Raw genomic sequence first — 48,561 nt, forward strand, 5'->3', positions numbered from 1 at the left:
AAAACTGAAATATCTTCTACTAAATCAAAAGTATCTACTATAGAAACTAATCTAAATGGAATTACTTCAAGAGTTAGTGCTGTAGAAACGAATCAAACAACTACTGGTAATAAGGTAACAAGTTTAGAATCTTGGAAAAAAGAAGCAGAACAAAAGATAACTGAAACAGCTATAACTAATACAGTTAAGAAAAACTTCTATACTAAGTCGGAAACAGATAGCCAAATTACATCTAAAGGCTATCAAACTGCTTCGCAAGTCCAACAAACTGTTAATAGTTTAGAAGTAAAAGTAAGTCAAAGTGGTGGCTATAATTTAATTCCTAACTCTACTGGAGCAAGTGGCAATACAAATAGTTGGACTCATAATGGTTCGAGTATTGGGGTTTCTTCTAATACTGAAATTGGAAGTAGTTGCAGCACATATATGTATTTGGATAATGGAACTACTACATATGAAAGATATGCTTTTAGCAGTAGATTCAAATTAAAACCAAATACAAAATATAGATTTACTGGATATTTTCACAACTACACAAAATGTCCAAGTTTTGATGTCTTTCTATTGAGTTCTACAACTTTGAGTGATACTAACACAAGTTTAGATTATACTAATGCTCAACAGCTAGTTACTGGTCAAAGTACAAATGGTTCTTGGAAAAAGTTTACTATTGTAGTTACAACTCCTGCAAATACAATAAGTGGTTATATTAGAATAGATAATAATGGATATAATGCCAATGGTGCCAACTCAAATAGGATTCACTGGAATGCTTTAATACTTACAGAGGGAGAACTCGAGGTTCCTTGGTCGCCACATCCTTCTGAAGTCTATGATGGAATTACTACTATAGATAAAGATGGGATAAAAGTTTCTATGCAAGACGGAGAAGGTTCGCAAGGTTATACTCGTATAGCTCACGATGGTATGGAAATATTTGATAGTAGCGGTTCGAGAATAGCTCACTTTGGTGATAACAATTCTGCTTACATCAAATCATTGACTGCTGATGAAATAATAAATGATAAACTATTAAAAATGAGTACTGGTGGAACTAGGCATTTGTATGTTGCTCCAGGTGCTACTGGCGATGGTACTGGTAGAGATGCAAATAATAGAGCGAATAGCATTACAAATGCTTTGGAATGGTTTAGAAAACAGTATGGTTGTTATAGGTGGCAATCGGATATACAAATCCATCTAGCTCCTGGAGATTATTGGGGTGCTAATAATTACATTGGGGGTTGGATTGGTACTGGAGTTATACACGTATTATTTGAGCCATGGGCATGTCTTAGAACAACTCTTACCATAGAGGAAAATACTATGCCAATAATAATAAGAGGTACAAAAAACGCGTTTGATTGGTCAACTCAAAATGATGCTTATTTTATTACACAAGGTAAGGCTACTGGTATTCATATTAGAAACTCTAATGTAACAATAGCAGGTATTAATATGTTGAAGGAAGGTTGGAGTGGTGATACAAATACTTGGAATAATTACCAGGGTACAGCAATAACAGCTGACCATGGTTCAAGGGTATTTTTAGCTTATATGGATATTGTAGGTTATTACAACGGTGTATACGCATCTAATGCTAGTTATGTTTCGTGGTACGATTCGAGAGGGCATGTTTATAGACATGCGGGTTCAGCTCATGGAGCTTATATATTTTTCAGTAGAAGTGAACCTTTGAGGGCATTAATAGCCCAAAGAGAACAAGGTGGGCATTTTGCAGGTTTGGGGGATGCTTCTAACAACAATTCTTTCTTTCAACCTAAACCAGCTTCTCAACCAACTCCTCCTCCACCTCCTACTGAGAAATGGGCATGGGTTGAAAACACATTTTGGGCGAGTTCTTTATGGACTACTCCAGAAGGTAGTGGTTCTGGTACTTCTTCAAGAAATGGTCAATGGGGTCAAGGTAAATGGGGAAGTTATAAACCACATAGAGGGTTCGCATCATTTAGTGGTGTAAATGCTTGGTGTCATGGTGGGAGAAACTTTACCGTAGAACTTACAATGACAAGACTTAATACAAGTCATGGTTATGGTGGAGCTGTTCCTGTTCCTAAAATAAAAACTACAAATGGTAGTTATTGGAATTGTGGAAAGGCGTTTGCAAGGGGAGCTACTCATACAGTCACTTTACCTTCTGATGTGGCTAATGCTTTAGTTACTGGCGGTTGGGATAGATTAGAAATGTGGGCAGGCACAAGTACAAACGATTATTCATTTTATGATAATGTAAGAATTAGGGTAGTATGCGAAAAACGAGTACAATAAAAAAAGGAGAATGATATAATATTATGAGAACAACAAGAATAAATGAGTTTTTAACTTCACAAAACAATCAAACTATTAACTTTAACAAAGATATAGTTGTTAACGACTTAGAAGGCAATAGCAGAGTAATTGTAAAATGTTATTGCACTATCATAAACGGTAGAAGTATAAGTTATTATATGACTGTTGAAGATGAAGAAATATTTGAAAATAACAAGGAAGCTATTCAAGTTGAAATAACTAAATTTAAAGAAGAAGCTGTTGATTTGGCTACAAAGAATAATGTTCCTATAATATAGGGAATTAATAAAATCACAATTTAGTGATTTGCGTCTTGAACCTATTGCAATCACTGGGGTGTAGGATTGTGATTTATAAAAATAAATAGAAAGGACATGATTTATGGACATGTTAAAATTCATATCACAAAATATAGGTTATATAAGTTGCATAGTGACTTTTATATTAAGTGCATATAAGATAATTTCATTATTTGAAAAGGAAGTCAACTATAATACTTTGATGACACTAAGATTAATAATTATAAATACTAATATGCCTTTATCAGAAAGAATAGAGGCTGGAAGAATGTATATTAAAAAAGGTGGTAATGGAGCAGTAAAAAAATTAGTGCAAGAATTAGAAGAAATAGAATTAAAAGAAGAAATGGGAGGTAATAAATAATGGATTTAACTTTTTTAAATGATTATGTGGTTTTAGTAATTGTGGGAATATGTGTTTGTATAGGTTATATTCTTAAAAATAGTTTTCCTAAACTAGACAATAAATATATACCTTTAATAATGGCTATTTTGGGTGTAATATTAAATATTTGGATAGCCAAAACTATTACTCCTGAGATACTGTTAGCTGGTATGTTTAGTGGATTGGCAAGTACAGGACTACATCAAGTATTTGTTAATTTAATGCAAGGCAAATAAATTAATATAAAATAGGAGGCGTTTTATGCAAAGTAAATATGGATTTATAATGTTCGATAATATAAATGAATTTGAAAACTGGTTAAGAAAACAAAAAATAACTAGAAAAATAAGTAAATTACAAGTTCATCACATGGGAGCACCAGATTATTCTTGTTGGAAAACAGATGAACATTTTAGAAGACAGAATAATCTTAGATCATTTCATAAAAATAATAGTGGTTTTTCAGATATTGCACAACATTTTTCAATATTCCCTGATGGGAAAATAATGACAGGAAGAAGTCTTAATTCTAATCCTGCTGGTATAAGTGGTTGGAATACAGGTGCGGTTTGCGTTGAGATTTACGGAAATTTCGACTATGGAAAAGATATTATGACTAAAGAACAAAGAGAGTCTGTAATAGCTTGTTATGCAATAATGTGCAAAGTATTTAATTTAACTCCAAGTGAAAGCACTATAAGACCTCATGCTTGGTTTAAATCAGACGGAACTTATTTAGGAACATATAGAGTTGGTCAATCAAGAAAAACTTGTCCTGGAACTAACTTTATGGGATATGGTAATACTAAAGAAGCCTTTAAAAATTTTTATAGGGATATAAAAAATTACCAATCATCAGGGCAAGTTTCAGATAGCAAACCTTCGCAAAATGTATCAGAAACAACAGTCAATCAAGAAGGTATGGTGAATGCTACTTCATTAAACGTAAGAAGTGGGGCAGGGACAAATTGCTCTAAAGTAGGTTCTTTAAAAAATAATACTCAAGTAACTATAGTTGCGAAATGTTCAAATGGATGGTTAAAAATAAAGTATGGAAGTGGATATGGATATGTTAGCGGACAGTATATAGACAATATAAAAAATGTTCAAACTTCTTCATCAACTCAATTAAGTGGAAAATATATTGTTAGATATCTACAACAAGTACTTAATTCATCATATAAATTAAACTTAGATGTAGATGGATTATATGGAACTAAAACTAAAAATGCAGTAAAATCTCATCTCCTTAAAAAAGGTTGTAGAGGTGAACATGTAACATGGTTACAAAAAGCATTAATAAATAGAGGTTATAAAATAAACGCTGATGGGATATTTGGAAATGACACACTAAATGCAGTTAAAAAATATCAACAATCAAGAGGATTAAAATCAGATGGATATGCTGGAGTAGATACTCATACAGCAATAGTAAATGACTAATAAAATAGAGAATTAATAAAATTATGGCTAGGATTATTCTTCCTAGCCTTTTTTAGTTAGGAGGAATAAGATGTCAAAACAAGTTTATAATAGATTTTTCGATGAAGAAAAATGGTTAAAAGTCAATAAAAGCAATAAAGATGCAATGGAGGATTTTCTTTTAGAATTAAAAAGTCAAAGGAAAAGTGATAAAACTATATATCAATATAAAAATGATTTAAGGATATTTTTTATTTGGATATTAGATACTTATGATAACGTTCCAGTTCATAAGTTAAAGAAAAAGCAATTAAGAAATTTTATTCTATATTTAAGTGATTTAGGAATGAGCAGCAATAGAGTTAATAGAATGAAAAGCACTTGTTCTTCATTTTTAACTTATTTGGAAGATGATGAAGATTCTGAAGTTGAAATGAATTATATGAGTAAAGTCAAATCAGTACAAAAAGAAATGGTTAGAGAAATTGTATTTTTAACAACTGAAGAAGTATTGATTATATATAATGAACTAATGTCTCAAGAAAAATATAGAGATGCTTTATTGATTGCTTTGAGTTTTGAGTCTCTTGCAAGAAGATTTGAAATATATCAATTAAAAGTAGAAGATATAGATATTAATAGATCCATTACTAAAAACAAGGTTCGTGGTAAAAGAGGTAAAACTTTTAATTTATTTTATTTCAATAAGACTAAAGAGGCTTATACAAAATATATGGAAACAAGAAATGATAACAATGAAAATTTATGGGTTGATAAAAATGGAAAAAGTATAGGATATGAAGCCTTATATGATATAGTTGTCAATTGTAGAGAGATATTGTTTAAGCATACTGGTGAAATGAAGTATTTTAATAATCATAGTTTCAGACACAGTGGTGCTCAAATGTATAAAGAAGGAAAACACTGGGTTAATGATAAACAATTCACGCTAGAGGAACTGAAAGTTCTTATGCATCATAGTGATTTAGGAACAACAAGTAGTTATTTAAAGTCAATGGATAATGAAATTATATTAAATGCTTTTGGATTAAGCGAAGACAATCAATAGTTTAATAAAAATGTTATTTTATAAGGTATGAATAATTAATAAAGAAATTACAAAGCCTTAAAATCGCTTATACGAAGTCAAAAATTTTATATAAATGAAAGGGATGGTAAAATGGCAATACAATATATACCACCAACTGTCACTAAAGCCAACAGAATAAAAATAGATGATGTGAATAATAACTTCAAAAGTAATAATGTTGAAGGTGCTTTAAATGAATTATATGAAAGTTCAAAAAATCAAGTTAAAGTTGAATATAACGATACAAATGGTGAATTGACAATTAATTCATCAGTTAAAGTTGTATATGATGAATCAAATGGAAATTTACAAATAGGGTAGGAGGAAAATAATATGGCTGAAACAGAAATTAAAATTATAAATGGAAGAACAGTGTGTGATGCTACTGCTAGGAATCAAATTAAAAATAAAGTAGATAAGATTGAAGGCAAAGGACTTTCTACAGTTGACTTTACAACAGAAAAAGATACTAAATTAAATGGTATAGCGGAAAATGCTAATAACTATGTTCATCCTGCTAAACATAATGCAGATGTAATTACACAAGACGCTAATCATAGATTTGTTACTGATACAGAAAAACAAACATGGAATAACAAAGCAAATAGCAACCATAATCATGATAATACTTATGCTACAAAGTCTAGTGAACATACTCATGCCAACAAAACAATATTGGACACTATAACTACAGAAAAAATACAAATATGGGATGCAAAAAGTGATTTTGATGGAAATTATAGTAGTTTAAAAAATGCACCGATTTTATCATTTAATGAAACAGGCGAATTAGTTGTGACTATAGGTGATGTAAGTAAAACTTTTGTACCTAAAGTTGAATCAGTATAAAAATAGAATAAAAGAACAGAAGAGGGATATGCGAAATAATCGTATGTCCCTCTTTATTTTTTTTTGTTTAAAAATAGATACTGAGTAAGGCGAATCAGGAAATCTATATTTAACAAAAATAAAACAACTATTTTTAATACATTTACATTATATCATAAGTATTAATTATTTTATTAAAATTTTAGTCAACTTTTATTAATTTGCTACATATATATTATTAAGAAAAATGATTAACATATGTTAATCAGTGATTCAAATATAAAAATCGTAAAAATAGTTATCACATATGTTAATCAATTTGCATATATTGTATTAGGTGATGAGGATGTTAGAGAGAGATAAAAGAGTTTTAGAGTTGATTAAAAATTTAGGTATATGTACAAGACAACAAATACAAAATGTAATATTTGCTGATGTTCACGAGAATGTATGCTTGAGAAGATTAGCTATGCTAAGCAAAAGAGAAGAGATTAAACGAGAGTATTTTAACCTAGGAGATAACAAGAATGCTTATATCTATTATTTAGATAATAAGCCAAATAAAGACACTATACAAAGTGATTTAATAATTACAAACTATATTATTAAGCTGATAAGCGAAGGATATGAAATAGTAGAGTCAAAGAGAAATACTATGGTGGAAGATAATACTTCAAATGCAATAATTAAATTCAAATCAAAAGACAAATCTAAATATGTATTTTTAAAATTAGAATCTGAGGAGGGGGATTTTAAAAGTATATATTATAACTTCAAATCTGAATCGAAAGAAGAAATTCCAAATACACTTTACCTTATTGATAAGGGATTAAATGTAGTCAAAAGAATTAAATATAAATAACATAAAATTCCATGTATATTAATAATGATTTTGGATAAAAGAAAAGTAACACAAAAGAAAGGGTAAGCTCGGCTTCGCCTCCCTTATTAAAATAGCTTGGACACATGCCTCAAACATAGTTATAATCTGGATACGTTGGTTCTAATCTAAAAATATTGATTGGAACTTCCAATCGAAATGTATATTTTAATTTTAGGGTATGTTAATCGTGGTATGTGAATCGGAGGGGTGTTATGAATAAAAAGAGTATTAAGATATTAAATTTTATAGATATTGTTCAATTTTGTACTAGGGAGCAAGTGCAAAAATTATACTTCAAAAATAGTAGCATAAGATATTGTAATAGGTATATGAGCGATTTGGTTGATAATAAAATGTTAAAGAGGAAATATTATAATTTAGATGTAAAAGTAAATCCTTATATTTATTACAAAGATAAAAGACCTAATAAAAAAATATTAAAACATGATTTATTAATTACAGATACAATAGTAGAATTTATGAATTCATTTTCAATTAAAGAAATAATAAAGTCACCAGTTATAGATGATGTTAAGCCAGACGCAATGTTGGTAATAAGAACAGGGTATAGCTTGCAACCAGTATTAGTGGAAGTACAATTATCAAAACATGATTGTTTTACAAAGTATTATAATTTTGCCCGAAAGTTTAAGAAGTATTCACAATTAGATGAAAAACCTATTCTGTATGTAGTAACAGATTTGGAACTTAATGAGAAAAAATTAAGAGATTTAGATATAGTCATAGATGATTTGAATATGACTAAAATAAGGGGGATTTTGAAATGTTCAAAATTGTAAGTGGGATTATAGAAGGCATATCAGTTATATGGGATGTGACATTAGATTTATTCTTTGGAAAAAATGAATTTGAGTATTTATTCAAGCAAATAAAGTTACAAAACTTAGATGGGCATATGCCTATATTAAGAAAAACAGTAGAAGGTTCTAATTATAAAGCATATTTATTTACTATACCAATAGGATTAAGTATAGAGGATTTTAAAGATAATAAAGATACTATATCTCAATATTTGCATAAAAAGGAATGTGATGTATCTATAGAACTGGTAAATAATCAGGCATTAATAACAATTAAAGAAGGGGATATAAAAGTTAGTTGTGATTATGAAGATTATGAATTTAAAGATAATAATAAAATCCCTATAGGTATTGATAAAATGACTAATAAGATAGCTTACTGGAAGTATCTATCTCAATCAGATTGTCATTTGATTATAGGAGGAGCAACAGGTTCAGGTAAATCAACCGCTTTAACTGAAGTTGTAAGCTATATAGTTGAATACATTCCAAATATTAAAATTTATATCCAAGACACAAAAACTGTAGATTTACCGATGTTTGAGAATGTTGATTGTGTAGAGGTTTATAATGGTGGAAAAGATCATTTTGATGAAACTATATCAAATGTTGTAGATGAAATGAAAGAAAGATATAAATGGTTAAAAGAAAAAAAATGCAGGAATTTAAATGAATATAAAGGCAAAGATAAACCTCCTCATATATTTTATATAGTAGAAGAATTAAATAACTTCAATTCTAAACATAAAGAGGATGTTGAATTTTATAAAAATTTACAATTAATATTATCTCAAGGTAGAGCAGCAGGAATTACTTGCATAGTTACTGCACAAAATCCATATTGTGATGTATTACCAGGGTATATTAAGAGTAACTTTTTAACAAAACTTTGTTTAAAAACAACAACAGGCGAGGCATCTAAAGTATTATGTGGGAATTTTGATTTATTAATAGATGAAAAAATAATGGATGGAAATGGTCATGGATATTTAATCAATTCAGATGGTACAAATGAAATTCAAGGATTTAATATTCAAGAAGAAACTATAATACAAATAGCGAATAAACATAGAAAGGATAAAGACTCTTAGGAGTCTGAGTATACATAACTTATTAAGGAGGTATTTTAAAATGAATAAAAATAATGAAAGTCATAGCAGTTCTGAAAAAGTTATATACTCAGCATTAGGAGGAGGAATTATATTATCAATGGCTCCGCAATGGATACCAATATGTATATTTGGTGGAGGATTATTAATAAGCGTATATGGAATATTAGACGTAATTAATAAAAGTGATGCTAGAAGTCAGTTTGATTTGCGACAATATATTGAAAACTCAAAATAAATAACATATTCAATCATATTAGGTAATACCCCTCTTTTGAGGGTTTACATAGATAGAATTTATCTATTAATTTTAAACTAAAGGAGAAAAACTAAAATGAGCAAAGCAGTTAATATGATGAATAGTTACATGAGAAGTCAATGTAAAAGGATCAATAACCAATTAATTGAGGAAAGTAAACCTTTGAAACACAAAAAGTCTAAAAAGACTGATGGTGTAGTTAAGATGAAAGATGTAACTGATAATGAGCATAAAAGAAGAGTTATACAAAAGCCAGAAGTTTCATTGAAAGCATTTCCTGTATTTTATATAGGCTACTGGTGTATGATAATTTACTATTTAACTCGATTATTTTAATTAGTAAAAACTATGACATCTAATATGACTAATATTAACCATTGTGCCACATACACTTTAAGGAAAGATGGAGTGAATACAATATGTTAATATAAGGACAAATTCAGATGTGATTAAGGATTTAAATAATGAAAATAACATGAGTTAGAAAGGAAGAATTATGATTAACGAAAAAGTAAAAAGCATTAAAATGGCAATTAATAATTTTGAAGGCATGCAAGAAGAAGGATTGGACACCTGTCTATTAATAGGAGAAGATATGGAATTAGGTAAATATTATCTTCAGTTTACTAATAATCGTCAATCAGCTTATGATTTAGAAATAATTGAAAAATGCGAAGATAAAGATTATGTAGAAAACATTGCTAAACTATTATCTAATATTTTTGATATAGATATAAAGTGCTTTGATGAACATGAAGGATTATTCAAAAATGTTAAATATATAGGATGTTAATATTTAAGGGGGAATATGAGGATAACTGAAATTTAGGAGGTTATTCTTATGACAAACTTAACTAGAGTACAATTAGCTAATATTAATGAAGGATGTTCAAATAATTTTCAATTAGATGTAAAAAATTTTATTGCAAATGATGTAATTCAATTGGTTAAATATGTAGATATCAATGAAAATGAAAGATTAGAGTATTGTTTATGTTATCACAGAAAATATAATATTGTTAAAAAGACAGGAAAGAAAAAGGCAACAAATAGATATTTAGTATTATTAAAAATATCAAAATGGAAAAGAGGAGATATTGATATTTGGGTTGATAATGGAGTAATTAAAGTTGTAAAAGTGCTTAATAAAGCAGTAGATCATCAATATTTAAAATTCCTTCAAAAATTAACTGAAGAACTTACAGATGATAAACTTTTATATTACTTAAATGAAGTTGAAAATGTTGAAATAATAAAGGGTGATAATATTGAAAATAAAGGCAATTAATGGTTGGATTTGTAATGTAGAAGGTGATTTAAAGTGTATAACTGACCATGACTTAGAAATATTAAGGTATAAAAACTTTTCCACGAATAATATAGAAAAATTAGATAATGGGTGGATAGAACCTTATAGCATTGATTTCATTAATAAAGTAGTTGATTTATATGTTTTTAGATAGGAGGATTGTTTTATCCTCCTTTTTATTTTGTATAAAAATAGTATATAATTAAACTAAATATAAATTAAGGAGTTTTATTATGAATGTTATTTGTGGTGATTTAGAATTAATGGATAATAAAAGTTTATATAATTTATTTCTTAAAGGTGACATTGAAGAATCAGAATTAAAATGTATTTTTAGGGATAGGATAAAAGTATTTACTAGAGTTAATGTTGGAAATATTAATTTAAGAATAGATCTAATAAGCAAACAGAATGAAGGTGATAAAAATTACTTTATGGCTTTAAATAAGATATGTACATATAATGAACTATCAGAGATGAGCATAAAACTTGGTGAAAATGTAACTTGGCATAAAACATACTAGTCTTTAAATGTATTTTTAAGGTATAGTTACAATTATATTATAAAAAATATTTAAGTATAATAATATCCACTACCAAAATTGATAAGGAGTGGCAGTGGATTGAAGATTGATAGAAAATAATATTTTCTATGACTATTATATAACAAGTGACATGTAAATGCTAGGTTATTTCATATGTTTTTTCAATATTGTTATCTTCATTATGGCTATTTTTACATAGTAAAAAACACTCCTAGTTTGCCGACCAGAGTGTTTTAAACATAACTATTTTTAATACCAAAAACCGAAAAGGTCATAAATTATTTATTCTTATTTTTCTTTTGTTCTTTTAATGCTTTCTCTTTTTCAGCACGTTCTATTTTACATTGTTCAATTCTTTTTGATAATACTTCTATCATTGTTTTTTCATATTTCTTATATATTTTATTGTCTGTTGAATCTATTGATATGTTATATTTGGATTCTAATTCATCAAGTAGTCTCCAGTAACGGAATTTACTAAATGTTTTTATGTATTTTGGTAAAGTATCTGCACATACACAGCTTAAAAAACGGTTAGCAAATTCATTACAATAGTTATTAAATGTTGCTTTATCCTTTTTATTCACGTTTCCTCACCTCATAATTCTTGAGTATGTATTTTGCAAAGCATACACCACAATGACAATTAGCACGATTGAAATTACAATCATATGCTGCCTTTGAAAGTTTGGGACAAAATAATAAAAATTCGTCCCATAGTTTTTCATTATCAGATATTTTTAATTTACTCATATTTACCTCCTTATTTAATCAAATATCTCTATTTTTATATGCTTTCCCTCTTTATTTCTCAAAAAATCTTTAAGATAAGTATCATTTATAATGAAGTCATCTGCACCATGTCCTCAACACCAATCTTCGTATCTTAATGTACCTTCTATATTTTTTAAATCATCTAAGAAACATTGTTCCATTTGATTTTTTAAATCGTGCATGATAATATCCTCCGAACCATATACATTGATGAAGCAATCATCTAAATAGAAAGATATATAATTTTTAATATATTCAAATCCATCACATACACATAAGTTCGTATCAACAGCTATATTTTGACCATCAATATTTTTGTTCATATCGTATTTCCTATTTAATTCATTTAAGATATTATAAATTACTTTATAATATCTTTCTGCCCCTTCATGATTCTCTATTTCATGTTTAAAACAATCATCTTTGTTTTTAAATATTTCACCACAATACTCACATTTATAAACTTGTATCATATCTCCACCCCTATTTCATTGTTAAGTTATTCTTATTTAATATACTATAATTACGCTCCAGTAGTACCATAGCCACCACGATCTTGATTACCAAATGATGAAACTTCTTCAAATTCTATTTCAGGCATAGAGTCCTCTATTTTCATTTGTATTAATCTATCTCCTATATTAATATGTCCTTCTCTAGTAGCATAAAACATAGCAAGATATTCATCGTTATCTCCTATGAAAGTATCATCGCCTATCCCGACAGAATTGGTTAATAATAATCCAGTTTTTCTAAATGTCCCACTTCTAGGTACTAAATGTAACTCCTTACCTTTTGGTAGTTCTAGTGCAAATCCTAGTTTAACTACTATTACATCCTCTTTTGCATAAGTAAGTCCGTCAGGATACCATATAATATCATCAAAAGTAAATTCTTTACCTGTTTCTAGTGCATTTATATCAACACAACCTATTTGACTAACATAACAATCAGCCCAGTTTCCATTATGTATTTTTGGTAATTTAGCATTTTCTCTCATTCTTTTTATTCTCATTTTCATATTATTACTCCTCCTAAATAAAAGTTTTATTTTATTAATTATATATTTATAAAAATATTACCACCATAAACTACGATTACATATAGCATATATCTTATATACTTCATCCATTGATTTTTTAATATTCTCATCATTTCTTCTTTCATCAAAATCATCTAATAAAAGTTCATATTCTAATCCTTTAATCATTCTATTTATACATTCTCTTTGGGTTAAGGTTTCTCCATTAAAATCAAATTTATGAAAATCTAAATCAATACATTTTTCTGCAATTTCTTTATATGCACACAGTCTTTCATACATTAATAAATCAATTGTATAATATAAATTCCAAGTTTCCCTTTCATCGAATCCATCTATTTCTCTACTTAACTTCCATTGTTCTTGTCTGTCATCGTCTTTATTCCAACCCCAAGGGGTATCTTCAATTTTTATACCTAAGTTTTCCAAATAACTTCGATTCATATGTTCACATCCTTATATATTTTATAAAAATATTTTTAAAGTTTTATAATTACCCGAAGAAAATATAATATTAAATTTATAACCAGCATTTATCAACTCATCATATAAATAATTAAATAACCAGTCATAAAAATCTTCTTCTTTATCAAAATCTTCTTTAAGACAGTTCAAATCTATCAATGTATATTTATCCGATTTATTTAAAGCCCTTTTTAGACAATCATTAATGTAGTCATATGCGTCTTTATGTATTTTTAATACTTTTGAAATAGTATTCTTATTAACTATCATATCTTTCTTCTCCCTTTGTTTAAATAAGCTAACACTAAGGCTAAACTATCATAAATGTCAGATGTTTTCTCTTGTTTCTTAGTTTGCTTATCACTATACTTACCTATATCAATTAAATCTCTTTGGATAGTTTGTGCAATTTGTTCTTTTGTTGCCCTACCATTACCTGTGACCATTTTCTTGACTGTTGTAGGATATATTAATTTAGTCTTAATATTTTTCTTTTGTAATGATCTAATAATCATACCTTTGAGTATATTTAATTGTAATACCGATTTACTATTTCTAACAGGTATGCTATCCTCAAGAACACATAACTCTATGTCATAAGACTTTATAATTTCTTCTAATGTATCACATATATGAGTTAATCTATCTATATCGCTAGGGAAAATCTTCACGTTTAGTCTCTATTTTTCCATATACAATTACCTTCTTATCTGATGTAACTATTGAATAACCCGATGAACTCATACTTGCATCTATTCCTAATAAAATAATATCAACCCCCTTAATTCCGAATAGCAAACAATTTATAACACATTTTTAATTAAAATATATTCCATTTCATTAATTGCATTTTCAACTTCATATTCATTATGTATCTTATAGTAATCACCCTTTTCAATAAAATCTTTAAATCTTAAATTATCATCATGTTGTCTACGTTTTACTTCAGCTAAATTTTTAGTGTCTCCTCTTTGAACTAATCTTTGCATTCTTATTTCATCGTTGCAATGTATATAGAATGGAATTATATTTGATTTACCAAAATAGTTTTCTAAGTCATATAGTCCAGGTGGATCTACAATTACCAAGCTCACATCATCTTTAATTGAATCTTTATGTATACCATATCTCCATATTTCACATTTATCATTAGGTGTTTTTACTTTATAAGTCCTTTGTTCTATGAAATTATCCTTCTCACTTTCAAAGAAGTCATTTGATACAAAGTGATAAGTATTATTATCTATTTCTTCTTGATTTCTAGGCGGACGTGTCGTGTGAGAAACTATTTTTGGTATATCTAAATCTTTGCTTATTGCATTGCAAATCGTATCTTTTCCACTTCCTGATAGTCCTAATATTGCTATAATCATTTAAATTCCTCCTTAACAAGTAATATATTTGTTATCTGAAACCATTATAATGCCTTGTTTATCCCTAATTACCTTAACTTTAGTTGATGATTTTCTATTATTATGAATTAAATCAATTGATATATGTCCTTTGTTTTTTCTTATTGAATACATAAACATACCTCCCTTTGGAGAGAATAAACTCTCCTAGATTTAATTTATTAATTTTATAGTTTATAATATGGATTCAAATTGTAAGCCGACCACTTGTCTAGACATGGTATCGAAATGTCCATTTTTATTTCTTAAAGTATACTTATCTGTAAAATATACACACTCATTGTTATCTTCATTATCTATTACTTTAATAGTGAATCTTGGTGTTGTACTTAATTCTCGTTCCTCAACATTAAATATTCTTTTATCACCATTTTTTATCATATATCGAATACGAGGTTCTTCATCCAAAATATCAAGATAACCTCTTCTAATAATCTCATATTCCTTATTATATAAAACTTTATCCCCTAAATTATATTTAAACATTAACATTCTCCTCCTTAATAAAATCAATTTTTATTGTGTGTTTTGAGTTCTGAACCCGTTGCAATTACTACATTACATCGTTGCACAATTTTATAAAATCATCATCTGGCACAAAAATACCATAGTATAAATATATTATTGTAAAAATTATATTAATTACTGGTAATATCCCTACTACAAGAATTTTTAATAAATTATACAATTTAGCTAATTTACTATCACTAGGAACACCCCAAGTTATTTTATGTTTTAGCGTAATACATCGTAGCATAAATAAAAGTACGCTTATGACAAATAATATAATTGACCATATGTAAAATTTAATCATTGATATCCTCCTATCTAAATAGTTTTATAAACATTAATTGTGACATGTTTAATTTACTTACTGTTTTTAATATTTCATGCATATAATTACCTCCTAATCACATTTCGTATACCCACATGAATTACATTGAACACATCCTCCAGTAAAAGAAAGTTTCTCATTACATTCAGGACACTTAGAATCATTTTCTTGATTATATTTATCTTTAACATTTATTTTTTTTCTTGTAGGCTTCACACTTTCTTCATGCTCTATTTCTTTCAAGAACTTATGAACTTCATTAATTATTGCACTTCCGCAATAACTTCCTTTTGATAACTCTACTCCTTTTGCTCTAGCACTAGCAAATGACGGGCATGCATCTACTCCACTAAATGCTTTCTCTATGTTATTTATATTTCCACCTAATCTTAATGCAGCACTAATACCTATTACTGTTGTTTCAAGATTTTTAGCACATCCACCTGAACCTGACTTTTTAATATATAAATCTTGAATTGCTTTTTCATTAGGAGAATATCCAATGAAGAGTTTTAATTTCCCACAACCAATTTTTAAATTTCTCTTAATATAATATGTGTCTTCGGCTAAAGATTTCCATTCTCCCCTTTTGAGTTCTTGAGTTTCTTCTTTATCATTAGTATTTGTAGTTAATATTCCTTCTCTTTTGCATCCACTTCTATATATAGTTATACCTTTTAACCTCTTTTCCCAAGCATAAGTATATATATTATAAACATCTTCAACTGTTGCTTCATTAGGTAAGTTGACTGTAGAAGAAATACTTGCATCTATGTGTTTTTGCCATATAGACTGCATATCTACTCTTTTTAAAGGATTTAAATTCATAGCGGTCACAAAGTAATCAGGCAAATCTTCTTCTTTAGTAATATTATTTCTATCCATATACTCTTTTACTATTGGGGTATATACCTTATAATAAACATCTTTATTATGTAATGATTCTGTTTTTCTTGTATATGAATTTTCAAATATAGGCTCTATACCTCCACTTATACCTAACATAGTAGACAAACTTCCAGTAGGAGCAACAGTAAATATTTGCGAATTTCTCAAACCATATTCTTTTATCATATCTCTTGTTTCGTCCGTAGTATTATTTTCTATATATTCACTTTGCAATATTTTTTCTTTATCGCACTTAGGATATGCGCCAAACTTCCATGCTAAAAATGAAGAGGCATTTAAACCTTCATTTGCTAGAGTAAATCCAATTTTATCACAAAATTCAATTGATTCTTTATCTCCATATTTTAATCCTAATTTTATTAACATATCAGCTATACCCATAACTCCAATGCCAATTTGTCTATAATCTCTCACAGTTTGTTGTTGTATATCTAATGGATGTAGTGACAAGCCTTCGTCTAAAACATCATTCATGGCTCTAACAACAGTATGAATATCTTTTTTAAATCCAGCAAAATCAAATGTATCATTTTGAACATACGCTGACAAATTAAAACTTCCTAATAAACAACTGCCTCCTGCTGGTAATGGTTCTTCCAATTTTGTTACCATAAAAGCTCTTTATCTTTTATTTCTAGAGGTTTCCCTCATCATTAAGACTATTACCATCATCTTAATTACTAGTGGTCTATTCCACTCTAGTTCGGAGTACATTTTCACCTTAGAACTTTATCTAAGCTATGCGAACAAGCTATTATACTTATTGTGTTGGAGGCTCTTGGGAGAATTATTGCTTTCATATTAACGCTCATCTCCTACTCTCTACGGACAATATTAGATATTATTGCCCTCGGTATTCCCTTATTGTTTAATTTTATTAATTATGGAATCTTTTCGAATATGGAGTGCTAATCCAACCTCCTCTATCTTTTATTAACCCATTATCATATGCGTGTTGAGTATTCATGCTAGTATTACACCATTCTAAATTTTTATAATTGTTATTTAATTTGTCCCCATCTTTGTGGTTAACTAAGTTATAGTCATCAGGATAAGGATTATGTACATAATACATTGCTACCAATCTATGAACCCTAATGTAACGTCTGATATTAGTTTTGATATCCGTGACTCTTATTCTTTTATAACCATGAGCAATATGGTAAAAGCATTCTGTAGTTTTACCATTTCTTGTATCAACTTTGAATACCTCTCCATTTTCAGTTATATAGTATTCATATCTGTCAGAAATATTAAAATCAAACTCTATTCTTTTCATAACTACAAGCACTCTTATTCAATTAAACAACTTAGGGTTCACCGATACACCCCAATTTTTAAACTGCGCCCAAGACTACACTAAAGCACATGGATTAACTCCCGAATATTCAAACTCTTCATCTTCACTTACTATATTATAGTCAGCAATGTTATCCCAATATAATATTCCTGGTTCTGCATAATCCCAATTATTCTTACATAATTTCATAAACAAATCCTTTGCATTTACTTCTTTAACTATTTCTTCTCCAGTAGTGCTTATTATAAATTTACATTTATACATTGGATTATTGTCTAAGCCAATTACTTTTTCCATAAACTCATTATTTACTTTTACAGATATATTGGCTTTAGTTACATTGTTTAAGTCTGTTTTTATATCTATAAAATCCTCTATGTCTGGATGGTTTATATCTATTGAAATCATTAAAGCCCCACGTCTACCATTTTGTCCAATTGTTTCTGTAACATCACTGAATGTATTCATAAAACTACAAGCACCAGTAGTTGTCTTTGCAGCGTTATTAACTTTAGCACCTTTTGGTCTTAGTTTAGATATATCTATCCCTACTCCTCCACCATATGAAAATGTTCTAGCCAGATCCGAACAAGTCTTATATATACCTTCTATTGAGTCGTCTACTTGGGGCAACACATAACAATTTGAATACGTTACCTTTTTCCCTAGTTTATCAAGGCCTCTATTTGATAATATTCTTCCACCAAATAAAAATTTTTGTTCTCTAATAAGCCTTGCTACTTCTTGATCTCCTCCACTAACTCTTTCAATCCATTTATCAAATGTTTCATTTTCATGTTGATATTTATTGCTCCATATAGCCTGTTGTAATTCATTCATTTTCCAATTATTCATAAAAATTGTCCCCCTAATTAAATTCTAAAATATAACCTTTTACAGTTTTAATTCCCATATCATTTACTCTATTGTAATAATCTAAATCACTTTCACCATAATTTCTAGGTATATAAACATCGAAATTATTATATGTAGATAATCCTTTACCGCCACGATCCTTAACTTGACATACTCCAAATCCTTCAATATAAATATCTGTGTCAAATGGATACATGTTGTTGGCGATTACTCCAGGATATAATGCTGAACCACTTGCTGTTAAATTTTCATATCCTGCATTTTCACTAGCTAAACTGGTGTAAAATGATAATTTACATTCTATTTCAGTTACTTTAGAAACTTCTTCACCTGTAACTTCACTCCAATAATTTAATTCTTTTTCTTCTTTTGATATTTCTTTTGGTTTTTCAACTACTTTATGTTTTATTCCAATATCATTTTCAGTGTCTGCTGTAACTATTTTATTAATTTTATAGTTATATATTATTGAAATTAAACATACCAAGATAAAAACAATACATTTTTTACACCTCATTCGTACCTCCTTTTAAGTCAATTTGTAAATCTTCTAACTCTATTGCAAATTCTTCTTCTGATTGTTGTAATAACTCAATTTCGTCAATGATATCATCTCTACCTATACAGCGATTATCTTGAACTACATTGTAAATATGTCTTTGCAACTTATGGTATTTTGTTAATAGGCTTTCTATATTTACTCCAATAAATCACCCCTTTCTCATGCATTCTTTTATTTCAAATATGATATTGCTAATTATAAAACCTAAGATTACACAAATTATATTTTCTGCCATTTTATCACCTCTCTATTTTATTAATTTTATATTTAAATAATAAGCTATTAACTAAATAATGTCAATAGCTATTTTAAACTATTTATATTTTTTATCAATATTATTGAACTTTATAAAATTCTTCTTCAAGTATTTTAGATAATATAGATCTTGTTTGCTTATTATTAATCATCACAAGTCCAGTCTTACCTGGGCGAATAATAGCAGTCCAAAGCTCTGATTCTTTATCCATGTCAATTTTTTTTATATTTTTTAATTCATCTTCCCAAGTATTTTGGAATCTTTTTACATATAAAAGCCTTGCTATAGCTAAATATCCATAGAATGTGATGTTTTCACATATTAAAGAATACTCTCTACTTAAACTTCTAAGTTCATAACTAATCATTTCTGGGAAAATTTCTTTTAATTTTTTGAAGAATAAATCTAAAAATTCATAAATATCATTTTCTTCTTTTTGACTCTGTATAATAGGAAATGATTCTTTTATTGCATTATTTAATGTAGCAAATGTAACAATATGCTTTTCATCATTTTTAGATATAGAAGTTTTATTTTCATCAATCATTCCTTTTAATGAACCATAATTATTTAATTTATTAACTATCCTATTGCTTGCTTTACTCATATCGAAACTTTCTGCTTTAGAAGTTGATATTTTTAGTCCCTTAGCAAATTGACTAAATACAGATTTGGCTTCGTCAGGTTGAAAATGTGTAAGCAATATAGGAAATTCTAATTTTTCTAATTTTTCCTTATACCCACAATCTTCACCTAATACTTTGCTGTGTAAGTATAGTCTATGCATTGCTCTAGTTCTATGATTTCCATCTAACATTGTAAGTACACCAGTTAATTCAAGAGTTTTATCTTCAGAATTATAAGTAACTACTTCATTGTTTTGCTCTAATAAATTTAATGTTATTTGTGAAGGATAAAATTTCTTATCATCTTCACCTTTCATAGCACTTTGAATTTCTTTTATATTTTTCTCATTGCATATAGCAACAGATTTAACTTCACCATTTTTTAATTTTTTTATTTTTGTACCCCTTTGTGTTTCAGGATAATATACAATTTTACCTTGATCCCATAATTCAGCTATTTGATATCCATTAAGAAATAAATACCATATATTATCATCAACTTGCTTTACATTATGAAATACTTCATTATCAACTGTATTTTTATCTGCAACTTTATATATATTTTCTTTCGTTACAACCTTTACTTTCATTTATATCACCTCTTAATATTATTATAGCATAATACTATAAATATGATACAACATTTTGAAAATTTTATTAATTTTTCATTAGATAAGATTGATTTTAAAGGTATAAACTATCAATGAATGATTTTGAACACCCTTAAAATCGCTTTAAATCGGTCATTTTTAGATATAGAAATCTTTTATTGTCTCATCTTTATTATCATCCATGATCCCTATATACCTTAAAGTTATACTTGGGGACGAATGATTAAATATACTTTGCAATATTGCTACATCCTTATATTGTTGATAATGAAAATATCCAAATGCCTTACGCATACTATGACATCCTATTTCTTCTATACCTAATTTATCTGCAACTTTATTCAATATCCTATAGGCTTGGACTCTGGAAATAGGTTTATCTGTTTTCTTACTTTTAAATAAATATTCTTCTTGTCTCATTCCTTCTATGTATTTATTAATTTCAATTCTTAACATATCATTAATTAAAAATCTTTTGTACTTACCTGTTTTTTGCTCAGTAATTATTATGTGAGTTCTTGCTCTAACATCTTCAACTTTTAACGATAATAGATCACCTATTCTTAATCCTGTATTAATACCTATAGTAAATAACATATAATCTCTATAACTTATCTTCAATAATTCTTTTTTAAAGTCATTTAAAACATTTTTGTCTCTAATTGGTTGAACAAATTTCATCTCAAATCTCTCCTTTACTACTTATATTATATTACATTAATAGTATCATTACAATTATTGAAGTACATTATTTTTTATAAAAACAGTATAAAACGTTGAAATTTACACATTTTCTATTTTTATTTTAATGTAACACAATAAACAAGGAGTTTCATTAAGAAATATAAATTTTGCATGAATCGTTATTTTCCATTGTACTGATTTAATGGTATAAAATATCAATGAATATTTTACAGATGCCTTAAAATCAATTTAAATAGGTTTGTTTTTTCTTGTGAAAATATTTAATTCAGTTTCCACAATAATTCTAATATAACTACACATAAAAATATAATTATAAAAAACATCGTAATAAATAAGTAAATCATCTATATTTATCGCCTCATTCAATAAATTTTATTTTTTATTTAATTTTTGTAAACATTTTTCACATATAGGTATTCTAAACCAATTTTCATCATATACATCTCCTATTGCAAAATCCTCTAAACATAAACCACAATCGAAATAATTTTCAAATACTTTAGCATATCTCATTAATGTGTTTGTATTTATTTTCATATTTTTCTCCTACAATAAAACTTTTATCCAAATATCAATCCACTTGTTATGGCAAATATTATAGCTGAAATAAACCACATAACTAAATGAATTGGCAATAATCCTCCTGCTTTCTTCATATAAAATTTTAAACAACCATTTATAGTAAATGCTCCAAAGAATACCTCTAATATCAATAATGTTATATTACTCATTCTATACCTCCTATACTATTGATAAAGTCTTAATCTTTTTAACCATTTTGGGATTTCACAGGTGACTTCACTACTATTCAACCTATCATCTCTGTAAACATTTCTATCCAATACTCCATAGCAAACTGTAGTTAATGTATTTGGAGAAAGTTCAGTTAATCCTAAATCTCTTTGTACAGGATATCCTTTCTGTTCTAAAGATTCCAACCTGGAAGAAGGACAACTTAATGCAATTATTCTTCTTTTATTGTCGTCTATGTTTAAATATTCTTCTAAATTTTTATCTTCTTTGCCTTTTTGAGATGTTATATATCTAAATATTGCATGACCTATTTGACTGGGTAATTTACCTTTAGATATTTCTATATCTTTATTTACAAGTATATATAAAGCTAAATCTTTTTTCATCTCTACCACTCCTATATAATTAAATAATCGTTCTATTTAAAACTCCAATGCTTTCATTAATTTATCTAAGTTCCACATATTGTTTATATTTCTCTCTTTATTTATTTCAACATCAATTCCTAGCGATTTATATTTAAAAATATGCTTGACAACTTCTTTAACTGCATTTCTATAAAGACTTGTATCATATCTATTAATTAAATCTCTGTGAATAATTTTACTGCAATCAAGGTATGCTACATATATATAATAATTTGTACTATCCGTCACTATTTGTATTTTACAGTTCATAATATTCTCCTTATAAATTAATCATTTTATTTATAATCCTAAATCTACAAATTTACTACAATATTCATTAGATATATCATTTTGTAAATCATTTCCACAATCCTCACAAATATGTATTGTTTGATGAATATCTTTAAAATATAACTCAAAGAAAGGCTGATTTTTTATAATTTCACTTCCACAACTTTCACAATCAACTTTATATTCCCCACTAAATCTTTTAAATTGAACACCTATCATAGCTTACCTCCTTAATAAAATAACATTTATATTTGCCAATTTCCATATGCCCAATGTCCAACTATTGTTCCACAACTTTTGCATTTCACTGTATATTCTTCAACCCATGACTCTCCACAATAATAGTTTTCATTCTTAAATTTTTTACAACCACATTTTTCGCATTTAATTGGCTCTCCATTTTCTTTCGTATAACCTTCTTGAATAAGCCACTCAATATATTGCTCAAATGTTTTCGGCTTTTTTATTCTTTTCTTTTTCATATCATTCTTCTTATTTATTATCCATCAATTCTTGTACTTCTCTTAAAATGACTTTTTCAGGTAAAGTTGAAGCCTCGATTATATCAAATACTTCTATTGGAACAAGTATCACAGAAACGAATATTGTAATTCCTAAAAATATTGCTGATATAAAAGTAGGTATTTCATAAGGAGCATTCCCATAACCTTTATGGTTTTCCTTTTCATCTTTGTACTTTTTATAGAAATATTTAAATACTAAACTAACAGCAATAAGAATAATTAAAGTTAAAATAATCCATGCTACACTTGTAAATATTTCATATTTTACTAACCTAGATCCTAAATCTTGTAAATACGGCATAACATTCGCAGAAGTCCAATCCACTGCTATACCAAATTTTTCACATAAAGCATCTAATATTTTTATAAAATTATCACTAAAACTCATTTAATTCACACTCCTCATACATAATAACCATCATTTCATGTGATTCACTCATAGCTATTTTAATATCATGCACTACAACTTTGGATATGAATTCATTTATTTCATTAGCTATTTTAGTATCTGTTCCCCAATCGTAATAAGTTATACTTTTCATATTAATTTTCCTTATAAATTTTCAAATTGATACTTTAAATCCCCTTCCATTAACTGTAACTATCTGTTCTAAACAGTTTTCATTTATATCTATTTTCATTCTTATCCTCCTAATTCCCCTGCAAATTAAAATTACAATAATTAAATACTGTATATCCTATTTCTAAGTTCACATCTAAACATTTATGACCTTTTGACTTTCTCGCTCCATTCGTTCTAAATCTGAATAATGGTTTATTACCTACTGCTTTCCAAGATTTTTTATAATTAGTTATTGAAAATACTTTGTTTCCATTATTCCACCATTTTTCATATATAACTTTCATATAATTTCTCCCTATAATTGAATTTATAAAGCATTTTTACATTGTTGAATTGCTTGCAATACCATTTTTTCTGCTATTAATAAAGCACCTTCATGTAATTGTTCGTCTGTACTTTTTAAACCTTTAATTTTCTTAGCAAGTTGATTTACTTTATCTTGTTGTTGTCGCTCCATTTCTGATATCTTTAAATAAGCATTGCTATCAAAAACTTTATTTTCACATTTATTACATTTTATACTCATAACAATCTCCTCCAAAATACTTCTCATATATTGTTACCAATGAATATTTCATCTTAACTAATCTCCCACACTACATTTAAAAATTCAATTTTAGTATCATTTAAATTTTTTATATCTCTAGCTACTGTGACGACTTCTCTATGTTCTTGAGATACATTAATGTAATATCCTTCATCGTCTCGACACAATAAAACAGTTGTGCCTCCATGCTTTTTTCTATATTTACTGTTTTGATGTTTATTGCCATGCTATACCTCCTCTCAATTAAATAAATTGTTCTATAAATTTATTTCCACCAATAAGGTTTACCATCCCTTATATTTCTTGACTCACATTGATTTACCTTTTCTTTAATTTCACAACATTTCTCACAATAATAAGTATCTATTCTGTAATATTCAGTCGTATAATATCCTACCTTTTCACACTTATAGTTAGACATTTGATATATCCATTTATGCTCACACATATTAACATCTCCAATCTAATCGAACTTACCACTATCTATAAGTTTTTTAATTTCTAATAGTGTAACTATAGATGCTCTAAGATGAGCAGAAGTTATCGGATCATCTAACTCTTCTATCGTAATTACATCTAATAAATTGTTACTCTTTTCTTGTAACCACTCAATAAATTTTTCTTTATTCATAATACCCTCCTAACCCAATAAAAGAACATTTCTATTGCCTAACTCTAAACTTATTGCAATCACTAGTTTTCAATGTTGTTACTTTGTAAAATTTCAGATGTTTCATAAATATTGCCCATAACTTCATAATCAGACATATTAATATGAAAAGTTCCATCATGACTAATTTCATAATAATCATGTTCTGATATCTTTAACACAAACTGAGCATTTTCATATTTAACAACCCCTATTTCTTCTTTCCCATAAAATCGTGCTGTTGGTGTTAAATCTGTTCTTTTAATTATATCCCCTTCATATATTTCATTATCAAATGTATCATTTGAACCTATATATTGTAGCAACTCATATCTATATAACGGTTCTACTGAACCATTCCTATAAACATATACATCCTCTCCTACTGAATCAAATGTTATTATTAAATCATCTTGAGTATACATTGTATTTGTATCATAATCATATACTTTAAATTTAGTTTTCTTCATATACATCTCCTTATAAATTTTCAAACTGAGATTTTAAATCATCTAATTCAATTTTTATGTCAAGCAACATTCTAAATAATAATCTATCATTTAATTCAAGTGTCTTTTCAATACCTGAAAAACTAAAATATTTAAATTTAGAAGATTTAACTGTTAAATTTCCCTTTTTACATCTATCCATAAATAAAAGAAAACTTTCCAACTCTTTAATTTGTTCTTGTAATTCAATTGCTTTATTTAACTTATCTTTATTCACCACTCATAAACCTTTCGTTTATTTTATTAATTTTGTAAATATAAAGTTATCATCAATAAGTTTGTTAACACAACCTTTGTTATAATACTCACATTCTTCACAATTATCAACTATCTCATACTTAGCACAATATTTAAATTCAAACTCTTTTAAGCCCTCAAATGATACTTTCTCCTGACATTGTTGTTTATATGTAGTTCTATAACTTTCTAATTCTTTAAGCCATCCTGCTAATTCTCCAAAGTCTATAAATATGTTTTTATGTATAGGTTTATCATTTGCTAATGATTCAAATGCAATTATAGTTTCTTTTAGATCCATACTACCCTCCTATATTATAAATAGTAAATTTCAAAAGTTTTAGGGTTTATAATTACTATTTCTTTATTTAATTTTTTAGCATACTTTAAACAATTCCAAGTTCCACCCTTTTTAACTCCATCCCAACAACCTATTAACATATCACAATTATCAACCATCCACTCATTTCTCTTTTGCATTTTAGCTGGATGATACTCTCCAGGACTTGTTCCTTTAACTGAATAATCTTTATCCTCTTTTTGTTCATCTACATATATATTTGTAGCTTTTGTTTTCATTTGATTATATTTATCTATATTCTTTTTAGGCCATTTATTAGGTTGATTTCTAAAAGGTATAGCTAATAATTGATAAACTTCATGATATTCTCTCAATTCTTCTACAACTTCAAATACCAATGTATCAAATCCCAACGCTCCACCTGTTATAAAAGTATCTGCGTCAAAGTGTTCTATTTCATTTTTCAAAAGACTATATAAACTTGTTTTGAGTATTTTGTAGTTATTATTTTCTAAATCATATCCATATAATTTATCTGGTCTATGACCTGTAAACGCAATTGATTTCATATTCTCCTCCTATTTATTAATTTTATTTATCATTTAATATTTTATTTAATTCTTCAGCTAGTATTTTTCTGATTTCTTCATTATTTAATTTTGCATAAATCTCATTATATTTAACTGTTTTTTCTTCTATATTATTAATAGCTTTAATAACCCTAGTTATTATGTCAATATTCGTATCTTTGTTTGATATACTAATTTCTTCCTTAATGTAAGGTGGGTTCACATCTTCAATTTTATATCTCGAAACAGTCGATTTAATTGTTTTACTCACAGGATAAGGTAATCTTTTTTCTGTAGTTTTTGAATCAATTAAACTTATTTTAACATTCGGCATTTAATCACCCACTTCTTCTAGTATTTCTAACATTTTATTTTTCAAATCTAAAGCCCCTTCAGTTAATAATTCTTCGTCGTCATATTTTCCATAAAAATTATAATTACATCTTAAACTTAATAGAATTTCCTTCATAAGACTTTCTAAATTATCATCACATTCATGTATGTTCAATTCATTGTAATCAACCTCATATGATAATTTTACTTTTATAGGAATTTTTATATCTTGTTTTAACATCAAGTCTTTCTGGTTTAATTCTTCAATCTTTTTTATCATAGTTCCTTTTGGTATATCTATATGCATTTTAACCCCCCCTATTTGTTAATACCTTTAATTTCCATTTACATATTAATTTAATTATATTATACTAATAATGAAGAGCATATGAGATGTATGACTCTTCTCCTTATTTATTTTTTTAGAAACAGTTGATCTATTATGTTCAACTGTTTTTATTTTAATTATAATTATTTTTATTAGATCTTGTAATAAAATTAGTTTTAAAATATGGAAGAGTATTTGAAGGATCATTTCAAAACTAATAATTTGAGACTGTTAAGTTGATGTTTAACAGTCTTTTCATTTTTTAACCCTCCTATAAGTCAAAATTTGAATATAATGCGACAAACGTTATATCGTTACTTTCAAAAGTATCCTCATCGTCTATAGGAGTACATTCATAACCACCATACCCTATGTTGCTTAATTTTAATACTTCCTCTATATTGATAATATCACTATAAAAATCATCTATGTCAAATATGACCACATCTTTATTTTCATCAAATTGTTTTAATTTATCAATTAAATCTTTAACTTTCATTAACAATCCTACATTATATTAATTTTATATTTCATTAATTTTATTTTTTTATAAAAATATACTAACTGCTCCCCAAAACCTTCGTGTATTTTTATACCATAAAGTTGAAATTTACAATCTGTAGGCATTATATTTGTTCTTTCTATAAAATCATTTAATCTTTCTTTAAAACGTACTAAATGTAGCTTTTCCATTTCTATTATATTCATCATTTTTACCCCTCCAATTTTATCTATAAGTTATTTTATTCCCTACTCGGTAATGATTTTTATCTTATGTCTTTATCTAATTTAATAATAACCCTATTTTCATCAATTGTCAATAACAATTTTATTAATTTTATATTTATTCTTCCTTTGTATTACCATAAAATATATTTATGCCGTTCACTTGATTATATCCTATATATAAAAAATACTATTGTCATCATCTGCACATACAACCTTAGCACTGTTATTTTTCTTCCTTAATTCCTCTTCAGCCTTGTTTCTAAATTCATATTTTCCATCATCACTATGGTGTATAATTATCAGAGGAGTTCTAACTTGTGACATATACTTAATATTTTCTTCAGCCATAATATGGCTACTCCATGTTCTCATTTGATATACTTTGCATTTCTTTTTATATTCCAATCCTTCTATTTTAATCGTCTTATTATCGTCTCTTTGTATTTCTCTACCTATAGTTCCCTCACCACAATATCCCACAGTTATTATAGTAGAATCTCTATCTTCAACCATAGTTTTTAAATGATTTAAAATTCTTCCCTGTGTAAACATTCCTCCACCACTAAGAATTATTTTCTTATCTCTATTTAATGCTGTATTTAAACTTTTTTCATAATCATTTATATAAATAAAATTTTTCCAACTTAACACTTCTCTAAAATAGTCCTTTTCTTCATCTTTAAGTATACTTTGATATGCATTATTTATTTGCAAGCATAATTTCCCATCTACATAAATAGGAATATCAAATGTAGGATCGTCTTTAAATGCTTCATATAAAAATATCTGCATATTTTGACTTCTACCTTGAGCAAAACATCCTATTAATATTCTCTTATTTTTATTTAATTCTTCTTTTATTAAATTTATAAGTTTAATTCTTTCTTTTTCAACTTCCTTTTTAGACTTAAATCCTCTATCAAAGTTATTATATGTTGCTTCAAATATACTTACAGTTGATGAAGTTACTATTTCTTTGTCTTGTACGAATGGAGCTTTATTATAATCAGAACCTAAATCAGATGTAATATGAATCTTTTTAATGTTACCACTTAATGTTTTAATATACAATACTAATTGACAACTACCTAATATATGTCCTGAATTTATAAATTTATAAGATACTCTATCATTAAGAACATGAACTTCATTCGTTGCTTTTTCAACAATATTATTCATAGTTAAATAAACATCGGATTCCGTATACAAAGGTTCTATTTTATATTTCTTTTTATTCAATGCTTTTACATTTCTGTCCATTATGTATGAACCATCTAACAGTAAAGGTTCTAGTAGCTCTCTATTATCATGAGTTGTAATTATTGGTATATTTATATGATTTGATACTAAAGAAGGTAATAAGCCAACATGGTCTATATGGGTATGCAGAACAAATGTTGCTTTTATATTATCATAACTAGTAACATTTTGAACTATTTCTTTATTATCTACATATTCTTCATATAGATTTTTACCACCTTGGCTCTGACCAAACTCAACCAAGAGTCTTTCATATTTATCATTCCCAATAGGATAACTTACCATAATTGAAGATGCCGTAACTTGTTTATTACTTTTTCCTACAAATTCAACTGCAACCTTATTTTTATTTTTCTTAGATATTATGTAATTGCTCTTTCTCTTTTTAGCATTTTTAACTAAATACATATTATTTTTTCTACAATCAAATGCGTCTTTACTTACAAATGATACTTTCTCATCAGTATTTAGTATATAATTTTGAAGAGGAATTTCTTTATTTAATATTTTAGCAACAATACATTTAGTTTTCTTGTCCCAACGAATATCTTTTACTAAGTCCACATCTTCAATATCTATTATGGCTTTTTCCTTAACTTCTTCTTGCATATCATCATATAGTATAATTTCAGCATGTTTATCATACTTTATTATTTCATTAGGATCTGTTTTACATCTAGAGTTATCATCCAAAACTACACCATAAAGTTTTTTCTGTTCACTATGCTTCTCACACAATCCTTTATATGTTTTACCTTCTCTCCCACATACTTCACAGTATCTTTTATTCAAATTTATCTTTCTCCTCTATTAATTATATTATCTATTCTATCTATAACTTTGAAACAATAGTTAGTTTCAAATATTTCATCTACACAAAACAATATAGTCAATGGTGTTACCATTAACCACAATAAGAATAATATCCCATACAATATTCTTAAATTTGAATATATTGCCATGATTCCGAGTATAAAGACTAATATTAAATTGCATAAAAGCATAATTATACTCAATATTTTCATATTATTACCATTCACCCCTCTATTTTATTAATTTTATATTTATATACATTAATAATATCGTCTATTGGAAATTCATTCAACTCAAAAAATTTAATTAAATATTTATCTACATTCATATGACTCCTTATTGCAATAAAAGTAAAAATTCTCTTTACCCTCACCTTTTCTTAATTTTACCCCTTGAAATGATAAAGGTATTACTTTGCTACTATTCTGATATTCTATTTCTTGTATTTCTGCTATTAAATTTTCATACACATTTGAATCTATGACCACATTGTTAGGATATATGTCGCTTTCTTCTATAAAATCACTTAATTCTTCCTCAAACCATTCTATATACATAATTTACCTCACTTATTTTTCTTTATATTCACCTATGAATTTTTTAATTCGTTCTTTAGCCATATCTATATAGTATTGTCTATCTAAATAGCTCGGACACTTTTTACCTACCACACTACCATTATATATAAAGCATTTTTCGGGAGTATCTGCAATTTTTTGAATACTTTCTGTGGTTTCTCCATCTTTATTTACTACATCTTTAACTTTAAATACTCCAGGTAAATCTTTTGTTGTAGCAAATGTTCTTAGAACCTTTTCATTTAATATCTTGTCACCATACATTGCATACTTATATGTAGAACCTATTTTGCTTATTTTTTGAAATTCAATTAAATCTTCACATTCATTTATTGTTTTATCCACAGGAATATCATTTACAAAATATTCTACTATTGCTTTATTTACTATTGGTAAATCATAATTTGTTTTAGATAATTTTTTTACATATGCCCCTTTACGCTCTAACTTTCCATTCTCAAATTCAAATATATAATTATTAACATCCTTTTGAACTATTCTTTTTATTAAATCATGTTCTAATGTAAATCCTGTCCTACATTCCCACTCATTACATACTTTTTTATATTCCTCGAATAGTGTTTTGTCTCTTAGTTTAACTATAATACCATCAGTATTTCCTTGAATTAATAATACGTCTTCTCCAAATTTCATTTCTATTTTTTCTAATAAATCAGTTAATAATAATTGACAGTTTATTGTTATTTCATTCGCACGTTTAGGATCGTACATTTTATTATATTTATCTTTACATATTCCAAAAGTTGCATTAAGAATTATCTTATAAGGTGCTTGGCGTTCATCGTTGTTCCTTTTATATATTAGTCTTTGTTTTAATACATTTGAATATTTCTCAGGTTCTTCAACTGCCCTACTTAATAATCCATGATTTATCATTACATTTGGATAGAAGCTTGCCACATCTGAATGAACAATAAATCCATCGCTTTGATATTTCTTTATAGCTGAATGCATCCCACCAAAACCATATACACTTTCTAATCCCATAACATTTGTTTTTAATTGATTTTTAACTAATTTACCTTTATCATTCTCAACCTTATATGCTCTATTATCATTAAACCAATCCTGAATATATTTATATTTATTTAACTTGATACATTTGACAAATTCATATTCCATTTCATCATTTAAACTATGAAGTCTTTTTGCTCCTAATACCTCAGTAGACAATTGAGCTTTAGTTTTATTAAAACTACCCATAGGTAATTTAAACTCTTTTATCATTCCAACATGAGCATCAAAGTCGCTTTTGGTTGCTTCAAATACTTTAATAGTCTGTTGAACGTCATGTCTACAATATCTTATAGTTTCCTCTATTTCACTCTCAGTTAATTTTCTATTTATATTAAATGGCACAGAACTTTCTTTTATATTCTCTCCCATGAAGCCTTCTAATTGCTTTAATGATGTGTTTAATAATAAAGTATCATAATTATAAAATTCAATATTATTAAAATTCCTATTTATTTCAAATCCTTTTTTATTTTCTAGTATTAATTTATCATTGACTTCTTTTGGATTCATATCTAAGATTAATGCTTTCATAATATTAACATCATATTGACGTGAATTATATCCAATCCATATATCATGTTTAAATTTGTTATATATTTTTAATAATTCATCTCTATCATTGATTATTACTTTTTCTTGCTTTGTATAATAATCAATGATAACTACCATCCAATCTAGTCAAACTGAAAAACTTCAAAGTCATAAAACAACATTCTTGTTTTTCTAGCCACAAGCATCACCCCTTTCCATATGTAGTCATAATATTATTTGTTTATATATTTACAGGTTTTATTATGACTACATAAATTATTACAAAAGAATTTATTTTTATAATTCGCCTTCCAATCATTTTTATCTATATCTAATTCTATTAATTTTATACTTGTTTCTATGTATTCTAAAAATTTTTCTTTATTTTCTTCATTATATGGAATTTCTAAAAAATATCGTTCATACTCATCTTCCTCATAAACCATAATATCTTTTCTTTCTTTGATTTTTCCAGTTTCAACATGTCTAGCATATTTAACCATATCAAAACAAGTTGTAATAATAGAATAATTAGGATATGCAGATTCCATACTCGTAGCATATAATATTAACTGATAACATTTTTTTATTAGGTTTTTCCCTGTAAATCCACTTTTACTTGATGTTTTATAATCGTAAATTTTAATTTCTTTTTTTTCATGATCTATTACTGCCAAATCTATATAACCTCTAAAAGTGTGACCTTTCAATTCTATTTCAAAATAACTTTCAGACTTAACTTCTTTGTTCCCAAATTCTAATGGTTTAAATGATTTTAAATATAAAGATATGTCTTCAAGGTAATTATTCTTTGACTTTTCAGTTGGAAAATTTAACTCATCAAGTGTTTCTAAAAATTCAATTTCATTATTCCATTTATTTAGTGCATCTTCTTTAGATATCAATCCATGTTCTAAACTCTCCATTATCTCATGTAAAATTCCTCCTAATACACCATATGTACCATTTTCTCCTCGCTCATGCTTTATATATGTCAAATAATATCCATAAGGACAATTTTCATAACTTCCTAATCTACTAAAACTATAAATTGTATTACTCAAAACATCCCCTACCTTCCCATAATAATATGACTATTAATTAGTTCATTCCATGCAACTAATCCTAAATCTGTTGGAGAACACTTAGAACCCTTTTTAATAATTTTATTTTTTTTATCTAATAATACCCCAATTTTAACATCATCTCTCATGAATAAGCATTCTCTTATATTAGATATTGCTGTTTTAATAACTTCAATATCCAATCCTTCATCGAAACACAATATAAATTCTGTAACTTGCAACTTCAATAACTCTTCAATTTGATAATTATGAATGCTATTACCACCTAATGCAACAGAATTATGAATACCCATGCTATCTAATTGCATTACTGATTTTTCTGATTCTAAAATATAAACTCGATTATTTCTAATGTATTCTTTATTTTGATATAAACCATATAAAAAGAATTGTTTTGGAAATGCAATTAAAGGTAAATATTTATATTTTGTGGTTTCATCCTTGTTAATTCTTCCCATAACACCAACTACATTACCTTCAGAATTAAACCAAGGTATTGTTATTCTTTCACTTTTATTATCATAACCTAAATTAAATTTAATTTGAGTTCCAGGAAGTATATTATCATTCAAAAATCGTTTATTCCAACATTGCTCATATTCCTTTAAAATATCACGAGAATATTCTTGAATTATATAATCATATTCAACATAAGTTTCATCAAAAAAACCATCAAATATTTCTGATTTTGATTCTATTTTATTAATTTTTTTATCTATTATAAGTTTTATTATATTTATTACTTCTCCATATGTTAAATCGCTATGTTTACTAATTAAGCCAAATAAATCCCCTTTAAAAGCCAAGCTAAAATCATTTGATGTTAAGTGTTCATTTAATTTAATTCTTACTGTTGAATTATTATCTCCATCGGGTTTAGCACATCTAATTTCATAATCATGCTTATTAATATCTTTATACTTAAAATAATTTAATATTTTAAGTAGTACGTTATAATTATCTTTTAAATATAATTTAATACCATCTATCAATTTAAACACCTACTTCTTCAAGTAGTTTTGATTAATAAATCCACGTTGAGGGTGACATAAACAAATCTCTTTAAATGTACCACTCCACCCATTATAAGATAATAAAACTGCTTCATTACTGTCCTCAAATGTTTGACAATCTCTCGCCTTTGTTATAAATGCTACCCTATAATTCCCATTAGGATCTAGTTCTATTTCTTTTTCTTCCCACTTTCCATCGATTTTTTCTTTTCTATATGGATGTATATAATATTTGCTATTCTTATCTAGTTCAACTTTATATAAAGTTCTCATCATAAATAAGTTTTCAAGTATTTCATTTATTTGTTTTGCTCCAGCTAACATTGATAAGTCTAAAACTAAATTTCCAAAGTATTGTTGTGATAACTGTATTGCACAAAGACCTATCAAGTCATATGTTTTACACAACTTATAAACAGTTCTACTATCTTTGATTAAATCTTTATAACTAACCTCTCCATCTTTATCAAAATTTTGTTTAAAAGTATCATAACATAGTACATCTATATTTTTGCTTAATGAATATTTTCTAACTAAACTTGCAGCTATTTCTATATCTGAATCTGGAGTAGAACATAATATTATATTGTCGGAAAATTTTTCATCATATATTTCTTTAGCCTTACGAACTATATTTTTTTCATCATCAAGTAAAGCTCCTGATTTTAATTTCCTTTTATTTATTCCTTTGTATTTCATAAAGTTGTTTATAATATATATGATAAAATTAGTGTAAAAATCATCAATCTCCATCTCGTTTGTTATTGCTAATACAGTTTGTCCTTTACTTGCCAAACTCAATATTATGTTACATAATATTGTTGTTTTACCTACATTTACAAATGCTCCAAACATAGATAATGTTTTTTTCTTTAATCCTAAAACTTCTTTTGATATATGTGGTAATAATGTTATATCTTCAACTTTGTCAAATAACACTCCTAATTTTCCACCTGTAAATAATCTTTCTAAATATTCATCGGGTATTTTACCAGTTGCCTCTTTCACTCCATTATTAATAGATGTCTCACATTTATTTAATATTCTTAAACTTAAAAATTTAACTATTTCATCACTTGTCATATGTTGAGATTTAAAAAATTCAAGATAAGATTCTCTTGTATTTCCTATTTCTCTAGGAGTTTCTAAATCTATTCCTTCTTCATCTACAAGTTTCATGAATAAATTTCTTTTACATAATTCATCCAAATATGATTGAAAGTTTTTTAAATCCACAGATTTCTTTAATTTCTCTATGGTTTTCATTCCACCATAATCTTTGTATTGTTGTATAACATCGTCTGAAGATGTTAACCTTATGTCTGTATCTGTAATTTCACAAATATTATTTCTTAGTAAGTTATTTAATATTCCGCAATAAAATTTACCTTCTGTAGATATAAAATCTGACTCTTTTATCTTGTATTCTTTCATTAACAAAATATCTTTAAAGAGACATCCTAAAACACAACCTTCTATGCTTTTTCTACCTTTGAGTATTGATTCAGGATACTTCAATGTCCCACCCCCTATAAGTTATTCAATATATCGTCTATAGATCTTTTTTTATCTTTTTTATTAATCTCTATAATTTCAAAATCATCAAATGATGTAACAGAACTTTTATATGTGTTTTGTTTTACATTTAATAATTTGTATTTTTCAATGTTATTCTGAGCCATAGCAAAAAAATACTTTATTTTAGAATGTGTAGTCTCAAAATCCTTGGATTTCAAAACACTTTCAATAGCATGTTTATTTTCATTTATGTATTCATATATAATTTGGTCTCCAAATGTATCTCTTAAATCCTTATACATTTTAGAAAAGTATATATTTTTATCACTGTATAGTTCTAAAATTTCTCTAGTTGTTTGTCTTGCTAATTTCTCAATTTCTTTTAATCTCCTTTTATCTTCTCGTTGTTTTATTTGTTTCTTTTCACATTCCTCACTACAATAGTATTTGTACCTTACATCTAAAGATTTTGTAAGGTACTCAACTTTGTATGCATCTTGCTTTGCTATTTGCTTTTTACAATGTCTACATTTCACCATTTTCAATAATATACACCCCCATAATCAGAGGGAATTCCCTCATGACTATTATTTATTAAGTTCATCTAATATATTTCTTAACTCTGAAGCCGTTAACTCTGTAAATTTACTTTTGCCTGCTGATTTTATACCCTTCATTAATATTGATTTTGCTGATTCTGTAGTGGCTTTAGATTTTATTTCCTTTCTTAAATCATCTATATTTGCATTCTCAGTTTCCTGATCTTTTTCTTCTAAGTCTTTTGCTGCCTTCTTAGCATCTTCAATTAATGTTTCCTTTTCTTTCTCTTCTAATTTCTTAAATTGATCTGTACTTATAGGTTTACTCATAGAATCTTTCATTCCATTTTTTAATATATCTATAAATTCTCGAGCATTATTTGATTGCTCAAATTCCATATATTCTGGCACTGCATCTTTAGCAAATCTACATCCAGCATCTACATACGATGTTCCTCTAAAATATAATTTTCTTGTAGCAGAAGTCGTTTTTCCATCTACAACCTCTCTATCTATTAACCCTGTTAATACAACATCAAATATATCTCCGAATATACCCTCATATGTATTCGGTAGGTTTGAAGTTAATGTCATATAACCTTCTGATTCCTCAAAACCTTTTTCTATTATATTTTTAGTTTTTGTATGAGCTATTGCAAATATACCAAATCCTGCTTTATATAGTTCTGAAAAATATTCTTTTAGTAACTCTTTCACTTTTTCTTGACCTTTTCCGTACCCACCAAACGCTTTATTAATTGAATCACAAGGTTTTTGATTTGCTACAGTTGACAATCTACAGACTTCTTTTTCTATAATTGGCATTATTTCATCTATAACATCAAATGCTACTATTTCTATCTCATGTTCCCCATTAACTTTACCTTGAATTAACCATTTTTTTAACTCCATAAAGTCTTTCCAAGTATCAACATGAGTACAGTTTAAATTATCAAGAAGTGTGTATCCAATTTCATTTCCTATCCCTACTAATAATCCCTTTTCAGGATTACCATATTCCTCCAATATTAAATCTCTAAAAAGAGTACTTTTCCCAAATTTCTTAACACTTCTTAAATATATTCTTAATTTATTTAAAGTTGTAACAGTTTTATTTATTTGAGGTTTAACAAAAGCCATATTATTAATCTCCTATATAGTAGTCACGACCAACTACTCCATTTTTCATTATTTATTTTATTAATTTTATAGTTAAAATTTTAAGCAAATATGTCCATATCGTCTAATTCATCATCAGTTAAACTACCTTCTAAGTTCAATTCAGGTTCTTTTTCTTGTTTTTCTTCTCCATCAGATAATAATTCTGATAAAGTTATCGTTGTTGGTATACAACCCAATTTGTAATTTTTAGTTATACCTTCGATTTCCATTTTACTTATATGACCACCCTTACCCGAACCATACGAGTCTTTAAGTTCAGATAACGATATTATTTCAAGTTCTAATAGTTCTTTTTCCTCATCTGTAACCATTGATATATCAAAATCTACTTCTTCAACTCTATTGATTAAATTTACTTTAAATCCCATTTTAGCTAACTCACAATCATTAACGTCAAGCAATCCTTTTAGTTTATTAAATTTTAATTCTCTTTTATCTTTACTTATATTTAAAGGATATTCTAACATTTGAAAATAACCTTTATCTGATTTTTTCTTACCATCGTATTGAGGCACATACCCACTAACTGTAAATATTCCCTCCTCCACAACTTTAGAATCATCTATAGCATCCTCATTTATAAATAATTCTATATTTGCTACAGCAAATTGATCTACATCATCTTTTACGACATATATTCTATTTATATCATAATTAGTATATGTTTTTGTTTCATTAGTCGTAGGATTTGTATAATTACTATACTCTATTTCTCCTATTATTTTAAATGTTTTACCTTTAAATTCATCACTTGATAATTTATCATGTACAAACATGGAATAATCATACTCAGTTGCAAACTCATGTCTTTCTTCTCCATTTACAAATACAAACTTTTTAAATTCAGCTAATTCTCCAATGTATTTTTCCCTATCCTTATATTTAAACTCTACTCCCTCATATGTTCCATCTGGTTTCTTTTTCATAGATTTGATTACTGCTGTATTTTCATCTCCAAATAAATTACCCTTTATTCTTAAATTGAAAAAATCTTTATTTGATTTCATAGTTAATCTAAGAGTTCTTGATATAAAATCATTTTTTCTAGGTTGACCATTCTTATCTCTTTCCCCTTTTTTATATCTTAACTCTTCAAATCCTTTTCTTTTGTCACTATCCTTAGCTAAATCTAATTTCCCTATCATTTCAAATCTTATACTCAAAATACCACTCCCTTTATTTTATTAATTTTATATTTTTTATTTAAGTTTTAATCCTTCTATTACCTTATGTAATTCTTCTATTTTTGCTATTATTGTTTCAAAATCTGTAAATCCTGTTCCAAATATCTCTTTCTTACACATTCCCTTTAATGCCATTTCTAAATTTGGATAATATCCAATCGGTCTATAATCATATTCTGTTGGATTAGATTCATCCTTTTTCTTTTTAGCATATTTCTTTAACAAAATTATGTTTAAATCATCTGATTCTACTTTATATTCATCTGATATATTCATATTTCCTCCTCAGTTTATTTTTTCTTAGGATAATCTTCAAAATACATCCATTTAAAACCTTTGTGCTTACCTAACTTACCCCTGCAACATCTACTTATATGTGATGCTCTTCCGCCAACATCTCTTGCTGCGGACGATAAACTTTCGTATTCACATATAAATTTACCATCAAGAGTAAGTTTAACAACCTTTCTTTTATTTGGATTATTTTCTCTACAATACACTCCTTTTAATTTACTACTTATTCTGTCTCTTAATTCTTGAGGAACTTTTTTCCCTTTATTTTTCTCAGATATCTTTTTATTTCTTTCACTCCCCTTAGCATAATATATATTCATATGTTTATCTCAATCTTCCCCACCCATCAAACTACATTGACATTGTCCTATTGACCAATAATATTTTTGCAAAATAAACTCAAAATCATAGGCATCTTTTTCGTCATCAAACTCTCTTACAACTTCATATGTATAATCATATCCTATATTTTTAACATATTCTATCCATTTCTCATTTCTTCTATTAGGGGAGTTTTCACTTTTTCTATCATATCCCCGTTTACCACCCGATGTCCCTTTTCCTACATAAAACACCACATCGTTTATATTATTTATATGTCTATAAACATAGTAAATTTTATTCATTTTTCACTCCTTTCTTTGGAGATTTACAACTATAGTTACCTTCTGTACATTTTCCTCTTTCGCAAGAAGCACCTGCATTTTCAAATATTATTGGAGCAACTTTTCTACATTCAACCAACATTAATTCTGCTAATTCTCTTATTTCTTCTTGTGCTCTATTACATAATCTATGTGTAAAGAAATTATATAAACTTCTTGCATTCATAGTAACCACTATTTTAGTTTCACAAGCATTTGGTAATACATATCTTGCATTCTCATTGGCAACTTTTTCTGCGGTCATTCCATATGTAGGATAATTCGTAGATTCAACCCAGCATTGAATTTCCTTTTGCCATTTTAAATAGATATCATGTATAATTTGCATATCCTTTGAATATTCATTGTGTGCTAATGCTCCCATTTCATCTATGATGTTTGGTATTATAAATTCAAAATTATTACCTTCCTTAACATATCTTTGTGATTGTTGACTATATGATGCTATTCTATGTCTCACCAATTGATGACTCAGGCTTCTACTGACACCTTCTATTGCAAAAGTAAATGATATATGCTCTAGCGGTGATTCATGTCCTATTGAAACTAAATTGTTTACAAACTTTGATATTTGTTCATCTGTCAACTTTTCTTCTAATTGTTCTACCCCTACAGGCGAATAACATAACCTTGCTGCCATTGCCACTACCTTTTCAGGATTTGGTGTATGTGTTAATAGTTTTACCTTCATGTAACCCCTCCTTATTTATTATCTAATATAACAATAGTACACTTTTTATATTTATGCAACCATTTTATTAATTTTATATTTATTTTTATTAAAAATAATATTGTTTACATAATTTCATTATAAGCACCTTTATTTTCTTTCCCATAACACTTCTTTGCACTCATAATTTTTATATATTTTAACTATGTCATAACCACCACTTGGCGCAGCAATATATTTTAAATCATATGAAAAGTCATTTAACTCACAAAACTTACTAAACTTCTTACAAAACAAGTTGTTCGTATAAAGTAATTTTTCTCCGTTTTTTAATTCCACAACATTATTATCTTTCAAATATTCTTTTGGTATTTCTATATGTATTGTTGGTATTATGCAATCAAAATAATATATTGGAAAATATTCACCTGGGAACTCCCAAGTTTCAATCATAGGTAGTGCGAGCTTATTGTATAGTTCCACGTTATTTATAGTAACAATCTTATATTCTAATTTTTCTAAATTCTTTATATGCTTTTGCCTTTCCTCATCACTTCTAAATTTTCTATCATATTCTATATCAATCCAACTTTTAAATCTTACAACCATTCCTCTTTCTAATTTCATATACATTTCCTCCTTTATAATAAATACAAAATTTTTTTTATTTATTGTTCAGATTTTCTCTTATTTTTCACTTTATCTAATAACTTATCTATTTCTAATGTCATCTCTTCTTTTATATCATCAATAGTTCTTCCATCAACATATTCTTTTAAGATATATTTGATAATAATGTCATGATGAAAATCCTCATGTCTGCAATAATTACACGACTCTTTTACATAATTAATACAATCCTCATCACACCATTTTTCACCTTTGGAGTGTTTGTTGCATTTTTTATTAAACTTATTTTCTGATATTTTACAATGTCCTTTTATATACCCATCAGCCTCAGCACATTCTTTAGAACACCATATTTCGCTACAACCATAACTTTCCTCATTACAATATATGAAGTAACCACAATCGCTGAATATTTTTCCACATTTACTACATTTATGTAATATTACACCCATAATTAACAACCTCCTATTTATATTCCATTTATTAATTTCACATTCTTATTAACACCTACTAAAAGTAACATTTTATATAGTTAATCCTGATTGGTTATACACACTTTGTCAATTATATTTGCTTTTATTTTTATCTCACCATCACCTTGTTTAATAACAATATTACCATTGTCATAATAATGATCTGTTATGTTGTATATTGTAGCCTCACCAAACCCACAATTTAATTTTAATTTACATTTCATATTTGACTTTTGAATGCAATCATCTTTATCTAATATTTTTTTAATATAACAATTTGCTAGTGCTAAAGATTTCAGTTGTAAATACTCTAAGTTTTTATAGCTCTCACTATGAAATCTAAGAACTCCATTATTTGACTCCTCATAATAACAACATAATCCTAATTTTTCTAATAAAGGACTATCAATTAGCTCACTAACTAAGTAATGTTCATTCTTTCTATTTGTTTTATACCCTATAACTTTATCACCTAAGACATTGTGTAGATCATCATATAATAGAATTCCTACTCCAAATGAATCAACAACTACATATTGCACATTTAAATTATTAACTTGATTTACAATTAAACTCGCCAAATCATAATCATTATCCACTTTAAATGTTGAAATATTTTCTAAATCTATTCCTCCTTTAGAATTTTCATTACTTAATCTACACATAGATACTGACATTTGATTTTCATTAAAACTATAATCCACTCCTAATACTCTCATGTTCATCCTCCTAAATTTATTGAATTTACATTAACCCTTCTTCGATTAATCCTAAAATTATACCCCCTATAGCTATTACCAGCCAAAATAATGATGCAAGGACACTAAATACATTAAATCCAAATACATTAATTATTACGCTAGGTGGTACTATAATAAAGGCCATAGTGAGAATGCAAACAAATACAAATTCAATTGCTGTACACATAGCATTTAAAAATCTCTCCATTTCTTTCCTCCTTTATACATCATAAAATCAACCTTTTATCGTACCTTTAATCCTATTTGTAGCTATATCGAAATATTCTTTTTCTAATTCAATTCCTATAAATTTCCTATTAAGGTTTACTGCAGCAACACCCGTACTACCACTCCCCATACAATTGTCTAATACAACTTCATTCTCATTTGTATAAGTTTTAATAAGCCACTCTAATAATTCTACTGGTTTTTGCGTAGGGTGAACCGCAATACTTGGATGTGGTTTTGGAAATTCTAATATACTTGTTGGAAATTTCATATCGCCTTTTGTTTCTACACATTTGAAGTCACCATAATTATTGTTCTGCAGTTGCTTATCATTCATTTCTCCAACTACTTTACCTTTGCTATGACATGGATTTCCCTTTATTTTTTGAGGATTGTATGTAGGCAACTTCTTATAAAACACCATTATATCCTCATGTTCTCTTAGTGGCATTCTATTTGCATTTAAAAATCCACTAGGTAAAACTTTCCTCCATATTAAATTATATCTATGCATTTTTCTATTTGATAACATTGTTTCTGCAGTAAATTTATCTTGACCAAATAGTATTATTGCTCCATTATCTTTAATTATCCTGTTATATTCCTTCCATAATTATTCCATTTATTTTTTGCAGTAACTCCATATGGTAAATCACAAATTATACAATCAATTGATTTGTCTAAAATATTTTTCATTAACTGCAGACAATCTCCATTAAATAATTTTATAGTTTCCATTTACACCATCCCCATTTTATTAATTTTTATACTTCAATAAAACTTCAACCGTCTCTACTGCAGTATTATTTTTATCCCTTATTGATTTTCTGCTGCTAGTCTTCCAAACTATTTCAAAATCTTCAGGTTTATTACATTCGTACTCGCTGACATATATCTCATATTTACTGCAGTTATCTCTAACCCATTGATAAAATTCATTATGATCGAATTTACCTACTTCTCTACTGCAGTATTGAGTTGTGTTTAAGTATGGTATGTCACAATACACCATAGAACCTTCAGGTATTTTTACATCTTTGTAATCTTCATTACAAAATACTACAGTTTTCATCTTTTTTGATTTATTCATAGTGCTTTTTTTAGAACGCAAACAATAGTTATCTCCTTTTTTATTTCTAGCATATCCTCCAAACCATTTACCTGCAAAGCTACAACCAAATCCAACAAATCCTGTTAAACACATGTCTTCTTCCTTATGATTTTTTATGTATTGATATTCCTCCTCGCTTATTTCATTAGGTAACTCATATCCATTCTGCAGTTCTTTCCACATTTTCATTAAGTATTTATGTTTATCATTTGCAATCTTCAATCTATTATCATTAATTTTACTTATTACATTACAACTTCCACAAAATAAATCTACAAATGGTTGATTGTCTTTTAACTGACCATTTAAATATTGGCTCAATGACTTACTTATCCTTTGTTTACCCCCAAAATACTGCATAATTATCCTCCTATTTTATTAATTTTATATTTCTACTCAATAAAAAATACTTTTTATTATGTAATTAATAATTTGTAATCAAAACCTCTACGGTTTTATTAATTTTATTATTTTCTTGATAGTTACAATTATTATAATTATTGTTTAAGTAATTAATATTGTATTTTTTACTCCAATTTATTAATAACTCATTCTTTAACCCTTTATGCTCAAGTACATTAGATATTGCAAATCTTGTCCCCTGTTCATCTAATTTATCACACAAATTCATCAAATCTATATCGTCTTGTTGATTCCAACCCTTAAAGCCTCTTTTTCCATCATTATAATTGCCACATGATATAAGATATGGTGGATCAAAATATACTAAATCATTTTCGTCTGCATTTGAATAATCTACTTCTCTAAAATCTTTGTTAAGAAATGATATGTCAATATTATTTAATCTATCCATAAATTTAATAAATTTTCTTTCTGTAACTTCACTAAAACAACTTTTGTGTTTCCCGAAACTACTGTTGTATTCCTGCTTGTTATTAAACCTATATTGATTATTGAATGAAAAGCACATTAGAGTAAAAAACATATCCCAACTTTTATTACCTTTGTTATAATCATCTCTCATTTTTTCAAAACCTTCTCTATTTGTTTTACTCAATTTGTAATCAGTTACTAATTGCTTGATTTTGTTTAGACATAAATCAGCATCTTCTCCTTTTATTTCATTAAACATATTAGATACATAAGGAACTATGTCATTGTATAAAACAAACTCGCTATTTACATTTAAACTAACATTTGCCCCACCTCCAAATATATCATAAAACATACTTATATTACTTGGGAACAACGGAAGTAATTGTGGTAATAATTTATATTTGCCTCCTATATAATTCATTGGACTTTTAACTAATTTATCTTTAATATAAATCCCTCCTATTTTATTAATTCTTCATATTATAAATTTTCAGTTTTATCTATTCACTCAATAAATTAAATATTTTATATAGTTATTTTATTAATTTTATACTTGTAGTTTGGTCATTTCAGCAAATTCATTTTCACTAACTACGGTATATCCATATTCTTTCATGCATTTTATAGCCTCTTGTTCAGTCATTATTATTTCTTCTTTTTCTTTAGGCTTAGTAAGAACTCCTAATTCTATACATTCATCTTGAGTTAACCAATGATTTCTGCCTTTATATTTATCTAACAATTCTTTTGTCATATTAGTATTTTCTATTATAAAGTTGTCAACTTCATCTTCTATTTTCTTTTGATGTTTGATATAATCCTCTTGATTACTTATTGCATCTTGATATAACTCAAATCTCCCTTCATGATTCATAATAGAAACCATGTTGTCAGACGCATATCTTTCATCACCTAGTAATAAAATTAAAAATGCTGTACTATAGCAAATCCCCACAGCCCTAGTTATTATTTTTACTCCTTGTTCTTTCAATTTATCAACTTCATTTTTTATCAAATTAAAAACTCTACATTCTCCACCATTTGAACAAATTACAAGTTCAACAGTATCTTCTATTATAGGATTTAAGTAAGTTTCTAATTGTTCCTGATTGTAGTCATAAACTTGTCTCAATTGATTAACTATTTCTTTGGCTACATCTAACGATAATTCTCCCCATACATCTATTCTCATTTAACCCTCCTAAATATAAATCATTTTATAGTGTTTCATATGTTATAATACTATTTATAACATATATTTCTCTCTGCTATTTCTATCGTCTGTTCTATTAAACTTAATACCGTCATTTGACCTATTCCATTTGGCACAGGAGAAATTTTACAACCTTTTTCAACTAATCTATCATAGTCTGATTTTTTAACATCTCCACACATTTTACCATTCTCATCAAAATTAATTGATACATCTATTATTACTGTACCTGGTCTGAAATCTTTTGCTTCAAAGAAATTAGGTTTACCTATAGCCGTAACCACTATGTCTGCATTCCATATTTTAGTTTCTAAATCTTTAGTTTTACTATGTGCTATTGTCACGGTTGCATTCTCTTGTAACATAAGCATACTTAATGGCTTTCCAACAATATTTGATCTGTTAATTATCAATACATCTTTACCATTAACATCTATATGATTTTCTTTTAATATTGTCATAATACCTTTTGGAGTACACGCTATATTTCCTTCCTGATTAAGCATCAACTTACCCATGTTTCCTATTGTGAATCCATCTACATCCTTTTCAGTTTCTATTAAGTTAGTTAAATAATATTCATCTAAATGCTTTGGTAACGGCAATTGCAATAATATTCCATCTGTATTTTCTACATTTAATCTTAATATTTCCCATTCTAATGTCATTTGATCCACGTCTTTTGGAAAGTGTATTACCTCTGATTCTATTCCTACTTCTTTACATCTTTTTATCTTATTAGCTACATATTTTCCACTTGCATAATCTCCCCCAACTCTAATTATAGCTAATTTAGGCTTACGGTTTAATTTACTCACTCTATCTTTTAATTCTTCTGTTTTATTCTCAACTAATTCTTTTACTTCTAGTATTTTACCTTCGCCATTTATGTGCCTTGATATGTAATCTGCTGTGTTCATACAATGCATTCCTCCTTTTATAATATTATCTATGCTCTAACTAATTCCCACTCTAAAATATCATCTAAATCAATTCTTACAAGCTGTGATGAGTACTGAGATGATATATCCATCTCTAAAGTATCTGCTATAGTAGGAAATAAAATTCTTCCCGTATATGTATAAGTTTCATCATTAAATTTATTTTTGAATTTTACTTTACATACGTCCCCTATTTTAAATATATTGTCTTGAAATTCATATAATAATTTAATATCTGTTCTTATCACTTTAGTCCACTCCTTTCATCACTATCCCCTGATATTTTAAGTAATGAATAAATTAAGAACACGAAAAGCAATAACAATATTAACATTAATAATTTTATCATTTTTATCTCCTTATTTTATTAATTATATATTTATAACTTTAACTGTTTGTGTCATAACCTTCTCAATAATAACTAAAGATGATTTATTTTCTGTTTTTAATTCTATTCCTTTTTCTTTTGCTAAGTCTAGTGAATTAAACATCCTTGCCTTATTTATGTAATATCCATATTCTGATTTATTTGATTCATTTTTCCCATAATAAAATCTTCCATTAACTTGAATTATATACATTTTATACACCCCTTATATTATAAAAAGATTAATTTATTTTAGCTACTGTTCTCATAGCTTTTATTCCACATTTGGTACACTTAACATCTAAAGTTCCATCTCCAACAGGTACAAATTTATGTTTATCTTTTTCACAACATATACCAATATTTTTTTTTGTAATTCCAAAACTATAAGTTTTTTAAATTCATCAATATCTATCATGTTTTCTTCTGTAAATAAAAATTTTAATAAATTAATTATTTTACTTAATAATTACAATATTATACCCCTTAAATCTGCTTTCTAACACCATTCTTGTACCTTTTGGTATTTCATCATATTTTTTAATGTGTCTAATCTCTTGTTTTACATTCTTTATATTACTATTATGACTAGATGTTCTAATACTATCTGAAGTGGCTATGTTAACCCATTTTTGACAATTAAGATCCCAGTCTAATACATTTTCTTTTAATCTTGCCCAATGTGTTAGTCCACAAAAATTGTCTAACTTTTTTACACTTCCATTAATTACAATTTTAGATTTTCCTTTTAATTCTTTGACCTCTTGGTTTGTTATATAAAACTCTCATATTACTACTCCTATTTAAAATGATATTTTTATTTATCTTTTATTTCTTTCCATTGTTCAATAGTTTCATCACTTGAATAATCTATTATGTCTGTCAATCCACTTCTAAATCTTGATATTTCATCCCATAACATTCCTTCTTCATCTAATGCCTCTATATCCTTAATTAACTGTTCAATTTCTTTTGCTTTATTTTGTATTTGTTTTACAGAGTCAATATTGGTACGATTAACTAAATCATAAGGACAATTATATTCAAATTGTTTACATTTACCACCATTATTTATATGTTCATTGCAATCTTCACAATCATAACAAGCCATTTGTCTATCTCCTTTGTATATGAAAGAATTATTTTATTTAATTTCTTCAAACTCCAATTCTAAAACATCTATATCAATTTCAAGCCATTGTTTTAAATCTTCGCTTATTAATTGTACAGAGCTTAAAACTCTCTCTTTATCGTTATA

At 27.1% G+C, this 48,561-nt stretch carries 84 protein-coding genes; 17 read left to right on the forward strand and 67 right to left on the reverse strand.

Annotated elements, in window-relative coordinates:
- From J7G74_RS02765 to J7G74_RS02845, 17 genes are all read left to right on the forward strand, one after another.
- On the forward strand, positions 1-2,289 hold a 2,289-nt coding region (locus tag J7G74_RS02765), incomplete at its 5' end, for a hypothetical protein (RefSeq protein ID WP_297131624.1).
- Positions 2,290-2,312: 23 nt separating this feature from the next.
- The gene (locus J7G74_RS02770) at positions 2,313-2,588 is read left to right on the forward strand and encodes a hypothetical protein (RefSeq protein WP_297131626.1); all 276 of its coding nucleotides are present in this window, start codon (positions 2,313-2,315) and stop codon (positions 2,586-2,588) included.
- Positions 2,589-2,691: 103 nt separating this feature from the next.
- Complete coding sequence (locus tag J7G74_RS02775) at positions 2,692-2,973, forward strand: hypothetical protein (protein WP_297131628.1); 282 nt, start codon at positions 2,692-2,694, stop codon at positions 2,971-2,973.
- Positions 2,973-3,230 carry a phage holin family protein gene (locus J7G74_RS02780; RefSeq protein WP_297131630.1) on the forward strand — a complete coding sequence of 86 codons (258 nt, stop codon included), beginning with the start codon at positions 2,973-2,975 and terminating at the stop codon, positions 3,228-3,230. Before J7G74_RS02775 ends, J7G74_RS02780 begins: the two co-directional genes overlap by 1 nt.
- Positions 3,231-3,255: 25 nt before the next feature.
- Positions 3,256-4,437, forward strand: coding sequence for a peptidoglycan-binding protein (locus tag J7G74_RS02785; RefSeq protein ID WP_297131632.1), 1,182 nt, complete (start codon positions 3,256-3,258; stop codon positions 4,435-4,437).
- Between the two features lie 70 nt (positions 4,438-4,507).
- On the forward strand, positions 4,508-5,485 hold the full coding sequence (locus J7G74_RS02790) for a tyrosine-type recombinase/integrase (protein ID WP_297131635.1): 978 nt from the start codon (positions 4,508-4,510) through the stop codon (positions 5,483-5,485).
- A gap of 111 nt (positions 5,486-5,596) precedes the next feature.
- Positions 5,597-5,827, forward strand: coding sequence for a hypothetical protein (locus tag J7G74_RS02795; protein ID WP_297131639.1), 231 nt, complete (start codon positions 5,597-5,599; stop codon positions 5,825-5,827).
- A gap of 12 nt (positions 5,828-5,839) precedes the next feature.
- Positions 5,840-6,355 carry a hypothetical protein gene (locus J7G74_RS02800; RefSeq protein WP_297131641.1) on the forward strand — a complete coding sequence of 172 codons (516 nt, stop codon included), beginning with the start codon at positions 5,840-5,842 and terminating at the stop codon, positions 6,353-6,355.
- A gap of 325 nt (positions 6,356-6,680) precedes the next feature.
- Positions 6,681-7,196 (forward strand): hypothetical protein, encoded by a 516-nt coding sequence (locus tag J7G74_RS02805; protein ID WP_297131644.1) that lies wholly within the window; start codon positions 6,681-6,683, stop codon positions 7,194-7,196.
- Between the two features lie 233 nt (positions 7,197-7,429).
- Complete coding sequence (locus tag J7G74_RS02810) at positions 7,430-8,017, forward strand: hypothetical protein (RefSeq protein WP_297131649.1); 588 nt, start codon at positions 7,430-7,432, stop codon at positions 8,015-8,017.
- The gene (locus J7G74_RS02815; protein WP_297131652.1) at positions 8,002-9,129 is read left to right on the forward strand and encodes an FtsK/SpoIIIE domain-containing protein; all 1,128 of its coding nucleotides are present in this window, start codon (positions 8,002-8,004) and stop codon (positions 9,127-9,129) included. The genes J7G74_RS02810 and J7G74_RS02815 overlap by 16 nt, the downstream gene beginning before the upstream one ends.
- A 40-nt stretch (positions 9,130-9,169) precedes the next feature.
- A complete protein-coding gene (locus tag J7G74_RS02820) occupies positions 9,170-9,385 on the forward strand; it encodes a hypothetical protein (protein WP_297131655.1) in 216 nt (71 codons plus the stop codon).
- A gap of 96 nt (positions 9,386-9,481) precedes the next feature.
- Positions 9,482-9,742, forward strand: a complete 261-nt coding sequence (locus tag J7G74_RS02825) for a hypothetical protein (protein ID WP_297131659.1) — start codon at positions 9,482-9,484, stop codon at positions 9,740-9,742.
- 160 nt (positions 9,743-9,902) lie between these two features.
- Entirely contained in the window at positions 9,903-10,199 is a 297-nt protein-coding gene (locus tag J7G74_RS02830; RefSeq protein ID WP_297131662.1) for a hypothetical protein, read from the forward strand.
- Between the two features lie 48 nt (positions 10,200-10,247).
- Positions 10,248-10,694, forward strand: coding sequence for a hypothetical protein (locus J7G74_RS02835; RefSeq protein ID WP_297131664.1), 447 nt, complete (start codon positions 10,248-10,250; stop codon positions 10,692-10,694).
- Entirely contained in the window at positions 10,675-10,869 is a 195-nt protein-coding gene (locus J7G74_RS02840) for a hypothetical protein (RefSeq protein WP_297131666.1), read from the forward strand. Before J7G74_RS02835 ends, J7G74_RS02840 begins: the two co-directional genes overlap by 20 nt.
- Before the next feature lie 79 nt (positions 10,870-10,948).
- On the forward strand, positions 10,949-11,239 hold the full coding sequence (locus J7G74_RS02845; protein ID WP_297131670.1) for a hypothetical protein: 291 nt from the start codon (positions 10,949-10,951) through the stop codon (positions 11,237-11,239).
- Between the two features lie 299 nt (positions 11,240-11,538).
- Here J7G74_RS02845 and J7G74_RS02850 read toward each other — a convergent pair whose 3' ends face one another.
- The 67 genes from J7G74_RS02850 to J7G74_RS03180 all read right to left on the reverse strand — a co-directional run bounded on the left by J7G74_RS02850 (position 11,539) and on the right by J7G74_RS03180 (position 48,414).
- Positions 11,539-11,847, reverse strand: coding sequence for a hypothetical protein (locus tag J7G74_RS02850; protein WP_297131673.1), 309 nt, complete (start codon positions 11,845-11,847; stop codon positions 11,539-11,541).
- A complete protein-coding gene (locus tag J7G74_RS02855; RefSeq protein ID WP_297131676.1) occupies positions 11,840-12,013 on the reverse strand; it encodes a hypothetical protein in 174 nt (57 codons plus the stop codon). The genes J7G74_RS02850 and J7G74_RS02855 overlap by 8 nt, the downstream gene beginning before the upstream one ends.
- A gap of 113 nt (positions 12,014-12,126) precedes the next feature.
- Complete coding sequence (locus J7G74_RS02860; protein WP_297131679.1) at positions 12,127-12,507, reverse strand: hypothetical protein; 381 nt, start codon at positions 12,505-12,507, stop codon at positions 12,127-12,129.
- Positions 12,508-12,557: 50 nt separating this feature from the next.
- On the reverse strand, positions 12,558-13,055 hold the full coding sequence (locus J7G74_RS02865; protein ID WP_297131682.1) for a deoxyuridine 5'-triphosphate nucleotidohydrolase: 498 nt from the start codon (positions 13,053-13,055) through the stop codon (positions 12,558-12,560).
- A 57-nt stretch (positions 13,056-13,112) separates the two neighbouring features.
- Positions 13,113-13,520 carry a hypothetical protein gene (locus J7G74_RS02870; protein ID WP_297131685.1) on the reverse strand — a complete coding sequence of 136 codons (408 nt, stop codon included), beginning with the start codon at positions 13,518-13,520 and terminating at the stop codon, positions 13,113-13,115.
- A 21-nt stretch (positions 13,521-13,541) separates the two neighbouring features.
- The gene (locus J7G74_RS02875) at positions 13,542-13,811 is read right to left on the reverse strand and encodes a hypothetical protein (protein ID WP_297131688.1); all 270 of its coding nucleotides are present in this window, start codon (positions 13,809-13,811) and stop codon (positions 13,542-13,544) included.
- A complete protein-coding gene (locus J7G74_RS02880) occupies positions 13,808-14,212 on the reverse strand; it encodes a crossover junction endodeoxyribonuclease RuvC (RefSeq protein WP_297131691.1) in 405 nt (134 codons plus the stop codon). The genes J7G74_RS02875 and J7G74_RS02880 overlap by 4 nt, the downstream gene beginning before the upstream one ends.
- The gene (locus J7G74_RS02885) at positions 14,196-14,339 is read right to left on the reverse strand and encodes a hypothetical protein (protein ID WP_297131694.1); all 144 of its coding nucleotides are present in this window, start codon (positions 14,337-14,339) and stop codon (positions 14,196-14,198) included. The genes J7G74_RS02880 and J7G74_RS02885 overlap by 17 nt, the downstream gene beginning before the upstream one ends.
- A gap of 5 nt (positions 14,340-14,344) precedes the next feature.
- Positions 14,345-14,914, reverse strand: coding sequence for an AAA family ATPase (locus tag J7G74_RS02890; protein WP_297131697.1), 570 nt, complete (start codon positions 14,912-14,914; stop codon positions 14,345-14,347).
- A 12-nt stretch (positions 14,915-14,926) separates the two neighbouring features.
- The gene (locus J7G74_RS02895) at positions 14,927-15,067 is read right to left on the reverse strand and encodes a hypothetical protein (RefSeq protein WP_297131701.1); all 141 of its coding nucleotides are present in this window, start codon (positions 15,065-15,067) and stop codon (positions 14,927-14,929) included.
- A gap of 60 nt (positions 15,068-15,127) precedes the next feature.
- Positions 15,128-15,439 carry a hypothetical protein gene (locus J7G74_RS02900; RefSeq protein WP_297131703.1) on the reverse strand — a complete coding sequence of 104 codons (312 nt, stop codon included), beginning with the start codon at positions 15,437-15,439 and terminating at the stop codon, positions 15,128-15,130.
- Between the two features lie 67 nt (positions 15,440-15,506).
- Positions 15,507-15,767 carry a hypothetical protein gene (locus J7G74_RS02905; protein WP_297131705.1) on the reverse strand — a complete coding sequence of 87 codons (261 nt, stop codon included), beginning with the start codon at positions 15,765-15,767 and terminating at the stop codon, positions 15,507-15,509.
- A 93-nt stretch (positions 15,768-15,860) separates the two neighbouring features.
- Positions 15,861-17,309: a TSCPD domain-containing protein gene (locus J7G74_RS02910; protein ID WP_297131709.1), complete on the reverse strand. Its 1,449-nt coding sequence runs from the start codon at positions 17,307-17,309 to the stop codon at positions 15,861-15,863.
- 265 nt (positions 17,310-17,574) lie between these two features.
- On the reverse strand, positions 17,575-17,976 hold the full coding sequence (locus J7G74_RS02915; RefSeq protein WP_297131713.1) for an HNH endonuclease: 402 nt from the start codon (positions 17,974-17,976) through the stop codon (positions 17,575-17,577).
- Positions 17,977-18,051: 75 nt separating this feature from the next.
- Positions 18,052-18,852 carry a hypothetical protein gene (locus J7G74_RS02920; RefSeq protein ID WP_297131716.1) on the reverse strand — a complete coding sequence of 267 codons (801 nt, stop codon included), beginning with the start codon at positions 18,850-18,852 and terminating at the stop codon, positions 18,052-18,054.
- A gap of 13 nt (positions 18,853-18,865) precedes the next feature.
- Complete coding sequence (locus tag J7G74_RS02925) at positions 18,866-19,390, reverse strand: hypothetical protein (protein WP_297131718.1); 525 nt, start codon at positions 19,388-19,390, stop codon at positions 18,866-18,868.
- Positions 19,380-19,538 carry a hypothetical protein gene (locus tag J7G74_RS02930; protein WP_187294851.1) on the reverse strand — a complete coding sequence of 53 codons (159 nt, stop codon included), beginning with the start codon at positions 19,536-19,538 and terminating at the stop codon, positions 19,380-19,382. The genes J7G74_RS02925 and J7G74_RS02930 overlap by 11 nt, the downstream gene beginning before the upstream one ends.
- 232 nt (positions 19,539-19,770) lie before the next feature.
- Positions 19,771-20,907 carry a DNA sulfur modification protein DndB gene (locus tag J7G74_RS02935; protein WP_297131722.1) on the reverse strand — a complete coding sequence of 379 codons (1,137 nt, stop codon included), beginning with the start codon at positions 20,905-20,907 and terminating at the stop codon, positions 19,771-19,773.
- A gap of 159 nt (positions 20,908-21,066) precedes the next feature.
- Positions 21,067-21,609: a site-specific integrase gene (locus J7G74_RS02940; protein WP_187294853.1), complete on the reverse strand. Its 543-nt coding sequence runs from the start codon at positions 21,607-21,609 to the stop codon at positions 21,067-21,069.
- A 396-nt stretch (positions 21,610-22,005) separates the two neighbouring features.
- The gene (locus tag J7G74_RS02945; protein ID WP_297131727.1) at positions 22,006-22,170 is read right to left on the reverse strand and encodes a hypothetical protein; all 165 of its coding nucleotides are present in this window, start codon (positions 22,168-22,170) and stop codon (positions 22,006-22,008) included.
- A 23-nt stretch (positions 22,171-22,193) separates the two neighbouring features.
- Complete coding sequence (locus J7G74_RS02950; protein WP_297131730.1) at positions 22,194-22,364, reverse strand: hypothetical protein; 171 nt, start codon at positions 22,362-22,364, stop codon at positions 22,194-22,196.
- Positions 22,365-22,379: 15 nt separating this feature from the next.
- Positions 22,380-22,772 carry a peptidyl-tRNA hydrolase gene (locus J7G74_RS02955; protein WP_297131733.1) on the reverse strand — a complete coding sequence of 131 codons (393 nt, stop codon included), beginning with the start codon at positions 22,770-22,772 and terminating at the stop codon, positions 22,380-22,382.
- A gap of 36 nt (positions 22,773-22,808) precedes the next feature.
- A complete protein-coding gene (locus J7G74_RS02960) occupies positions 22,809-23,063 on the reverse strand; it encodes a hypothetical protein (protein ID WP_297131736.1) in 255 nt (84 codons plus the stop codon).
- 30 nt (positions 23,064-23,093) lie between these two features.
- Complete coding sequence (locus J7G74_RS02965; protein ID WP_297131739.1) at positions 23,094-23,303, reverse strand: hypothetical protein; 210 nt, start codon at positions 23,301-23,303, stop codon at positions 23,094-23,096.
- Positions 23,304-23,329: 26 nt separating this feature from the next.
- Entirely contained in the window at positions 23,330-23,566 is a 237-nt protein-coding gene (locus tag J7G74_RS02970) for a hypothetical protein (protein ID WP_297131742.1), read from the reverse strand.
- Positions 23,567-23,576: 10 nt separating this feature from the next.
- A complete protein-coding gene (locus J7G74_RS02975) occupies positions 23,577-23,996 on the reverse strand; it encodes a hypothetical protein (protein ID WP_297131746.1) in 420 nt (139 codons plus the stop codon).
- The gene (locus J7G74_RS02980) at positions 23,986-24,150 is read right to left on the reverse strand and encodes a hypothetical protein (protein ID WP_297131749.1); all 165 of its coding nucleotides are present in this window, start codon (positions 24,148-24,150) and stop codon (positions 23,986-23,988) included. Before J7G74_RS02980 ends, J7G74_RS02975 begins: the two co-directional genes overlap by 11 nt.
- 109 nt (positions 24,151-24,259) lie before the next feature.
- Positions 24,260-24,475 (reverse strand): hypothetical protein, encoded by a 216-nt coding sequence (locus J7G74_RS02985; RefSeq protein ID WP_297131751.1) that lies wholly within the window; start codon positions 24,473-24,475, stop codon positions 24,260-24,262.
- Between the two features lie 23 nt (positions 24,476-24,498).
- Entirely contained in the window at positions 24,499-24,717 is a 219-nt protein-coding gene (locus tag J7G74_RS02990; protein ID WP_297131754.1) for a hypothetical protein, read from the reverse strand.
- Positions 24,718-24,770: 53 nt separating this feature from the next.
- A complete protein-coding gene (locus J7G74_RS02995; protein WP_297131757.1) occupies positions 24,771-24,905 on the reverse strand; it encodes a hypothetical protein in 135 nt (44 codons plus the stop codon).
- 98 nt (positions 24,906-25,003) lie between these two features.
- Positions 25,004-25,186, reverse strand: coding sequence for a beta-glucosidase (locus tag J7G74_RS03000; protein WP_297131760.1), 183 nt, complete (start codon positions 25,184-25,186; stop codon positions 25,004-25,006).
- Between the two features lie 15 nt (positions 25,187-25,201).
- On the reverse strand, positions 25,202-25,369 hold the full coding sequence (locus tag J7G74_RS03005) for a hypothetical protein (RefSeq protein WP_297131762.1): 168 nt from the start codon (positions 25,367-25,369) through the stop codon (positions 25,202-25,204).
- Between the two features lie 62 nt (positions 25,370-25,431).
- The gene (locus tag J7G74_RS03010) at positions 25,432-25,857 is read right to left on the reverse strand and encodes a YopX family protein (RefSeq protein WP_297131765.1); all 426 of its coding nucleotides are present in this window, start codon (positions 25,855-25,857) and stop codon (positions 25,432-25,434) included.
- Between the two features lie 10 nt (positions 25,858-25,867).
- Complete coding sequence (locus J7G74_RS03015) at positions 25,868-26,116, reverse strand: hypothetical protein (RefSeq protein WP_297131768.1); 249 nt, start codon at positions 26,114-26,116, stop codon at positions 25,868-25,870.
- A 15-nt stretch (positions 26,117-26,131) separates the two neighbouring features.
- Complete coding sequence (locus J7G74_RS03020; RefSeq protein ID WP_297131771.1) at positions 26,132-26,434, reverse strand: hypothetical protein; 303 nt, start codon at positions 26,432-26,434, stop codon at positions 26,132-26,134.
- A gap of 14 nt (positions 26,435-26,448) precedes the next feature.
- Positions 26,449-27,003 carry an SLOG family protein gene (locus J7G74_RS03025; protein WP_297131774.1) on the reverse strand — a complete coding sequence of 185 codons (555 nt, stop codon included), beginning with the start codon at positions 27,001-27,003 and terminating at the stop codon, positions 26,449-26,451.
- Positions 27,004-27,025: 22 nt separating this feature from the next.
- Positions 27,026-27,337, reverse strand: a complete 312-nt coding sequence (locus tag J7G74_RS03030) for a hypothetical protein (protein ID WP_297131776.1) — start codon at positions 27,335-27,337, stop codon at positions 27,026-27,028.
- Positions 27,338-27,643, reverse strand: coding sequence for a hypothetical protein (locus tag J7G74_RS03035; protein WP_297131779.1), 306 nt, complete (start codon positions 27,641-27,643; stop codon positions 27,338-27,340).
- A 292-nt stretch (positions 27,644-27,935) separates the two neighbouring features.
- Complete coding sequence (locus J7G74_RS03040) at positions 27,936-28,163, reverse strand: hypothetical protein (protein ID WP_297131782.1); 228 nt, start codon at positions 28,161-28,163, stop codon at positions 27,936-27,938.
- Between the two features lie 8 nt (positions 28,164-28,171).
- On the reverse strand, positions 28,172-28,375 hold the full coding sequence (locus J7G74_RS03045) for a hypothetical protein (RefSeq protein WP_297131784.1): 204 nt from the start codon (positions 28,373-28,375) through the stop codon (positions 28,172-28,174).
- 189 nt (positions 28,376-28,564) lie between these two features.
- Positions 28,565-30,445 (reverse strand): MBL fold metallo-hydrolase, encoded by a 1,881-nt coding sequence (locus J7G74_RS03050; RefSeq protein WP_297131786.1) that lies wholly within the window; start codon positions 30,443-30,445, stop codon positions 28,565-28,567.
- Positions 30,446-30,447: 2 nt separating this feature from the next.
- Positions 30,448-30,678 (reverse strand): hypothetical protein, encoded by a 231-nt coding sequence (locus J7G74_RS03055; RefSeq protein WP_297131789.1) that lies wholly within the window; start codon positions 30,676-30,678, stop codon positions 30,448-30,450.
- Between the two features lie 102 nt (positions 30,679-30,780).
- Positions 30,781-31,023 (reverse strand): hypothetical protein, encoded by a 243-nt coding sequence (locus tag J7G74_RS03060; protein ID WP_297131793.1) that lies wholly within the window; start codon positions 31,021-31,023, stop codon positions 30,781-30,783.
- A gap of 12 nt (positions 31,024-31,035) precedes the next feature.
- The gene (locus tag J7G74_RS03065) at positions 31,036-32,751 is read right to left on the reverse strand and encodes a hypothetical protein (RefSeq protein WP_297131796.1); all 1,716 of its coding nucleotides are present in this window, start codon (positions 32,749-32,751) and stop codon (positions 31,036-31,038) included.
- 95 nt (positions 32,752-32,846) lie between these two features.
- Entirely contained in the window at positions 32,847-33,677 is an 831-nt protein-coding gene (locus tag J7G74_RS03070; RefSeq protein ID WP_297131799.1) for a PD-(D/E)XK nuclease family protein, read from the reverse strand.
- 8 nt (positions 33,678-33,685) lie between these two features.
- Positions 33,686-34,690 carry a hypothetical protein gene (locus J7G74_RS03075; protein ID WP_297131802.1) on the reverse strand — a complete coding sequence of 335 codons (1,005 nt, stop codon included), beginning with the start codon at positions 34,688-34,690 and terminating at the stop codon, positions 33,686-33,688.
- Positions 34,691-34,699: 9 nt separating this feature from the next.
- Entirely contained in the window at positions 34,700-36,229 is a 1,530-nt protein-coding gene (locus J7G74_RS03080) for a DnaB-like helicase C-terminal domain-containing protein (RefSeq protein WP_297131805.1), read from the reverse strand.
- 11 nt (positions 36,230-36,240) lie between these two features.
- Positions 36,241-36,774: a hypothetical protein gene (locus tag J7G74_RS03085; RefSeq protein ID WP_297131807.1), complete on the reverse strand. Its 534-nt coding sequence runs from the start codon at positions 36,772-36,774 to the stop codon at positions 36,241-36,243.
- Positions 36,775-36,816: 42 nt separating this feature from the next.
- Entirely contained in the window at positions 36,817-37,908 is a 1,092-nt protein-coding gene (locus J7G74_RS03090; protein ID WP_297131810.1) for an AAA family ATPase, read from the reverse strand.
- Positions 37,909-37,988: 80 nt separating this feature from the next.
- Complete coding sequence (locus J7G74_RS03095) at positions 37,989-39,113, reverse strand: hypothetical protein (protein ID WP_297131813.1); 1,125 nt, start codon at positions 39,111-39,113, stop codon at positions 37,989-37,991.
- Positions 39,114-39,149: 36 nt separating this feature from the next.
- Entirely contained in the window at positions 39,150-39,410 is a 261-nt protein-coding gene (locus J7G74_RS03100; RefSeq protein ID WP_297131816.1) for a hypothetical protein, read from the reverse strand.
- Positions 39,411-39,424: 14 nt separating this feature from the next.
- A complete protein-coding gene (locus J7G74_RS03105) occupies positions 39,425-39,748 on the reverse strand; it encodes a hypothetical protein (protein ID WP_297131819.1) in 324 nt (107 codons plus the stop codon).
- Between the two features lie 9 nt (positions 39,749-39,757).
- The gene (locus J7G74_RS03110; RefSeq protein WP_297131822.1) at positions 39,758-40,054 is read right to left on the reverse strand and encodes a hypothetical protein; all 297 of its coding nucleotides are present in this window, start codon (positions 40,052-40,054) and stop codon (positions 39,758-39,760) included.
- A complete protein-coding gene (gene thyX, locus J7G74_RS03115) occupies positions 40,047-40,784 on the reverse strand; it encodes an FAD-dependent thymidylate synthase (protein WP_297131826.1) in 738 nt (245 codons plus the stop codon). The genes J7G74_RS03110 and thyX overlap by 8 nt, the downstream gene beginning before the upstream one ends.
- A 129-nt stretch (positions 40,785-40,913) precedes the next feature.
- Positions 40,914-41,390, reverse strand: a complete 477-nt coding sequence (locus J7G74_RS03120) for a hypothetical protein (protein WP_297131829.1) — start codon at positions 41,388-41,390, stop codon at positions 40,914-40,916.
- Between the two features lie 41 nt (positions 41,391-41,431).
- The gene (locus J7G74_RS03125) at positions 41,432-41,845 is read right to left on the reverse strand and encodes a hypothetical protein (protein ID WP_297131832.1); all 414 of its coding nucleotides are present in this window, start codon (positions 41,843-41,845) and stop codon (positions 41,432-41,434) included.
- Between the two features lie 80 nt (positions 41,846-41,925).
- Complete coding sequence (locus tag J7G74_RS03130) at positions 41,926-42,585, reverse strand: hypothetical protein (RefSeq protein WP_297131835.1); 660 nt, start codon at positions 42,583-42,585, stop codon at positions 41,926-41,928.
- A 25-nt stretch (positions 42,586-42,610) separates the two neighbouring features.
- Positions 42,611-42,814 (reverse strand): hypothetical protein, encoded by a 204-nt coding sequence (locus J7G74_RS03135; protein WP_297131838.1) that lies wholly within the window; start codon positions 42,812-42,814, stop codon positions 42,611-42,613.
- Positions 42,815-42,841: 27 nt separating this feature from the next.
- Positions 42,842-43,426, reverse strand: coding sequence for a DNA-methyltransferase (locus tag J7G74_RS03140; protein ID WP_330616370.1), 585 nt, complete (start codon positions 43,424-43,426; stop codon positions 42,842-42,844).
- Entirely contained in the window at positions 43,423-43,572 is a 150-nt protein-coding gene (locus J7G74_RS03145) for a hypothetical protein (protein ID WP_297131841.1), read from the reverse strand. The genes J7G74_RS03140 and J7G74_RS03145 overlap by 4 nt, the downstream gene beginning before the upstream one ends.
- Before the next feature lie 19 nt (positions 43,573-43,591).
- Positions 43,592-44,305 carry a DNA adenine methylase gene (locus J7G74_RS03150; RefSeq protein ID WP_297131843.1) on the reverse strand — a complete coding sequence of 238 codons (714 nt, stop codon included), beginning with the start codon at positions 44,303-44,305 and terminating at the stop codon, positions 43,592-43,594.
- Positions 44,306-44,369: 64 nt separating this feature from the next.
- A complete protein-coding gene (locus tag J7G74_RS03155; protein WP_297131846.1) occupies positions 44,370-45,203 on the reverse strand; it encodes a Dam family site-specific DNA-(adenine-N6)-methyltransferase in 834 nt (277 codons plus the stop codon).
- A 126-nt stretch (positions 45,204-45,329) separates the two neighbouring features.
- A complete protein-coding gene (locus tag J7G74_RS03160; protein WP_297131849.1) occupies positions 45,330-45,974 on the reverse strand; it encodes an ATP-dependent Clp protease proteolytic subunit in 645 nt (214 codons plus the stop codon).
- A 50-nt stretch (positions 45,975-46,024) separates the two neighbouring features.
- On the reverse strand, positions 46,025-46,915 hold the full coding sequence (locus tag J7G74_RS03165; RefSeq protein WP_297131852.1) for a bifunctional 5,10-methylenetetrahydrofolate dehydrogenase/5,10-methenyltetrahydrofolate cyclohydrolase: 891 nt from the start codon (positions 46,913-46,915) through the stop codon (positions 46,025-46,027).
- Positions 46,916-46,944: 29 nt separating this feature from the next.
- Positions 46,945-47,184 (reverse strand): hypothetical protein, encoded by a 240-nt coding sequence (locus J7G74_RS03170; RefSeq protein WP_297131855.1) that lies wholly within the window; start codon positions 47,182-47,184, stop codon positions 46,945-46,947.
- 123 nt (positions 47,185-47,307) lie between these two features.
- Positions 47,308-47,517 (reverse strand): hypothetical protein, encoded by a 210-nt coding sequence (locus J7G74_RS03175; protein ID WP_297131857.1) that lies wholly within the window; start codon positions 47,515-47,517, stop codon positions 47,308-47,310.
- Between the two features lie 603 nt (positions 47,518-48,120).
- The gene (locus tag J7G74_RS03180; RefSeq protein ID WP_297131860.1) at positions 48,121-48,414 is read right to left on the reverse strand and encodes a hypothetical protein; all 294 of its coding nucleotides are present in this window, start codon (positions 48,412-48,414) and stop codon (positions 48,121-48,123) included.
- Between the last annotated feature and the right edge of the window lie 147 nt (positions 48,415-48,561).

This window comes from Terrisporobacter sp. (assembly GCF_017888745.1).
Classification (GTDB): Bacteria; Bacillota; Clostridia; order Peptostreptococcales; family Peptostreptococcaceae; genus Terrisporobacter.

What these genes read in the sequence shown, in the direction of transcription:
- J7G74_RS03100 (WP_297131816.1), bottom strand. Translation starts at nt 39,410, where the DNA reads ATGAATATATCAGATGAATATAAAGTAGAATCAGATGATTTAAACATA.
- J7G74_RS02815 (WP_297131652.1), top strand. Translation starts at nt 8,002, where the DNA reads ATGTTCAAAATTGTAAGTGGGATTATAGAAGGCATATCAGTTATATGG.
- J7G74_RS03110 (WP_297131822.1), bottom strand. Translation starts at nt 40,054, where the DNA reads ATGAATAAAATTTACTATGTTTATAGACATATAAATAATATAAACGAT.
- J7G74_RS02875 (WP_297131688.1), bottom strand. Translation starts at nt 13,811, where the DNA reads ATGATAGTTAATAAGAATACTATTTCAAAAGTATTAAAAATACATAAA.
- J7G74_RS03180 (WP_297131860.1), bottom strand. Translation starts at nt 48,414, where the DNA reads ATGGCTTGTTATGATTGTGAAGATTGCAATGAACATATAAATAATGGT.
- J7G74_RS03045 (WP_297131784.1), bottom strand. Translation starts at nt 28,375, where the DNA reads ATGATGAATATAATAGAAATGGAAAAGCTACATTTAGTACGTTTTAAA.
- J7G74_RS03165 (WP_297131852.1), bottom strand. Translation starts at nt 46,915, where the DNA reads ATGAACACAGCAGATTACATATCAAGGCACATAAATGGCGAAGGTAAA.
- J7G74_RS02990 (WP_297131754.1), bottom strand. Translation starts at nt 24,717, where the DNA reads ATGAGTATAAAATGTAATAAATGTGAAAATAAAGTTTTTGATAGCAAT.
- J7G74_RS03060 (WP_297131793.1), bottom strand. Translation starts at nt 31,023, where the DNA reads ATGTATATAGAATGGTTTGAGGAAGAATTAAGTGATTTTATAGAAGAA.
- J7G74_RS02770 (WP_297131626.1), top strand. Translation starts at nt 2,313, where the DNA reads ATGAGAACAACAAGAATAAATGAGTTTTTAACTTCACAAAACAATCAA.
- J7G74_RS02845 (WP_297131670.1), top strand. Translation starts at nt 10,949, where the DNA reads ATGAATGTTATTTGTGGTGATTTAGAATTAATGGATAATAAAAGTTTA.
- J7G74_RS02790 (WP_297131635.1), top strand. Translation starts at nt 4,508, where the DNA reads ATGTCAAAACAAGTTTATAATAGATTTTTCGATGAAGAAAAATGGTTA.
- J7G74_RS02805 (WP_297131644.1), top strand. Translation starts at nt 6,681, where the DNA reads ATGTTAGAGAGAGATAAAAGAGTTTTAGAGTTGATTAAAAATTTAGGT.
- J7G74_RS02955 (WP_297131733.1), bottom strand. Translation starts at nt 22,772, where the DNA reads ATGAAAAAAGATTTAGCTTTATATATACTTGTAAATAAAGATATAGAA.
- J7G74_RS03130 (WP_297131835.1), bottom strand. Translation starts at nt 42,585, where the DNA reads ATGAGAGTATTAGGAGTGGATTATAGTTTTAATGAAAATCAAATGTCA.
- J7G74_RS03040 (WP_297131782.1), bottom strand. Translation starts at nt 28,163, where the DNA reads ATGAAAGTTAAAGATTTAATTGATAAATTAAAACAATTTGATGAAAAT.
- J7G74_RS03035 (WP_297131779.1), bottom strand. Translation starts at nt 27,643, where the DNA reads ATGCATATAGATATACCAAAAGGAACTATGATAAAAAAGATTGAAGAA.
- thyX (WP_297131826.1), bottom strand. Translation starts at nt 40,784, where the DNA reads ATGAAGGTAAAACTATTAACACATACACCAAATCCTGAAAAGGTAGTG.
- J7G74_RS02835 (WP_297131664.1), top strand. Translation starts at nt 10,248, where the DNA reads ATGACAAACTTAACTAGAGTACAATTAGCTAATATTAATGAAGGATGT.
- J7G74_RS02820 (WP_297131655.1), top strand. Translation starts at nt 9,170, where the DNA reads ATGAATAAAAATAATGAAAGTCATAGCAGTTCTGAAAAAGTTATATAC.
- J7G74_RS02890 (WP_297131697.1), bottom strand. Translation starts at nt 14,914, where the DNA reads ATGATTATAGCAATATTAGGACTATCAGGAAGTGGAAAAGATACGATT.
- J7G74_RS02910 (WP_297131709.1), bottom strand. Translation starts at nt 17,309, where the DNA reads ATGGTAACAAAATTGGAAGAACCATTACCAGCAGGAGGCAGTTGTTTA.
- J7G74_RS02985 (WP_297131751.1), bottom strand. Translation starts at nt 24,475, where the DNA reads ATGAAAGTTATATATGAAAAATGGTGGAATAATGGAAACAAAGTATTT.
- J7G74_RS03025 (WP_297131774.1), bottom strand. Translation starts at nt 27,003, where the DNA reads ATGAAATCAATTGCGTTTACAGGTCATAGACCAGATAAATTATATGGA.
- J7G74_RS02900 (WP_297131703.1), bottom strand. Translation starts at nt 15,439, where the DNA reads ATGTTTAAATATAATTTAGGGGATAAAGTTTTATATAATAAGGAATAT.
- J7G74_RS02935 (WP_297131722.1), bottom strand. Translation starts at nt 20,907, where the DNA reads ATGAAAGTAAAGGTTGTAACGAAAGAAAATATATATAAAGTTGCAGAT.
- J7G74_RS03105 (WP_297131819.1), bottom strand. Translation starts at nt 39,748, where the DNA reads ATGAATATATATTATGCTAAGGGGAGTGAAAGAAATAAAAAGATATCT.
- J7G74_RS03125 (WP_297131832.1), bottom strand. Translation starts at nt 41,845, where the DNA reads ATGGGTGTAATATTACATAAATGTAGTAAATGTGGAAAAATATTCAGC.
- J7G74_RS02905 (WP_297131705.1), bottom strand. Translation starts at nt 15,767, where the DNA reads ATGATTAAATTTTACATATGGTCAATTATATTATTTGTCATAAGCGTA.
- J7G74_RS02975 (WP_297131746.1), bottom strand. Translation starts at nt 23,996, where the DNA reads ATGAGTTTTAGTGATAATTTTATAAAAATATTAGATGCTTTATGTGAA.
- J7G74_RS03000 (WP_297131760.1), bottom strand. Translation starts at nt 25,186, where the DNA reads ATGTGTGAGCATAAATGGATATATCAAATGTCTAACTATAAGTGTGAA.
- J7G74_RS02945 (WP_297131727.1), bottom strand. Translation starts at nt 22,170, where the DNA reads ATGAAAATAAATACAAACACATTAATGAGATATGCTAAAGTATTTGAA.
- J7G74_RS02800 (WP_297131641.1), top strand. Translation starts at nt 5,840, where the DNA reads ATGGCTGAAACAGAAATTAAAATTATAAATGGAAGAACAGTGTGTGAT.
- J7G74_RS02970 (WP_297131742.1), bottom strand. Translation starts at nt 23,566, where the DNA reads ATGAAAAAGAAAAGAATAAAAAAGCCGAAAACATTTGAGCAATATATT.
- J7G74_RS02775 (WP_297131628.1), top strand. Translation starts at nt 2,692, where the DNA reads ATGGACATGTTAAAATTCATATCACAAAATATAGGTTATATAAGTTGC.
- J7G74_RS02980 (WP_297131749.1), bottom strand. Translation starts at nt 24,150, where the DNA reads ATGAAAAGTATAACTTATTACGATTGGGGAACAGATACTAAAATAGCT.
- J7G74_RS02785 (WP_297131632.1), top strand. Translation starts at nt 3,256, where the DNA reads ATGCAAAGTAAATATGGATTTATAATGTTCGATAATATAAATGAATTT.
- J7G74_RS02830 (WP_297131662.1), top strand. Translation starts at nt 9,903, where the DNA reads ATGATTAACGAAAAAGTAAAAAGCATTAAAATGGCAATTAATAATTTT.
- J7G74_RS02920 (WP_297131716.1), bottom strand. Translation starts at nt 18,852, where the DNA reads ATGAATAATTGGAAAATGAATGAATTACAACAGGCTATATGGAGCAAT.
- J7G74_RS02925 (WP_297131718.1), bottom strand. Translation starts at nt 19,390, where the DNA reads ATGAGGTGTAAAAAATGTATTGTTTTTATCTTGGTATGTTTAATTTCA.
- J7G74_RS02860 (WP_297131679.1), bottom strand. Translation starts at nt 12,507, where the DNA reads ATGATACAAGTTTATAAATGTGAGTATTGTGGTGAAATATTTAAAAAC.
- J7G74_RS03145 (WP_297131841.1), bottom strand. Translation starts at nt 43,572, where the DNA reads ATGGAAACTATAAAATTATTTAATGGAGATTGTCTGCAGTTAATGAAA.
- J7G74_RS02965 (WP_297131739.1), bottom strand. Translation starts at nt 23,303, where the DNA reads ATGATAGGTGTTCAATTTAAAAGATTTAGTGGGGAATATAAAGTTGAT.
- J7G74_RS03005 (WP_297131762.1), bottom strand. Translation starts at nt 25,369, where the DNA reads ATGAATAAAGAAAAATTTATTGAGTGGTTACAAGAAAAGAGTAACAAT.
- J7G74_RS03065 (WP_297131796.1), bottom strand. Translation starts at nt 32,751, where the DNA reads ATGGTAGTTATCATTGATTATTATACAAAGCAAGAAAAAGTAATAATC.
- J7G74_RS03135 (WP_297131838.1), bottom strand. Translation starts at nt 42,814, where the DNA reads ATGGAGAGATTTTTAAATGCTATGTGTACAGCAATTGAATTTGTATTT.
- J7G74_RS02865 (WP_297131682.1), bottom strand. Translation starts at nt 13,055, where the DNA reads ATGAAAATGAGAATAAAAAGAATGAGAGAAAATGCTAAATTACCAAAA.
- J7G74_RS02855 (WP_297131676.1), bottom strand. Translation starts at nt 12,013, where the DNA reads ATGAGTAAATTAAAAATATCTGATAATGAAAAACTATGGGACGAATTT.
- J7G74_RS03090 (WP_297131810.1), bottom strand. Translation starts at nt 37,908, where the DNA reads ATGGCTTTTGTTAAACCTCAAATAAATAAAACTGTTACAACTTTAAAT.
- J7G74_RS03150 (WP_297131843.1), bottom strand. Translation starts at nt 44,305, where the DNA reads ATGCAGTATTTTGGGGGTAAACAAAGGATAAGTAAGTCATTGAGCCAA.
- J7G74_RS02810 (WP_297131649.1), top strand. Translation starts at nt 7,430, where the DNA reads ATGAATAAAAAGAGTATTAAGATATTAAATTTTATAGATATTGTTCAA.
- J7G74_RS03020 (WP_297131771.1), bottom strand. Translation starts at nt 26,434, where the DNA reads ATGGATCTAAAAGAAACTATAATTGCATTTGAATCATTAGCAAATGAT.
- J7G74_RS03155 (WP_297131846.1), bottom strand. Translation starts at nt 45,203, where the DNA reads ATGAATTATATAGGAGGCAAATATAAATTATTACCACAATTACTTCCG.
- J7G74_RS03175 (WP_297131857.1), bottom strand. Translation starts at nt 47,517, where the DNA reads ATGTATATAATTCAAGTTAATGGAAGATTTTATTATGGGAAAAATGAA.
- J7G74_RS02950 (WP_297131730.1), bottom strand. Translation starts at nt 22,364, where the DNA reads ATGAGTAATATAACATTATTGATATTAGAGGTATTCTTTGGAGCATTT.
- J7G74_RS02780 (WP_297131630.1), top strand. Translation starts at nt 2,973, where the DNA reads ATGGATTTAACTTTTTTAAATGATTATGTGGTTTTAGTAATTGTGGGA.
- J7G74_RS02825 (WP_297131659.1), top strand. Translation starts at nt 9,482, where the DNA reads ATGAGCAAAGCAGTTAATATGATGAATAGTTACATGAGAAGTCAATGT.
- J7G74_RS03120 (WP_297131829.1), bottom strand. Translation starts at nt 41,390, where the DNA reads ATGAAATTAGAAAGAGGAATGGTTGTAAGATTTAAAAGTTGGATTGAT.
- J7G74_RS03055 (WP_297131789.1), bottom strand. Translation starts at nt 30,678, where the DNA reads ATGAAAATATTGAGTATAATTATGCTTTTATGCAATTTAATATTAGTC.
- J7G74_RS02870 (WP_297131685.1), bottom strand. Translation starts at nt 13,520, where the DNA reads ATGAATCGAAGTTATTTGGAAAACTTAGGTATAAAAATTGAAGATACC.
- J7G74_RS02940 (WP_187294853.1), bottom strand. Translation starts at nt 21,609, where the DNA reads ATGAAATTTGTTCAACCAATTAGAGACAAAAATGTTTTAAATGACTTT.
- J7G74_RS02895 (WP_297131701.1), bottom strand. Translation starts at nt 15,067, where the DNA reads ATGTATTCAATAAGAAAAAACAAAGGACATATATCAATTGATTTAATT.
- J7G74_RS03030 (WP_297131776.1), bottom strand. Translation starts at nt 27,337, where the DNA reads ATGCCGAATGTTAAAATAAGTTTAATTGATTCAAAAACTACAGAAAAA.
- J7G74_RS02960 (WP_297131736.1), bottom strand. Translation starts at nt 23,063, where the DNA reads ATGAACTGTAAAATACAAATAGTGACGGATAGTACAAATTATTATATA.
- J7G74_RS02915 (WP_297131713.1), bottom strand. Translation starts at nt 17,976, where the DNA reads ATGAAAAGAATAGAGTTTGATTTTAATATTTCTGACAGATATGAATAC.
- J7G74_RS03160 (WP_297131849.1), bottom strand. Translation starts at nt 45,974, where the DNA reads ATGAGAATAGATGTATGGGGAGAATTATCGTTAGATGTAGCCAAAGAA.
- J7G74_RS02795 (WP_297131639.1), top strand. Translation starts at nt 5,597, where the DNA reads ATGGCAATACAATATATACCACCAACTGTCACTAAAGCCAACAGAATA.
- J7G74_RS03010 (WP_297131765.1), bottom strand. Translation starts at nt 25,857, where the DNA reads ATGAAGAAAACTAAATTTAAAGTATATGATTATGATACAAATACAATG.